The organism is Streptomyces sp. NPDC087901 (assembly GCF_044742205.1).
GTDB lineage: Bacteria > Actinomycetota > Actinomycetes > Streptomycetales > Streptomycetaceae > Streptomyces.
This window is the reverse complement of the sequence record NZ_JBIUUC010000009.1, coordinates 168,138-225,808: the sequence shown is the minus strand read 5'-3', so window position 1 is coordinate 225,808 and position 57,671 is coordinate 168,138. Positions and strand designations below refer to the sequence as shown.

Below are 57,671 nucleotides of genomic sequence, written 5' to 3'. Positions count from 1 at the left end.
ATGTGCGCACGGGTGTGCGCGTGGCGGAGGAGGAGGGGCACCGAACGCGCCGGCCGGGGAGTCAGCCCCGCAGCGCGGCGGAGACGTGGCGGTGGAGGAGGGCGCCGAGCGCGCCGAGGGGGTCAGCCCCGCAGTGCGGCGGCGAAGAGCGCGGGCAGCTTCCCCAGGCTCGGCGCCGCCGTGAAGCGGGTGAGGCGCTCCACCGTGGCTGTCGCCGCGCGATGGGTAACGAAATACGGGGGCCGGGGGGACAGCGACGGGGAGCCCGTCACCAGCCCACGTGGAGCCGGTGCGAACGGGGCGCGCAGTACCGTCTTCTCGATGTCTTCGAGCATGAACGCGTTGTGCACGAAGCCGATTCCGCTGCCGATGTCCTGACGGGTATGGCCGGGGAAGGCGCCCCAGGGGGTGTAACCGAGCAGAAAGCCGACGCCCGACCAGCAGTTGACGCCCAGGGTGCCATAGCGCAGATCTGCGACGGCGGTGCGTACGGCCTCCCGGTCGGCCTTCTCGGTTCTCGGGTGCACGATCAAGGTCGCGCCGAGTGTGCCGGGCAGGGTGTCGTTGGCGAACTCGACGGCGTGGGACAGGAATGCGGCCGGGGTCGCGCCCGGCAGGCGTACGACGCCCAGGGCGCTGCCGAAGACCTCGTCGGTGACGAGGAGATCGTCCAGGTCGGTGATGTCCGGGACCAGCAGCCGGCAGCCGTCGCCGAGGACCTCCGCCGTCGGGTGGGCCGCGAGTACGGCGGCGAGCCGGCCGGCGGCGCCGGGGTAGTAGTCGGCACGGGCGGGCAGCTCGCGCAGCACTCTGCGGATCTCGTCGAGCAGCCGCTCGGTGCCGTCCCAGTCCCGTGGCAGGACCAGGACCTGGCTGGCGATGCAGTTGTGGCCGGAGTTGTTCATCTTGCTGGTGACGATGTGTTCCGCCTGGAAGCGGAAGTCGGCACGGCTCCACGGGCCCGGCGCCACGATGCAGGGACTGACCCCGCCCAGCTCACTGCTGAATGTCGCCGTGATCAGCGGGAGGTCGTCGCGGCGGCGTACCTCGGCATCCTCGCCGGTGCCCCAGACGATGGCGTCGTGCGTGCGGTCGCTGCCGGTGACATGAAGGGAGTCGACGCCTTCGTGGCGGGCGAGATACGCGCCCTCGGCCGCGCCGCCGTCGACGAAGGACAGCCAGCCCCGCTCTATGAACTCGGCGAACACGTAGGCGAAGTGAGGGCGGAGATAGGCGTTGACCGGGTTCATCTTGGCGATGACGACCTGGCCCTCGGCATACAGCTTGTGCAGGATGTCCAGAGCGGTGATGGCGGCGACGTTGCCGGCACCGAGCACCACCGCCAGAGCCGGTGCGCCCTGCCTGCCGCGGTACGCGCCCGCGGCGCAGGCGCGCGTCTGTTCCGGGGTGACGCCGGGGCGCATCCGGACCTGGGCCGTGAACCCGTTGAACAGCAGGGCGTCCCAGCCGGTGGCGGGGAAGACGTCCACGTGCGTGCGGCCGTTCTCCTCGCGCACCGCCCCGTCGGGAAGGGGGTCCCTGCCCGCGGCGATCCGCCGAAGTACGTGGAGGTACGCCGTGGCGTTCTGGGCCAGGGCCCAGGGACCGCCCGTCCAGTCCTCGGCCGCCCACGGGGAGTCCGGCCCGTACCCCTTTGCCCGGGAGCCCGCGCCGGCCATGTCGGCCGCATGCGCGACGATGCGCGGCAGCAGCCGCTCCAGCAGACCGATGCGTTCGCTGAGGGGGGTGGCGGCCCAGGACTCGGCGTTACCGCGTACGTGGGCCACGGCGCGGTCGAGGAAGGGGGCATCGAGGGCAGCGGTGTTCAAAGGTGGTCCTTGCGGAAGGCGGCGGGCGGGAAGGGCGGGGCCGGTCGCGAGCGCCGCGTGAGGGGCGGGCAGGTACGGGCCGGTCATGAGGACAGCCGGCGGGCGTCGCGAGCGGGGTCGATCAGCGTGAGGGCGGCCGCCCCGCTCAGCAGGAGCACGACGCCGGTGATCAGGACCGCGTACCGGTAGCCCTCCGCACCGTGGGTGTCCACGAGATGCCCGGTCAACGTCGGGGCCATCAGGCCGGCGGTGGTCACCACGGCGTTCATGATGCCCAGGGAACCGCCGCGACGATCGGCCGGAACGAGCTCCGTGACGGTGGTGACGGCGACGCTGCTCATCGCTCCGGCGAAGCCGAAACCCGCGACCAGGAGCATTGCGGTCATGGCACCGGCCGGGGCCGCCGGCAGGGCGAGGCAGGCCGCGGCGCCGATGAGCAGCAGAACGCCGCCGACCCCGCCACGGGCCCACCGGCTCGACGCCCCACGCTGCAGCAGCCGGCCCGTCAGCCCGGCCTGACCGAGCACCACGACACCTCCCAGACCCCAGACCAGCATGACCAGCCGGGTGGACCCGGCCGAGGTGTAGCCCAGGGCGTCCTGGAGATAGGAGGGGAGCCAGACCAGGGCCACGGCGATGACCCAGTAGGTTCCGAAATAGCCGGCAGTGGCGCCGATCCAGGTGCGGGTCGCGAGGATCCGCCGGTACGGCACCGTGCCCGCGGACGGCTGTGCTCCCGCCGGCGCACCGCTTCTGCCGTCGGAGCCGGCCGGTGGCGCCGCGTACGGCCCCTCCCCGCCCATGAGGAGCCACAGCAGCGCCCATACGACGCCGGCGAGCGCCACGGCGGCGACGGCGGAGCGCCAGCCGTGATGCCGGATCACCCAGGTCAGCACGGGAGCGGCCACCAGGACCCCCAGGGTGATGCCGAGGGCGATCAGGGCCCCGGGCAGATTGCGCCGGTGGTCGGGGAACCAGGACAGGGTTGCCTGTTGGGCGACGGGGAAGGCAGGTCCCTCCGCGGCGCCGAGGAGTACGCGCGAGGTGATGAGGACCGCCAGCCCTCCGCCCACGACCATCGGCGCCTGGGAGACGGACCAGAGCACGGCCATCGCCAGGATCAGCCACTTGGGCCGAATGCGGTCCGCCAGCAGCCCCACGGCTGCGCCGGACACCGAGAACAGCAGGAAGAACGCGCTGCTGGCGAGCCCGAAGGCCGAAGCGGACAGGCCGAGGTCGTGTCGGATCTCGTCCGCGGCCAGACCGAGCACGGACTTGTCCGCGAAATTGATCATCATGAAGACGACGAGCAGCGCCGTGACGGTCCACGCTCGGGGGCTCGTTCTGCCCGGCGCTTTCGGGAGGCCGGCGGGCACAGCGGGTGCGACATCGGTGTCGGTCACAGGGGCTCCGCGAAATTGGGTGGGGAGGGAGACAGAGAGGGGAAGCGGGGGAGCCCCTTCAGGAGAGCGGGGCGCCGGCGATCGCGATGCGCTCCATGACGCGGCGCTGCGGGAAGTAGTCGCTGATCGCGTAGTGCTGGGTGGCGATGTTGTCCCAGACCGCGACCGAGCCGGGCTGCCAGCGGAAGCGGACCTGGTACTCGGGGATACGCGCCTGGAGGACGAGTTCGTCGAGCAGGTCACGGCTTTCCGGGTCGGGCAGACCGACGATCCGGGTCGTGAAGGGCTCGTTGACGTAGAGGAGCCTGCGGCCGGTGTGCGGGTGGCGGACGACCACGGGGTGCTCCACCGCGGGCAGGTTCTCACGATGGGCGGCGAGCTGACCTGCCGTCATCAGGGAGCCCCAGCTCGGCACCCAGTCGTGCACGGCGGTGAGGCCTTCGACCCGGTCCTTCATGGACGCGGAGAGGTTGTCGTAGGCGGCCGACATGTCGGCCCACATGGTGTCGCCGCCGGAGCCGGGAACCTCGACGGCGCGCAGGACGGAGCCCAGTGCGGGCGCGGCCATGAACGAGTGGTCGCTGTGCCAGATGTTCTCGCTTCCGGTGGTCATGGCGTCCTTGGCCAGGCGGGAGACGCCGACCGAGTCGCCCTTGGGGAAGAACGGGTTGGGCTCCGGTGCGCCCCACAGGGCGGAGAACGTCAGTTGCGCCTGCGGGTCGAAGGCGTGCTGATCACGGAAGAAGAGCACCTTCCACTCCAGCAGAGCCAGCCGGATCTCCTTCGCGAGCTCCTCGCCGATCGCACGGGCAAGGTCGACACCGCCGATCTCGGCGCCGATGTGCGGTGTGAGCGGGCGGACATCCAGAAGCCGGTAGCCGGGCTGCTCCGCGCCCGGTGCCATGCGGTCGAGCGTGCGCTTCCCGTAGTGCATCAGCGGCTTGTCGAGGGCGGGGGCGGGGGTGGTGACGGCGCTGTCCATGAGTCCTCCACAACGAGGGTCCAGAAAATCGTTACTGGAAGTATCGTTATTGGGGCATGGGGAGGCAAGGCGCGTGGGGCATGAATATTCGGAGCCGGAGCCGGAGCCGGAGAAGCCGAGGCCGGACGCCGTCAGGCGCCCGCGCCGACCGCCTGGGAGACGAGGGTGACCAGCGATTCCACGAAGTGCGCGTCGGGCAGTTCCAGCTCGCCGATCAGCCGGAAGACCAGGGGTGCGGCCACCAGGGTGGCGGCGGCCCGGACGTCGGTGTCGGGGGCGACGTCCCCGCGGGCGATCCCCCTTTCGAGGATGCGCCTCGTCTCGCTCGTGATCCGCTCGGTGTACTCCGCGTACTGACTCCGCACCGCTCCCGCATCGGCCGAGGCCCCGATGAGGCCCGCGAGCAGCCGGTCCGAACCAGGTAGCCGGTACGCCTCCAGGCGTGCGGTCAGCACGAAGCGGAGCTCGGCGCGGAAGTCGCCCAGATCGGGCACCGAAAGGACGCCGATGCGTGTTTCCGCCGCGGCGATGATCAGATCCTGCTTAGTGGGCCACCGCCGGTAGATGGCCGGCTTGCTCACCCCGGCGCGGGCCGCGACGACGTCCATCGTGACCGCCCCGATCCCCTGCTCGGTGACCAGTCCGACGACCGCGTCGAGGACGGCCCCGGTGACCCGTTCCTCGCGCGGCCGCCCCGGTCCTCGTACGGCCCCGCCAGCCTGCGTTTCCCTCATGTGCAGAGCCTACGGTCCCGGCGGGCCCGGCCGGTGCGGTGCCCGCAACCCGCCGCCACCTCGCCTCATTGCCTCGGCAGGACGGGGTGTCGTCGTCGGCATACGATGGACAGTCGGCGCCGAAAGGGGTGCAAAATGGACGAATATCCCCTGATCGAGAACCACGGTCTGATCGGTGATCTGCAGACCGCGGCTCTCGTGACCACTGACGCGACGATCGACTGGTTCTGCTGTCCGCGCTTCGATTCCCCCAGTGTCTTCGGTGCTCTGCTCGACCGCGGCAAGGGCGGTCACTTCACTGTCCGGCCGGTCGCCGACGCCTACACGAGCAAGCAGCTCTACCATCCCGACACGGCCGTCCTGGTGACGCGCTTCATGACGGAGGCGGGCACCGGTGAGGTGGTCGACTTCATGCCGGTGACCGGGACGGCGGCGACGGCCAGGCACCGTCTGGTCCGCATGCTGCGCTGCGTCCGGGGCACCGTGACGTTCGAGGGGGAGATCGCTCCGCGCTTCGACTACGGCCGTAAACCGCACGAGCTGCACATCACGGAGCGCGGGGCCCTGTTCACCTCACAGGACATGAACCTCGCGGTCCATGCCGTCCGCGAGCCGCAGGACGAGCGGCTGCTGAACATCCTCTCGGGCGACAACGACCTGCGCTTCACCCTGACCCTGCAAGCGGGCCAGCAGCGCGGCCTGGTCCTGGAGTCGTCCCCCGACGGGCCGCCGCACGAGGTGTCCGTGGCGGAGTTCGAGCAACTCTTCGACGAGACCGTCCAGTTCTGGCGCTCCTGGCTCGGCCAGTCCACCTATGCGGGGCGGTGGCGGGAAGCGGTGGAACGTTCGGCCGTGACACTGAAGCTCATGACGTACGCGCCCACCGGCGCCCTGGTGGCCGCTCCCACGGCGGGACTGCCCGAGCAGCTGGGCGGAGAGCGCAACTGGGACTACCGGTTCACCTGGATCCGTGATGCGTCGTTCTCCGTGTACGCATTGCTGGGCCTGGGTTTCCGGGAGGAGGCAAGGGCGTTCATCAGCTGGCTGCACGACCGCGTGAAGGAAGAGGCCGGCCACGAAGGCGGCACCGGGCCACTGAACATCATGTACCGCGTCGACGGCTCCTCCGACCTCGTCGAGGAGACCTTGGGTCACTGGGAGGGCTATGGGGGCTCCGCCCCGGTCCGTATCGGCAACGGAGCGGCGAGCCAGCTGCAGCTGGACATCTACGGTGAGGCTCTCGACAGCATCTACTTCGCGCACCAGCACGGAATGCACCTGGACACGCGCGGCTGGACCGCACTGCACACCCTTCTCGACTGGCTGGTCGATCACTGGGACCAGCCCGGTGAAGGGCTGTGGGAGACCCGTGGCGGCAGGAAGGACTTCACCTACGGCCGCGTGATGTCCTGGGTCGCTTTCGACCGCGCCGTCCGCATCGCCTACGACGACGGCCGCCCCGCGGCCCGCGGCCGCTGGGTGGACGCGCGTGACACGATCTACCAGCAGGTGCTCAACCGGGGCTGGGACCCGAAGAAGCAGGCCTTCGTCCAGCACTACGGCAACGACGTGCTCGACTCGTCCCTGCTGCGCATGCCGACGGTCGGCTTCATCACTCCGGACGATCCGATGTGGAAGACCACGCTGGACGCGATGGAACACGAGCTGGTGAGCGACAGCCTTGTCTACCGCTACAACCCCGAGGCCTCACCCGACGGCCTGCGCGGCTCGGAGGGAACCTTCTCCCTGTGCACGTTCATGTACGTCGACGCCCTGGCCCGGGCCGGACGCACCGACCAGGCCCGGCTGGTCCTGGAGAAGATGCTCACCTACGCCAACCATCTGGGCCTGTACTCGGAGGAGATCGCCCTCACGGGGCGTCAACTGGGCAACTTCCCGCAGGCGTTCACGCACCTGGCCCTGATCGACGCCGCCATCACCCTGGATGCGAGGCTCAATGCGGCGCGCGGGGACGGAGGAGCGGGGTAGGACTCCCGCGGGGCGGGTGCCGCCTGGCGCGCGGTGCCTGCCGCTCCCGGACGCGGACGTCAGATCCTCGCCTACGGTACGAGCGGCCGGCCGCAGCGCAGGTTCCACCGCCCCGACCTGCCGCTGAGCTCCGTCACCGTCAGGGGGGCCACGTCCAGCCGCCAGAACGCCTGCGGCGGGAGGGCCAGTGCATGGACGACCGCGGCCCGGACCACGCCGGGCTCGGCCACTCCCAGGACCCGGCCGAGGCCGTCCTTGTGCGCGCCGGGCTCGGGCATCTCCCGCACCCGGCCGGCAGTACCTTCGTGCAGGGAGTCGAGCCATGTGCCCACTCGGGCGCAGAGCTCCAGCAGCGACTCGCCCCCGTGCGGAGCAGCCGACGGATCCGCCAGCCAGGCCGCCACCCCATCCGGCTCGCCCGCACTCACCTCCGACAGTCGTGCACCGGCCCAGCGGCCCATCTCCCAGTCCCGCAAGGCGTGTTCGGCGGCCGACCGCAGGCCGAGCGCCTCCGCGGTTCCGGTGCAGCGCCGGGACGGCCCCCGCAGCCACCGGTCCGCGGCCGGCACCGAGGCGGCGGCGGCTCGTGCCTGCGCGAGTCCGGCGTCGTCGAGGGGTGCGTCACCGGCGAACCGGGCCTCGCGCAGTGCGGCGTTCATCCCCGGTGAGATCAACATCACCCGTACCGTCATTCCCGCTCTCAACTCCCTGAACTGGGGCCACGTGGCCAAGCACACCATGGCATCCGGGGACTTCAGGCAGACCCACGGGCACCATGGCGGCGGTCACGCCCAGGCGGTATGGTCGCGACGACACGACGAGGGTGTGACGGAAGTCCGGTGAGAATCCGGCACGGTCGCGCCACTGTGAACCCGTACCTGTACGGGAAGTCAGACCCAGCACCTTCGTCTCAGGTACCACGATCGGGACGCGTGTTCCCTCAGGAGGTTCTGCCATGGCACAGACTGCTGCCCCCGCCACAGTCGCACCCGCCATCACCCCCATCTCGCTCAAGGCCATTGCTCCTTGGGCGGTCTTCCTCGGCATCGTCATGCTGATCCTGCTGTACTTCGTCGGGGCCGAGCAGGGCGCCACCGCGCTCATCTCGGGCGAAGGCGTGCACGAGTGGGTCCACGACGGCCGTCACCTCCTCGGTTTCCCCTGCCACTGATCCATCCGGCTGATCCAGGGGAATCCCTCATGAACTCCATATCTGTCAGAGCTCTGCTGGTCCGCGGCATGCTGGCCGGCCTCGTCGCGGGTGCGTTCGCGCTCGCGGTGGCGTACTTCCTCGGCGAGTCACGCGTTGACGCGGCCATCGCCCTCGAAGAGGCGCACAGCCACAGTCACGACCACGGCGGCGGCGAGGAACTCGTCAGCCGGGGCATGCAGGCCACCGGCGGCCTCGCCACCGGTGTGCTCGTGTTCGGTATCGCCGTCGGCGGCATCGCCGCGCTCGTCTTCTGTTACGCCCTCGGCCGGCTGGGACGGTTCGGCCCCCGGGCGACGGCTGCGCTGATCGCGGGAGCTGCCCTGCTGACCGTGTACATCGTGCCGTTCCTGAAGTACCCGGCGAACCCGCCGGCCGTCGGCAACCCCGACACCATCGGCCGGCGCACCGCGTTGTTCTTCCTGATGGTCGCGCTCAGCATCCTGTTGGCCGTGGCCGCCGTCATCCTCGGCAGGCGGCTCGCTCCGCGTCTGGGCAACTGGAACGCCACCATCGCGGCGGCAGCCGGCTATGTGCTGGTGATCGGGCTCGCCTACGCCTTCCTGCCCTCGTTCAACGAGGTCGGAAAGGACTTCCCGGCCTCCCTCCTCTGGGAGTTCAGGCTGGCCACACTCGCGGTACAGGTCACGCTCTGGACCACCTTCGGGCTGGTCTTCGGCTACCTCACCGAACGGCTGCTGGTGCCGGGGCCTCGCGCGGTCACGGCCGAGGACGGCAAGGCGAACCGCCCGGCCCCCGTCGCAGGCTGAGTCCGGGGGCGGCCACCGGGCCGCACTCCGGGGCCCGAGCGGCGTGACGTGTGCGGCAGGACGTGTACAGCGCGTCGACGGCACGCGCGGAGCCCGCCGGGAGATCCCGGCGGGCTCCGCCGCGTACCGAGGAGTCTCACTCCGGCCCGGCGGGTTCGTCCCAGTCGATGAGGTAGTGCTTCAGCGACGCGTCCTCCTTCACGAGGCGCATGCCCACTGCGGTCATGACGCGCTGGGAGGCGATGTTGTCGAGATCGGTGTCCCCGTGCACGCATGCGACGCCCCGGTCGCGGGTGAACCGCAGCAGTACGCGAAGCGCCTCGGAGGCGTACCCCATGCCGCGCGCCGATTCCACGAGTCCGTACCCGATGGTGACGTGCCTCTTCTCGTCGGGCGCCCCGTGAAAGCCGACTCCGCCGATGACCAGCCCGTCTTCGCGGCGCTGTATCCCGTAATTCGCGAACGGACTGGGGTCGCCGGTGGCCGCGCAGGTCTCGAGGAAGCGTGTGGCCGCCGCCATCTCCCCGGGCCAGGGGTAGCCGGGAGCCCAGCGCGCACCGTCCGCCGGCCGGCCCGCCGCCACCTGCTCGGCATCGGCAACGGTCATCGGGTGGAGGCGCAGGCGTGGGGTGACGAGGTCGGTCATGCCCTGTGGAGTATCACGCGGTGCCGCCGGGCCGCACCCGGATTTCCGGGTGCGGCCCGGTGCGTACGGCGGTCAGGCGCCACCGGCCGGAGTGAAGTCCCCGGACAGCGCGGCCGCCAGCCGCAGCTGCGTGTCCGCCTCGGCCTGTCGGCCCTGACGCTCCAGCGTGCGGCCGAGCATCAGCCGTGCGTACTGCTCGACGGGGTCGCGCTCCAGCACCTCGCGCAGCTCCGTCTCGGCCCGGACGAGCCGCGCAGAGTGGTAGTAGGCCCGGGCCAGCAGCAACCGGGGCGCGACCTGCTCCGGCACCTCCTCGACGAGTCCGCCCAGAATCCGGGCCGCGATCGTGTACTCCTTCGACCCGAAGAAGAACTGCGCACGGTCCCAGCGCTCGGCGGCGGTACCGAACTCGTAGTAGGTGTCGCTCATGTGACCTCCTCGGTCCTGGGTGCCGCCGGGCCGTTCCCGTACGCATCCACACGCCACAACACCCATAGGTGGTTTAACATTCCACTAAATATTCGGCGTGGGCGCTGCCCGCGCGGAGCCGCACGGGAATAGGTTGAGCGCCATGAGCAATCTCGATCGCCAGGCCGCACTCTCCGTCTGTGGAGGGCGGGGCTTCGTCGTCGCCGAACCCGTACGTGAACTCCTCACCCCGCGCCACGTCCAGCTCGGCGAGTCCACCGAGGTCCGCAGACTGCTGCCCAATCTGGGCCGCCGCATGGTGGGGGCCTGGGCCTTCGTCGACCACTACGGCCCCGACGACATCGCCGACGAACCCGGGATGCAGGTGCCGCCGCACCCTCATATGGGACTGCAGACGGTCAGCTGGCTGCACGAGGGTGAGGTCCTGCACCGCGACAGCCTGGGCAGCCTGGAGACGATCCGCCCGCGCGAGCTCGGCCTGATGACCTCCGGCCGCGCAATCAGTCACTCCGAGGAGAGCCCCAGGCCGCACGCCGCAATGCTGCACGGCGCGCAGCTCTGGGTCGCCCTCCCCGATGCCCACCGTCACGTCGAACCCCACTTCCAGCACCACACGGACCTGCCGACCGTCATCGCCCCCGGCCTCACGGCCACGGTCATCCTCGGCACCCTCGACGACACCACCTCGCCCGGTACCGCGTACACCCCGATCGTCGGCGCCGACCTCGCCCTGAGCCGCGGAGCCGAAGCGCGCCTCCCGCTGGATCCCGACTTCGAGTACGCCGTGCTGTCGATGTCCGGCGAGGCAGAGGTCGATGGCGTCCCCGTCCTGCCCGGCTCGATGCTCTACCTCGGCTGCGGCCGCACGGAGCTCCCCCTGCGCGCGGAGTCCGAGGCGGGGCTGATGCTCCTGGGTGGTGAGCCCTTCGAGGAGGAGATCGTCATGTGGTGGAACTTCATCGCCAGATCCCACGACGATATCAGCAGGGCACGCGAGGACTGGGTGAAGGGGGTGAGGTTTGGTGATGTGAACGGGTATGCGGGGGCGCGGCTCTCCGCCCCGGAGCTACCGCCGGGGCCCTTGAAGCCGCGGGGTCGTACTCGCTGAGCAGGGCTTTGTAGTGATCCAGAGGTCTGCGGAAGTGGGGGCGCGGACCGCACCCGACTGTTAAGTGTGACTTGCTGCTGCAAGTTTGCTCTGCGATACGGTCCGGGGCTGGCTGTCAGGCGCAAGTGTCGCCGTGTGTGCGCAGGTCTAGTCGGACCAATGCTGACCCAATGCTGACCCTACTGACGCGTGGTCAGCTGACCACGATTCGTCCAGGCGTGCTCCCGACCCCACACCGACCAGTCCTGGAGCGGCAGACTTGCTGGGGCAATGAGTTGTGGCCGCCCGGCTCCCTGCGCTCTGCCAGGGAGTCAGGCCGGAACCAGGTCTAGAGCGATGTTTCGTTTGAAGGGATCCCACAATTGACGTGGCTGTGGCGGAGGGGACGTCGGCGCGAGAACCGCGCGCTCGTTCGCACCGTCCAACCGCCGTCCTGGGGGCGGTTGCCTCCCTACTTCGTCAGCAACTGCTGTCACATCTGGGGCTCTGGCTCAACTTCTGTGATCTGGGCGGCGCGTCGGCTTCTGGGTGGAGCCGTTTGCGGCGTTTCGTAGGTCAGGCCGGTGGATCAGACTCCCGAAGCAGGCACTCGCTCTTCGAACCGCGCGAGTTGAGCCAGAATCCACACTCATGAACAAAGCCCGACCCCGTCTGTCGAATACACGGCCTGAAGCTGGCGGAGGAGGCGTCTACCGTTTGTCCCGCCGGCGTGGAGACCGAGGGGTGCCGCTGGTTCGAATCGAGCTGACCAGGCGGTCGCACCTCCGCCGGTTTGGCCCGGGGGCAAGGTGGGATGGTGGCCCAGGGGACCTTACCGCGTATGGCCGTCGCCGTGTCCGTAGGGGCGCAGGACTACCTGGTCCAGCCCTCATCGCGGGCGTCGAAGTGCTCGTAGGCGGTGAGGGCTTCGTCCAGGCCGAGTTCCTGGGAGACGGTGAAGCTTGAGTTCGCAGGGGCGGATGAGGGAGGGCCTCAGGCGGGAATGAGGCCGTGGGGGTCGATGACGAACTTTTCGGACACTCCCGTGTCGAAGGTCGCGTAGGCGTCGGGGGCGTCGTCGAGGCTGATCACCTTCGTGTTGAGCATGGCGCTCAAGTAGGGCATGCGGTCCCACAGGATCGCCATCATCAGCTCGCGGTTGTAGTGCATGATCGGTGCCTGCCCGGCGGCTATCCGCGGCGATTTGATCCAAGCCTTGCCGAAGTCGATCGGATACGTTCCCTCTTGCTCGGCCTTCGACTTCGCGAGCGGGTCGGGGCCGTAGACGCCGATGACTCCGGTGGCTCCGCCCGCGCGGGTGGCGTCGATTACCTGGTTGAGGGCGTGGGCCGGGTCCATGTCCTCGGCCTCGCGGCCAATGCCGTGTGCCTCGGTGCCGACGTAGTCGACTGCGCAGTCGACCATGGGTTCGCCCAGGATGGCCTCGATCTGGTCGGTGAGCGCTGCGTCCTGGCTCAGATCGATCGTCTCGCAGCCGTTCTTCTTCATCAGCTCCAGGCGGTCCTGGTGGTAGTCGCCGACGATGATGCAGGACGCCCCGAGGAGGCGCGCCGCTGCTGCGCCGCAGCGGCCGACCGGGCCGGCACCGGCGAGGTACACGGTCGAGCCCGGCTTGGCACCGGCCTCCATGAGACCGTGGAAGGCGGTGGGCAGGATGTCCGAGAGCAGCGCCAGGTCACGGATCTTCGCCATGGCCTGGTCCCTGTCCGGGAAACGCAGGAGTTGGAAGTCGGCGTACGGGACGAACAGGTACTCGGCCTGGCCGCCGGTCCAGTCGCCCAGGTTGAAGCCGTACGCCGCGCAGGCCACCTTGGGGTTTGTGGTCTCGCAGACGTCGGTCCGGCGTGCCCTGCAGTTGCGGCATCGGCCGCAGGCGACGTTGAACGGGACGGAGACGAGGTCGCCCTCACTGAGGAACTCGACGTCGGGGCCGACCTCGATGACCTCCCCGGTCATCTCGTGCCCCATTGCCATGCCCTGGGGCACCGGGAAGGACCCGCGGTAGATGTGCAGGTCGCTCCCGCAGATGTTGGTGGCGACGATCCTGAGGATGACTCCGTGCGGGGCCTTCTTCCCGTTCGGCATCTGAAGCTTCGGGAAGTCCAGGGACTCGACGCGCATGTCCTTCGGGTTCTGGAAGGTGACGGCGCGGTTGCTGCTCGCCATGACGATCTCCTCTGCTGATCCACGGGGGACTCGGCCGTGGGAGTGCCGGATGTCATTTCGGTGGCTTGTGACTCCTCCCGATCAGGCGGGTTGAAGTGCGGCGGCGAAGCGTTCGATGATCGCCTTGCAGAAGGCAGGGAGGTCCTGCGGGCTCCGGCTGGAAATCAGCTGGCGGTCGATCACGACCTCCTCGTCGACGACCTCGGCGCCGGCATTGCGCAGGTCAGTACGGATGCTGGGCCAAGAAGTGAGGCGGCGACCGCGCAGCACGCCAGCCTCCGCCAGAATCCAAGGTCCGTGGCAGATGGTGGCAACGGGCTTCCCCGTCTCCACGAACTCCCTCACGAAGGCGACGGCGTCGGGGTCGGTGCGCAGCTGGTCGGGGTTCATGGTGCCGCCGGGCAGCAAGAGTGCCTCGTAGTCGCCCACGCGGGCATCAGCGACCTTCTTGTCCACGGTAAAGGTTCCGGCCGGGTCGATGTCCATCTGGCGCGCGTTGATCTCGCCGGTGTGGAGGGAGAGGAGTTCGGCTTGCGCTCCAGCGCCCAGCAGTGCGCCGAGAGGCTCTTCGAGTTCGACGCGCTCAACGCCGTCCGTGGCCAGGATTGCGACCTTCCTGCCGTGCAGTTCGTTGGTCATGGTGCGTGGTTCCTTCCGGTGGTCGGCGGGGGATCGGTTCGGGTCCGTGCTGCCGCCGCTCAGCTGTCGTCGAGGTGGAGGAGGGCCTTGGTCCATCCGTCCTCGCGCTGGCCGAAGTGCTGGTAGGCCGCCTGGTCCAGCGACAGCTCCTAGGAGACGATCCAGGACGGCTTGACCTCGTCCTGCTCGATCAACCCGCACAGCTGCCGACGTTGGCCTGGTCCGTCCCATGGTCGGGTGGGCGCATCACCGTGGACGGGGTGCCGCACATAACGACATCACCACTCACACTGTCCCACTCCCGCAAGACATGTCAAAAGGGTCAAATTTCTAGGCGTGGCCGGTGACGCGCCGGAAACTTGGCAGGCGCTGAGGTATGCCCGGCCCACGCCAAACCACAACCGGTCACTTGGCCGTCGGACCGTCGTCGCGCATCGGAAGGCGATGCCCACGGGCGCGTGCTTCGAAGTCGTCCTACCGGGGCGTGCCCGACGGGTACACAGCCGCCGGACGTGCCTCCCAGCTGGGCCTGCGCACCGCCGCTGTCGAGGTCAGGTATCGGGGCAGCGTCTGCCTCAACGTCGCCTGCATCCCGTTCAGAGCTTTGTGCGCAACGCCGACGGCCGGCGGGACCCGCACGGAGCGAGAGGGCCGGTGGGGTCACTCCCAGACGACGACGTTGCGCTTGCGCCTGACCGGCGCCGTGCCCGCAGTGGAGGCGAACAGCTCCGGTGGATGGGCTCGGATGATGCGCTCGACGTCCTTGAAGACCGCACGCAGGCGAGTGCGCACGGTGCTCCGGGCGAGGTCGAGGCGGCCCCTTGGCGGACACCAAGGGACCACGCCCGGTCGTGGCCGCTGGGCCGCAGCAGCCCACGGTGGAACACATGACGCTGTCGTGCACCCAGCGCCCCTTTGCCACCAGCCAGGATCTGCGGGCCTTCTTCTACTGTCGCCGCCGGGCGTCTGCTCACTTCGGCGGAGTACCGATGACGATCGTCTGCGGTCTGGCTTATGGCCACTGGGCTGCTCTACGCCGCCCCGCGGCTAGCACGTGCTCTACGCGGGCCGCTTCTCCACGACGACATCGAGCTGCTCGATCGTGGGCTCCTCGAAGAGCTCACCCGTGTTCTCACCGAGTGCTTTCGCGACCTCACCCGCCAGATGCGCTTGGCGCCCGTCGTCGTCGGGAAAGGCATCGAAGATCCCGAACGATGAGGGCCCGAACTGGATTCCGAACCACCTGACGGTCTTGGGTTCCCCCTCGACGATCGACAGCCCCTGGTTCAAGAAGTCGCGGACGTCGTCCTCCCTGCCGGGCAGTGCTTCGAGGCGTACCAGAAGCGCTTTCTTGACCTGCGTTGCCATCTTGGGTCCCCTCTTCCTTTGCTCGGTTCGCGCTGTCGATGATCAGAACGCCGCTACGGTCGCCTCGGCGAACGTCTGACACTGCTCGCCGCTCCCCGCATCACTCCTAGCGCTTGAGGCTTTGGCCGACGGGGCCGATAGGGATGCCGCTAACCAAGATCATCATCAAGCCCTGGTTTGAGACCTGGACGCCGTAGAAGCTCCTCACCGGACTTCGAAGACACGCGCTGTGAAGGCCTTGATAGCCGCCGTGGAACCGTTTGATCTGTCTACCGTCACCTGGAGTCGCCTCACGCGCAAACGCAGTCTGCGGGCGACCGGCTTCCGATTCGTGGACCAGGCGGCGACTTTCTTGGATAGGCCGCTCAAGGCCGCGCCGAATCCGAACCGGGCTTGACCAAATTCGGATTCGGCGCGGCCTGGCCGAAGCCGGCCGCCGTCGGGTCCTGCTCTCGCATCGGGGTGAAGTCCACGTCGGGCTTCGGGTCGGACGCCTCGGGCTGGATACCCAGCTCATGTGTGGAGTGCTCGCCGAACCGTTTGATGAGCCCGGTCAGTTACGGCGAGATGCGCGCCAGGTCCTCCGGCTCGATCGTCCAGCCTTTCCAGCAGCTGGCGGACGATCTCGACGATGCCCGGGGCGTTGTGGAAAATAACCGCGCTTTGCGGGAACAGTACGACGCCCTCTGCCGCCACCGGTGAGGTCGGGCCACCCCAGGCTTCGGGCGGTGCCCGGTCGGGCGCGCTGAAGGGGTGTCACAGCATCTCCAGCGGCCGTTTACTCTCCGGCGGTGGGAACGCCCGGTCCAGCATCGCGAGGTCCTCGGCGGTCAGGTGCACGTCCAGAGCTGTTCTGTTCTCCTCGACGTGCGCGCGGGAGGACGCCTTCGGGATCGCGATGACGTCCTCGTGCCGCAGGACCCAGGCCAGGGCGATCTGCGCGGGCGTCGCCCCGTGGGCGGCTGCCACGTCCCGCAGTGCCCAGTGGTCTAGCAGTCGGCCCTGCTCGACCGGCGAGTACGCCATGACGGGGATCGACAGTTCACGACACCTGGGCAGCAGACTGTACTCAGGCCCTCGACGGCTGAGGTTGTACAGCACCTGGTCGGTCTGCGGCCTGGGTCCGGGCGGCAGGTCCGCGAGATCATCCACGTCCAGGTTGCTCACACCCCAGGAGCGGATGGCACCTTCCCGCACCAGGGACTCGAACGCCTCGACCGTCTCCTCCAGCGGCACGGCTCCACGCCAGTGCAGCAGGTACAGGTCGATCCGGTCCGTGCGCAGCCGGCGCAGGCTCCCCCGGCATGCCTCGGCCACTCCACGGGCGTCCGCGTGGGAGGGGAGCACCTTGCTGACCAAGAAGACCTCGTCCCGTCGTCCGGCCACCGCCTCGGCCACCACTTCCTCCGCCGCGCCATCCCCGTACATCTCCGCGGTGTCGACGAGTGTCATTCCCAGGTCCAGCCCGGCGCGCAGGGCCGACACCTCGGCCGCGCGGCGCCGGGGATCCTCCCCGATCCCCCAGGTGCCCTGACCGAGCGCATGGACCGCAACCCCGCAAGGAAGGATGACCGTCCGCGGATCCGTCATGGCTTCCTCCTGGATGTAACGGTGGCCAAGACTGCCAACCACCAACTGCACCACGATCTCAGATCGGAATGGAATCCTTTCAGACCGGAATGGGATTCTTGTGTGGCACGCGCCAAGATTCCCCGCCGGGGCCCATGGCTCGTCCTGCGAAAGTCGTCTGCATCGTGTCGCCGCCGCTGCCGCACTGATGTGATCGGGATCTGTCCGAATGGCGCCGCGATCACCGCGCCCCTCGGCTCGGCCTGACGGCCAGCGTAGGAAAGAGTTTTCGCGATTTCCCGGCTGCGGGGCACATTGTGCTGCAGATCGCCATGCTCACCCACCACACGGTGACGCCACGGCCGGACCGTTAGAAGAGACCCAGGCGAGGGACAAAATACCCATACCCATACCCATACCCACACCCGTAACCCCGCCAGACGACTGTGCGCAGGCCGAGCAGTGCAGTGGAATCCGGCACCGGCTCAGGTCACCGGCTAGGCATCGTGGTCGTCCTTCAGCATACTGCGGCGTTCCTGCTCGCGCTTTGAGTAGGCGGCTGCCCGGATCGCCTCATCGCTCTCCAACCCTGATCCCAGCGCACCGGCCACGGTGGCGACCGACGCGACGAACCAGGACAACGTCCAGTACTCCGTGGCATGCAGCGGAGTTCGTGTCAGGGAGGAGAACACTTGGCCGTTGAGGATGAACAGCGCCCACACCAAGTTGATGACCAGCAAACCCACGTAGCAGACGAGCACCCCGATACCCAAGGTCACGACGGTTGAGGCGTTGTAGAGCGCCGTCCTCTTTCTCTCCTCCGGTGAGGCGTCTGCTGGCCGATGCCACAGGTTCGCGTCCACGATCAGCCAGCCGATCATGAGGGCGACGGACCCGATCATGGCGATCACGAGGCGCGGCGTGCTCAGGGACGCGGCCAGGCTCCAAACGGTGGAGTTCACGGTGGCGATGGCTCCGGTGGCGAGTGCTGCCGCCAGTGCCTTCGACAGGCCCGGTACCAGTCGCCACGGCCGGTTGGCGCGAACCATACCGACCAGTAGGCGCAGGTAACCGCGTGGTCCGCTGACGACGTACCGACGATCAGCGGTCTCCTGCTCACCGACCTGGCCCGGGTGAATGGAGGTGAGACGGCTGGCAAAGGGCCCTTGCAGGGGCTTACTTCGCGGACGCCCCTCAGCCTCCTCGCCGCCCGTAGCTTGTGGATCCGCCAGCAAACTGAGCACGGCTTCTTCCACGGCTCGCCGGGCCCTCCTCTGCAGCCGCAAGCCGCCCAGGGAAGGGAGTGACAACAACGCTGACCCGTCTTCGTGACTCAGATTCGCCGCGAGCTTGCGCCCTTGCGCATGCAGCGGAAGGTCGGTGAGGGCCACGACGATGTCCCAACTCTCGGAACTTCTGCGGTCGGCGATCCGCCGCATCAAAGTGGGCAGGTCCTCGGTCTCCGCGGTGAAAGGCTCGCTGACCACCTGCACATCGAACCGTCGCCCCTGAGCCGCCTTCTCGGCGAGTCGATCAGGGAGGGCCCGGGCCACGCGGTGGGCGATCTCCGTCGGAGCGTCCGGATCCGCCAAGAGAGCCACGACCGTAACGCCCTGGGGCGGCACTCTCACGACTGGGCCTCTCCTGTTGATTGCCCGGCGATGAGCCGGTGAGCCCAGGATGCCCCCGAGTCAACGTCGGCGCTCCTTGACGGGCTGGCCACACCGGCAGGCAGACAGGCACGGAATTCCTCCTCATCACAGAACCTGCATTCACCACCCAGTCGCGATCGGGCCTACCTGTGGTGGTGTGTGGTGCGGGCTCGAGCCCTGCTGGAGTGCATGTCCCGCCCGAAAGGACGTGACCGAACGCAGCTGCGGACGTCAAGCAACGACACCCAGTCGATCAGTCCCACGTGTGTGACCTGGCGGAGCGCGAAGCGTCAAGCGGGAGCCGGTCCGGTGATCCCATTCTGCTGGCGCCGGATTGCTCCATCGAAGCCCCTGTCCTGACGGAGTTGGCCTCGCAGTCGTGACAGCGGTGCACGTGTGACTGGCTCGCGGCTCAAAGACTGTCGTCTCTCCAGGAGGGCGCGACGCTTGCCGTCGTCGGAACGTCACCCACCCCGGTGCGCGGGTCCTGAGCCACCGCCTTCAGCTTCCACGGCCTCCCGCACCCGCTGCTCCTCGCGCACGGAGCCGACGTCGCGCTCCAGGGGGGTGCGGCTAACGGCTGTCGCAAGGTCCTCCAGGGCGCGCTTCTGCAGGTCCGCCTCGCGGCGTAGCCCGGGGCTCCGGGCATCGGCGCCCTTCCACGCCTGGAGAGCGTTCTCCACGCGTCCCCAGTCCGGATCCCTGTGCTCGAGCATGTCGGCTGCCGCCTGTGCCGTGTCCGTTTCCAGGGCCTTGGCGAGCCCCTTTGCCTGGAGAGCGAAAGGGTTGTCGTCCTGCGGGACGCGGTTCTCCATGAGCGTTGCTGCCCTGTCGAATCCTTCGAGTGCCTCCTGTGCCTCCTCCGCCTCACGCGAAGTCAGGCCCCTGGGGCGGACCGGTTCCTGCTTTGCCCGGTCGTATGCCTCCTGCCAGGCGGCGCGCGCTTTTCTGCTCGCCAGTTGGGCACTGCGCATGTCGGCACGGCGCTCCCTGGTCGGTTCGGCGTAGTTGCGGAGCACTGCGGCCGCGTAGCGGCCGTTGGCGGCGAGCCAGTCCGCAAGCCGTTCCGGCAGCCGGGGCGTCTCCCACGCAGGGAACACCGCGTAGGCCAGTATTGCCAGGGCTCCGCCCAGCAGTGTGAGTACCATCCGCTCCGGGACTGTCTGTTCCCATGCCTGGCCGCCCATGCCGAGCAGGAATACGACGTACGCGGCAGTGAAGCACTGGGAGTAGGCGTAGCCGGTACGGACCAGGGTGTACGACAGGCCCGCCGAGACTACCGCCAGCGCACCGAACACATGGGCGTCCGGCCCCAGGCCCCGCACCACCCCGGTGGCGAGCACGACCCCCACCAGAGTCCCGGCGAGACGGGCGACGGCACGCGCGTACGTCCGGTGGAAGTCCGGACGCATCACCATCACTGAGGCGATGGGCGCCCAGTAGCCGTGGCCCAGGGGTAGCCGGGCGGCGATGAGATAGCCGAGCGTCGCTACCGCCGCCAGCCGAACGGCATGCCGGAAGACGGGCGAGTCGTGGCGGAGCTCACGACGGACCGCCCGCACGGTGACCGGGATCAGCCGGAATAGGGTCGGTCGCACCAGGAACTGAGTACCCGCGGGGCCATGTTGCGCGGGCATCCTTCTGTGCGCGTTGCCGCACTCAGCGAGCTCCAGCGCCTCACCGAGCAGTCCCGCGAGCCTCTCGGCGGCCTGCCGGGCGGGACCCTCGAGCACCTCGTTTCCACGCAGGAGATCCACAGTCTTATGCGGTACCTCGACGGGGGTGCCGCGCCGGATCGATCGGGCGGCTGCATCCAACACGTCGGCGGCCCCGTCGAGCAGCTCCCGCGCGCGGTCCCTCCCAGGACCCTCCGCCGGGGCGCCGACGTCCGGGTCGGCGAGCGCGGCGATGGCCGGCAAAATGCGCTCGGCAAGTCCTCGCGGGCCGTGGAGGGCGGCGGGGCGGGTGCGAGCCTGTGATGGCGTGACGGCGGCCGCGTCCCGGGCTGTCATCAAGGGCTCCGGGTCGAACCGGGCGGTTGGGTCGTGCCGGAGCTGGCGGGCGTAGTCCGCCACGGCGGCCAGGGCGTCGGCGAGCGCGTCACGATGTGCCCCCCATCGACGGATCGGAAACAGCAAGATCAGCACGGCCTGCACCACTCCGCCCAGCGCGATGATCCCGGCGTGCTCCAAGGCTCGTCCGACGCTCGTGGGCAGGGTGATGGTCACCAGCATGCTGCCGACCGTCGTTGCTGCGACGATCCCAGCTGTCGATCCGACGGCCCACGCCAGCCCCGCGACAAAGGTCCACAGGGCGAGCAGCGGAAGGAACGTCGCGAGTTGTCCCGCCGCCAGGTAGCCCACCAGGGTACTGAGCGCCAGCCCCACGCCGGCGCCGAGCGCGATTACCTTGCGTGGGCGCCAGGTGCGCTGGAAGGTGGCCCCACCCGCGGAGAAAGCGCCGAGGGCGGCGGATGCGGCGTACGCAGGGGAGCCGAGCCATAGCGCCGCCGCGATGACGAGTGCCACACCGACGGCCGTGCGCAGTGCGAGCAGGGGCTCCAGCCGCGTCTCCTCGATTTTGAGCCCGGACCAAAGGACTTCTCTGAAGGCCCGCGGCCACGTCACGGGCGTGAGCCCGGCCGGGAGGCCATGCCGGCTCGCGTCGGCCTGGTTCTGGTTCGACCGTCGTGCGGGAGGGCCTCCCACACGCTCCAGAAGCAGGGTGACGGCCGCGGTTCCTGGGACCGGGGGTTGTCGCTGCGGACGCCCCTGGCCGAAGGCCCGGCAAGTGCCGAGGAGCCGATGGGCTGCCGAACAGTTGATCTGCGCTGCGTCGGCCCGGTCACCGACCGCACCATCACGTCATCGTCACCGCCGCCAAGGAGACGGGCGTGATGCACCGTCCGCCATCGACTCCTGTGCATCTTCATGCAACTAGCCATCGTGCTCCTCCTGGAGCATGTGGCGACGTTCTTGTTCGCGCTTGGAGTAGGCGGCTGCTCGGATCGCCTCGTCGCTCTCCAGGCCTGACCCCAGCGCGCCGCCCACTGTGGCAGTCGAAGCCACGAACCACGACAACGTCCAGTAGTCCGTCGCGTTCAACGGGTCTCGTGTCATGGAAGCGAACACTTGGTCGTTGAGGATGAAGAGCGCCCACACAAAGTTGATGGCCACCAGGCTCACATAGCAGACGAGCACCCCGATACCCACGGTCAGGACTGTCGAGACGTTGTAGAGTCGCGCCCTTTGCCTCGCCTCCAGCGAGCCCTGTGCCGAGTGATGCCACAGGTTCGCGTCTACGATCAGCCAGCCGATCATGAGCGCCACGGACCCGACCGTGGCGATGACGAGGCGCGGCGCGCTCAGAGAGTCGGCCAGGGTCCAGATGGTGGAGTTCACGGTGGCGACGGCTCCCGTAGCGAGTGCGGCCGCCAGGGCTTTCGAAAGGCCCGGCACCAACCGCCACGGTCGGTTGGCGCGGACCATACCGAAGAGAACCCGTAGATAGCCGCGCGGCCCGCTGACGGCGTAGCGGAGATCAGCGCTCTCCTCCTCATCGACCGGGCCCAGATGAACGGGTGTGAGACGGCCGTCGACGGACTCCGGAAGCATCTGCCTTCGTGGAGGCGACTCAGGGGCGGTGGGCTGAGGGCCCGCCAAGCCAAGCACGGCTTCTTCCACGGCAAGGCGGGCCCTTGTCTGCAGCCGGAAGCCCCCCAACGAAGGTAGCGACAACAAAGCCAAACCGTGCTCGTGGTTCATATTCGCGACGAGCCTGCGGCCATGCGAATGCAGCGGGAGGTCGGTGAGGGCAACGACAATGTCCCAATTCTCCTCACTGCCACGGTCTATGATCCGGCGCATCAAGGTGGGTGGGTCCTCGGTCCCTGAAGTGAAGGGCTCACTGATCACTTCGATGTCGAACCGTCGCCCATGGCCGGCCTTGTCGGCGAGCCGAGCAGGAAGAGTCCGGCTCATGCGCTTCGCAATCTCGGTCGGTGCGTCCGGGTCCGCCAGGAGAGCCACGACCGTAACGCCCTGCCACGACGCTTGCATGACTGGATCCCTCTCATTCCGCCCCCGCGACCGCAAGTGCCCACAGAATGCCCCCCGGGGTGGCGTCGGCGCTGCGATGACACGCTGGCTCCCGTCTGCCGGTGCAGGTGGCGCAGCCAGATTTCCTCGTTCTCCCAGTGCGGGGCCCTGCTCCCTGTGACTGGTGCTCAGCCCTTCGCGCTGTCGTCAGGGGCCCGCGAGCCGGGCCGTGAGATAGGGCGCGGTGGCGCTGCGGCGGGCCCGCGCCACCTTGGCCGGCGGGCCGGCCGCGACGACTCGCCCGCCGGCATCGCCGCCGCCCGGTCCGAGGTCGATGACCCAGTCGGCGGTGACGACCGTGTCCAGGTCGTGTTCGACGAGGACGACCGTGTTGCCGGCGTCGACGAGCCGGTGCAGCTGTCGCAGCAGCAGTGCGATGTCCGAGGGGTGCAGCCCCGCCGTCGGCTCGTCGAGCAGGTAGAGCGCGTGGCCGCGGCGGGCTCGCTGCAGTTCGGTGGCCAGTTTGATGCGTTGCGCCTCACCACCGCTGAGCTCCGTCGCGGGCTGCCCCAGCCGCAGGTACCCCAGTCCCACCTCGCGCAACGTCTCCAGACTGCGGGAGGCGGCCGGGACGGCGGACAGAAACGTGGCGGCGGCGTCGACGGTCAGCCCCAGCACTTCCGCGATGTTCTTGCCACGGTAGGTGACTTCCAGCGTTTCGGCGTTGTACCGGGCTCCCTGGCAGGTCGGGCACGGCGCGTAGGTACCAGGCAGGAAGAGCAGTTCCACCGCCACGAATCCTTCGCCTTGGCAGGTCTCGCACCGCCCTTCGGGCACGTTGAAGGAGAACCGCCCGGCCGAGTAGCCGCGCGCCCTGGCCTCGTCCGTCGCCGCGTACAGCTTGCGCACCGCGTCGAACATCCCCGTGTACGTGGCCAGGTTGGACCGGGGAGTTCGGCCGATGGGCCGCTGGTCGACCCGGACCAGCCGGTCGAACGACTCGACACCGGACGCGTCCTGGACATCGACCTCCAGCTGCGCCTCCTCGGGCTCCTCGGGTACGAGTCCGAGATGGGCGCGGACGACCTCGGCGAGCACCTGCGTCACCAGCGTGGACTTTCCGGAACCGGACACGCCCGTCACCGCCGTCAGCACACAGAGCGGTACGTCGACGGACACGTCGTGCAGATTGTGGCGGGAGACGCCGCTCAGGTGCAGCCAGCCGTGCGGCGTGCGCGGCCGGTGTTCGAGCGGCTTGGCCCGCCCGAAAAGGTACTGGCTCGTTGCCGACTTCCCCACCCGCTCAAGACCGGCGACCGGGCCGCTGTACAGCACGCGCCCGCCGCCCTCACCCGCGCCGGGGCCGATGTCGACCACCCAGTCCGCCCGCCGTACGACGTCCATGTCGTGCTCCACGACGAACAGCGAGTTGCCCGCCGCCTTGAGGCGGTCCAGCACGTCCAGCAGCGGTTCCGCGTCAGCCGGGTGCAGGCCCGCGGAGGGTTCGTCGAGGACGTAGACGACGCCGAACAGCCCCGAGCGCAGCTGGGTGGCGATCCGCAGGCGCTGCGCCTCGCCCGGCGACAGGGTCGTCGAACGGCGCCCGAGGCTGAGATATCCGAGGCCCAGGTCGAGCAGTACGTCGACCCGCGCGACCACATCGCCGCAGATCCGGACCGCGACCTCGGTCGTCTCCCCGGACCGGGCCGTCGACGTGGTGGCGTCTGCCCCGGACCGCCCCGCGACGGGCCGCAGCAGCGCCACGACCTCGGTGAGCGGCATAGCGTTGATCTCGGCGATGGAACATCCGGCGAAGGTCACGGCGAGCGCCTCGGGCCGCAGCCCGCTGCCGTGACAAACCGGGCAAGGCACACTCCTGACGAACCGGAGCGCCCGTTCGCGCATCCTCTCGCTCTTGGAGTCGGCAAGGACGTGCATGACGTGCTTGCGGGCGCTCCAGAACTTGCCCTGGTAGCCGTAGTCGACGCGGTCCTCCTCCGGCTCGACGTACACGGAGGGCTGCTCGTCCGTGTACAGCAGCCAGTCCCGGTCCTTCTTCCTGAGCCTGCGCCACGGTCGGTCGATGTCGATCCCCAGGCCGCTCACGACGCTGCGCAGGTTGGCGCCCTGCCAGGCGCCCGGCCAGGCGGCGATCGCTCCCTCGCGGATGCTCAGCGAGGGGTCCGGGACGAGGAGGTCCTCGGCGACGTCGTGGACGACGCCCAGTCCGTGGCACTCCGGGCAGGCGCCGGCCGCGGTGTTGGGTGAGAACGACTCGGCTTCCAGTCGTGCGGCCCGGGGCGGATAGGTTCCGGCGCGGGAGTACAGAATGCGCAGCAGATTGGACAGCGTGGTGATGGTGCCGACCGTCGAGCGCGAACTGGGCGCCCCGCGTCGCTGCTGCAGGGCCACGGCCGGTGGAAGTCCGGTGATTTCTTCCACGTGCGGCGCACCGACCTGTTGCAACAGCCTCCGGGCGTACGGTGCTACGGACTCGAAGTAGCGCCGCTGCGCCTCGGCGTAGAGCGTGCCGAACGCGAGCGAGGACTTGCCGGAACCGGAGACACCGGTGAAGGCGACCATCGCGTCCCGCGGAACGTCGACGTTGATGTTCCGGAGGTTGTTCTCGCTGGCGCCCCGGACGTGCACAAACGGGTCGGTCGCGTCCTTGTTCACCATTCCTGAATACCTGATCGCGCCGGAAACCGCGCGACAGGCGCCGTCACCGAGCCTCGCACACGAGCGTCCGGAGTGTCCCGGATCCATTTTCGATAAGGTGTTCGTGCAGTGACGGTAGGCAACATGAGTCCTGCCCGGGTGACGAATACGGAGGGGACGCGAGCGTCCAGGGGGTACGGGTGGCGCGGGGCAGAGGTCCGGGCCACTGTCACTGGCACTGGGTCGCGCGACGGCAGACGGGCGGCCCGGGATTCACTATGACTCCGTACAGCACGCTGTCTGGTGGTTCGTCGCGCGTTCGCCACACCGTCCGGCCGGTGCCACAAAGCCTGGATGAGCCTCGCGCGGTCCGGCGCCGACGAGTGGCCGCGACGGGTGAGCTGGGGAAGTGACCGCATCGTCGCGTCCTGCCGCCAGGGACGTTGATGGGGCCGAGATGTGGCCCCACGCCGGGGTCCAAGCGGCGTACCTGCGGGTTCATTCAGCGACTTCAACCCGCGGTGTGAAATCAGTGCTAGGCCACGGACTGGCCCGTCCCCGGTCGAGGCTCCTCCGGGCCTGCGGTGCGGACCAGGTTGCCGACATTGTCCCGGTGCTCGTGCACGAGGCGGATCGCCATGGCACCTTCACCGGTGGCCGAGGCAACTCGTTTGACCGAGCCGCTCCTGACGTCGCCGGATGCGAAGACCCCGGGAAGGCTGGTCTCCAGCAGCAATGGACCACGGCCGAGCGAGTCCCACTGGGTGGCGTCGGCAACAGCCTGGGCGTCAGCCCCCGTCAAGACGAATCCCTTCTCGTCCAGGGCGAGCAAGCCCCTCAGCCACTCCGTGCGCGGGCGAGCCCCGATGAACACGAACAGCGCTGCGGCCCGCAGCAAACGGCGCTCACCATTCGCGTTGTCCTCGACGCTCAGCGACTCCAGTTTGTCCTTCCCGGAGGCGCCCCGCACTTCCGTATGGAGCAGTACCTCGATCTTCGGGTGACGTTCCACCTGGTCCACCAGGTAACGCGACATGTCCGCGTTGAGGTCGCTGCCCCGGACGAGGAGGTGGACTCTGGACGCGTGGTGGGCCAGGAACAGCGCCGCCTGTCCGGCGGAATTGCCCCCGCCGACAACCGCGACGGGGTCCGCCTCGCAGAGACTGGCCTCGTGTACGGTCGCCGCGTAGTAGACGCTGATGCCCTCCAGGCCGTCGATGCCGGGTACCTCAAGCCTGCGGTACCGGACACCTGAGGCGAGCACCACGGCGCCCGCCCGGACCTGGGATCCGTCTGTGAAGGTGACTACGTAGTCGTCGTCCTGCGGGACGAGTCCGTTGACCTGGGCCGGCACCATGAGACGGGCACCGAATTTGTGGGCCTGGAGCACCGCGCGTTCGATGAGCTCTCCTCCGGAGATGCCCGACGGGAAGCCGAGATAGTTCTCGATGCGGGACGAGGTGCCTGCCTGGCCTCCGGTGGCCACGGCGTCGACGGAGATCGTGGTGAGCCCGTCGGAGGCGCCGTACACAGCTGCGGCGAGTCCCGCCGGGCCCGCGCCGACCACTAGTACGTCGCACTGGGCGGACTGCGCCGTGGGCGCGGGCAGACCGATGAGCCTGGCGAGTTCGACGTTGCTCGGATTACGCAGCACCCGCTCGCCCTTCCAGAGGACGACCGGAGTTTCCTCGGGGCGGATGGAGAACCGACGCAGTAGCGCCTCAGCCTCCTTGTCCCTCTCCAGATCCAGCCAGCGGTGGGGCAGCCGGTTGCGGGCAGCGAACTCACGTAGGCGCAGCGTGTCCCGCGAGTAGCACGATCCCAGGATGCGGAAGCCTGCGCCGAGGCCGATGAGCAGATATCGTCGGCCCAGATAAGCGCGGAGGATCAGGTCGCCCAGTACGGGGTCACGGCTGATCAAGGTGCGTTGGCGTTCCACCGGTATGGCCAGAATTTCGCCTGCCTGACGCACTACGGCGGTGTCGAACGCTGCCTGCCCCTCCAGCATCCCCAGTTCACCCAGGAACCTGCCGGGTCCGTGTGCCGCCACGGTGCGCTCTTGCGGCCCGCCGTGATCCTGAAGGATCTCGACGGTCCCGCTGAGAATGGCGAGGAACTCCCGGAACGGCTCACCCTCCCGGTACAGCACCTCGCCTTCCGTGGTCCTGCGGCGCTCGCCGTGCGCGGTCAGGTCCTGAAGCTGTTCTGATGTAAGGCGCGGAAATGCCCCGTATCGGTCCGGCGTCTCGCGGACCGCAACATTCTTGTGCTGGGCAGTATTCATCAGACCAGAGCCTCGTGGACGTAGCACCAGCGCCAGTCCTCTCCCGGTTGGAAGGACTGCACGATGGGGTGCTCGGCGCTGCCCGCGTGTCGTCGGGCGTGTTTGAGGGGTGAGGAGTCGCAGCACCCGACGTGCCCGCAGGTGAGGCAGAGCCGCAGGTGGACCCATGGGGAATGTTCCCTGAGGCACTCCTCGCAGCCCTGCGGGGTACGCGGTGTGACTGGCCGCACCATGGCCAGGTGCGGATCCGGAATCGTGGCCATGACGTTCTCCTCTCACGGATGGTTGCTCGCAGTAACCTCGCGATGCTCTCCAGTCCGGTCGCAGTCACTCACGCAGAAGGCCCAGACCATGACGGTCAGCGCAGGGGTTACGGCAGAACGGCGGCCAGCGAGTTAGGCAGGCCGGACCTGAGGTGATCCCACTCTCCTTCGCTGACGTAGCGCTTCAGAGCCTCCAGCACGGTGCGCACGACCGTTTCGATGCCGCCGTCGACCGAGTAGGGAAAGTCGTCCCTTACGCGCTGGAAGAATTGCTCGCCACTGAGTTTCACTGGTGTCTCTGACGGCTTCCATCCGTCGTAGTAGACGCCGCGGATCAAAGTCGGAAGCTGCGCCCCCAGGTGCGCCGCCCCGTCGACGGAGAGACGGTCCCGTAGCCGGTGCAGGACGGCGCGCAAAGCGGCGTACGACTGTTTCCGGCGTTCCTTGGGCCAGCCGTTGGCTTCCTCGATGTCCCTGAGGAGCCGATTGGCTTTGTCCACCATGGTATCGAAGGAGGAAAATGTCGTTTCACTCATGTCATGGCTCCTTTCGTTACCAGAGGCTGGACGGTGACGGGCCGGGATTCGGCGCACCCCATGAGGCCCGCGTAGGGGTCGGACGTGCAACTCGGCACCGTGCGGTTTCCTGGAGCCCCTGTGGTGGCCGGGCCAGGTGACTCACCGCCCCGCAGTGGTCTGCCGGCCTTCCAGGGCCTGTTCGACCCACTGACGCAGGACGTGCGCCGGTGCCGCACCTGCCTGTCGGGCGACCGTCTCACCCTGGTCCTGGACGAGTAGCGTTGGCACTGCCTGGACCTCGAAGCGCCGACTGAGTCCCGGGTTCTTGTCGATGTCGACCTTGACGAGCTTGATCCGTCCGGCGAGGTCGCGGGCTACCTGTTCGAGGGCGGGGCTGACCATGCGGCAGGGACCGCACCACGTGGCCCAGAGGTCGACGACGACAGGTTGGACGGCGCTGTCGGCGACTTCGGCGTAGTCGTCGTCACCCGCGTCGACGACCCAGGGCAGCGGCTGCTTGCAGTTTCCGCATTTTGGGCGCCCCTCGGCGGCAACAGGAATACGGTTGTCGCGTCCGCAGTGCGGGCAGGTCACCGTCGTTGTCCGTGTGGTGTTCACGCTGCCCTCGCTTCCCGGGCCTCTTCCAACTGGTCGTAGGTGACCACCAGCTCACCGTGTTCGGCGTCGACGCGGACCGTCGCGCCGTCTTGGACGTCGCCGCGCAGAAGGGCACGCCCGACCAGCGTCTCGACCTCGTGGGAGATATATCGCCGCAGAGGCCGGGCCCCGTACACCGGGTCGTAGCCCTGGTGTGAAATCACCTCTCGGGCCGCATCGGTGAGTTCTACGTTAATTCGGCGCTCCGCCAGCCGCTGCCGCAGTTCGTCGAACTGCAGCTCCACGATTCGTTCAATCTGCCGCTCACCCAGCGGCTTGAACAGCACGATGTCATCGACGCGGTTGAGGAACTCCGGCCGGAAGTGCCCGCGTAGCTCGCCCATCACCAGGGCGCGGGCGTCAGGCTTGATCTCACCCTCGGCGGTGGCGCCGTCGAGGAGGTGCTCGGAGCCGATGTTGGACGTCATGATGATCACGGTGTTGCGGAAGTTGACTGTGCGGCCCTGAGCATCGGTGATGCGGCCGTCATCGAGGATTTGCAGCAGAGTGTTGAAGACGTCACTGTGCGCCTTCTCGATCTCGTCGAACAGCACAACCGAGTACGGCTTGCGGCGCACGGCCTCAGTGAGTTGGCCGCCTTCTTCGTAGCCGACGTATCCGGGTGGTGCGCCCATGAGCCTGCTGACGGTGTGCCGCTCCTGGTACTCACTCATGTCGAGGCGCACCATGTTGTCCTCGGAGTCGAACAGCGCCCGGGCGAGGGTCTTCGTCAGCTCGGTCTTTCCGACGCCGGTGGGGCCGAGGAAGATGAAGGAACCGATGGGGCGGCGAGGGTCGCGGATGCCGGAGCGGGCTCGGATGATTGCGTCGGCGACGAGCTGGACGGCCTCGTCCTGGCCGACGACGCGCTCGCGAAGAATCTCGTCGAGGCGCAGCAGCTTGTCGCGTTCACCTTCCTGCAGGCGGGCGACCGGGATGCCGGTCCAGGCAGCGACGATGTCTGCGATCTCCTCCTCTGTGACCACCTCGCGCAGCAACCGGTTCTGCCCCTGCCTGGTGGCCAGCTGCTCCTCCTCCGCTGCGAGTCGGCGCTCCAAATCCCTGAGGCGGCCGTATCGGAGTTCGGCGGCGCGGTTGAGGTCGTAGGCGCGTTCGGCTTCCTCCGCCTCCTGGCGGACCTGCTCCTGTTCCTGGCGCAGTTCCTGCACACGCCGGATCGCCTGCCGTTCGGCCTCCCACTGAGCGTGTTTGGCGTCGGCCTCACCGCGCAGGTCGGCCAGTTCCTTGCGCAGCTCCTCCAGGCGGGTTCTGCTGGCGGGGTCGGTCTCCTTGGAGAGGGCTGCTTCCTCGATCTCCAGACGGGTGACGCGGCGGGTGATCTCGTCGAGTTCGGCAGGCATGGAGTCGATCTCGGTACGCAGCCGGGCGCATGCCTCGTCGACGAGGTCGATGGCCTTGTCGGGCAGGAATCGATCGGTGATGTAGCGGTGGCTGAGGGTGGCGGCGGAGACCAGCGCGGTGTCCTGGATCTTGACGCCGTGGAAGACTTCCAAGCGCTCACGCAGTCCACGCAGGATGGAGATGGCGTCCTCAAGGCTGGGCTCGTCGACCAGGACCTGCTGGAATCGTCGTTCGAGCGCTGCGTCCTTTTCGATGTGTTTGCGGTACTCGTCGAGGGTGGTGGCGCCGATCATGTGGAGTTCGCCGCGGGCAAGCATCGGCTTGAGCATGTTCCCCGCGTCCATGGCCCCTTCGGCGGCGCCCGCACCGACAACGGTGTGCAGTTCGTCGACGAAGAGCAAGATGCCGCCTTGCGCAGCCTTGACCTCGCTGAGCACGGCCTTGAGGCGTTCCTCGAACTCGCCTCGGTATTTGGCACCGGCGACCAGAGAACCCATGTCGAGGGCGAACACGATCTTGTCGCGAAGGCCCTCAGGCACGTCGCCGCGGACGATGCGCTGGGCGAGGCCCTCGATGATGGCGGTCTTGCCGACGCCGGGGTCTCCGATGAGGACCGGGTTGTTCTTGGACTTGCGGCTCAGGATCTGGGTGACGCGGCGAATCTCGGCGTCCCGGCCGATGACCGGGTCGAGCCTGCCTTCCTTGGCCTCGGCGACGAGATCGCGGCCGTACTTCTCCAGAGCTTCGTAGGCCACCTCGGGATTGGCGGACGTGACACGCTGATTGCCGCGGACCTGGGTGAGTGCGCCCAGGAACGTGTCTCTCGTGATCCCTGCCTGGTTGAGCAGGCGTCCGGCGGCTGTTGATGTCCCCTCTTCAGCCAGGGCGAGCAGGAGGTGCTCCACGGACACGTACTCGTCCTTGAGGCGTTTGGCCTCGCGTTCCGCGGCGTCGAGCAGGCCGGCGAGGCGCTGAGTGACGAAGACCTGGCCGGGTGCCGCACCGGGGCCGGTGACCTTCGGGCGGCGGGAGAGTTCCCCGCGCACGGCCGCGCGCAGTGCCTCCGGATCGGTTCCGGTCTGCGGTAGCAGCCGTGGGATCAGACCGTTCTCCTGATCGAGGAGTGCGAGCAGCAGGTGTTCGCCGTCCACTTCGGTCTGCCCCATCCGGCCGGCCGCTGACTGGGCCTCTTGGAGGGCTTCCTGGGATTTCTGTGTGAGACGGTTCATGTCCATGGGGGTGTATCACTCCTCGTTCCGCGGCCACGCAGGGCGGTTTCGAGCAGGCTGATGCGGTCGAGCAGGTCGAGCACCAGGCCGATGGATGCGTAATTGAGGCAGAGCCCGGATCGCAGCCGCTGGATGCGGGCGAGTACCGCTGGGGCGTCGCGGTCGAAGACCAGGTGGCCGACGGCATCGCGTTCGGCGTCGACCAGCCCGAGGGCGACGAACCTGCGGACCAGATCAGGATGGAGACCCGATCGACGGGCCACGGCCTCCAACGAAAGTCTTGGGGCGGGAACGAGCGCATAACGGGCAGCCGGCGAAGCGGTGGCGACATAGGTGACCGGCTGAACCGGGCGGGCGCCTGCACCGGACCGGCCGATGCCTGCCGCTCCCGTGGGTCGGTCGTTCATCGCGTCCTCCTTGGGTCGAACGAGGAGGTCGCGGCGAGCTCCTCGAACAGTTCACGCTCCCGGTCGCCAAGTGTGGGTGGCACCATGACGCGGAGTTCGGCGTACAGGTCGCCGCTGGCACCGCGCGGGTTCGGCATGCCCTCTCCGCGCAGCCGCAGCCGACGGCCGCTGGACGAGCCGGCAGGCACGGTGACCTTGGCTGTGCCACCGCCCGGGGTGGGTACCGGCACGGTCGCACCCAGGGCCGCCTCCCACGGGGTGACCGGGACCTGCACGTGGACATCGCGGCCGTCCAGCCGGAACTGAGGATGGGACTGGATCCGCACCCGCAGGTGCAAGTCGCCCGCGGGTGCGGCACCACTGCCCCGCCCGCCCTCTCCCGCCAGCCGGATGCGCTGCCCGTCTGTGACGCCCGGCGGGACGTCGACCTCGTAGCGCCGCGGCTGCCCGGTGGGCCCGGCCAGTGTGACGGTACGGCGGCCGCCCTTGTACGCCTCCTCGACGGTGAGCGGCAGTTCGGCCTCCTGGTCGGCTCCCGGTACGCCGGCGGAGCCGGCGCCTGCACCGAAGAGCGACCCGAGCAGGTCCTCGATGTTCACATCCTCGGCCGAGAAGTCATCCCCGAAGCCGGTGGTGTACCGGACTCGGGGGCCGCCGGCGCCTGCGGTCCGCTGGGTACGGAATCCGCTGCCCGCTCCGGCCGCGACCCGGTCGTCGAAGTCTTCGGGGATCTTGCGGAAGTCCTCGCCGAAGCGGTCGTAGCGTGCCCGGGTCTTCGGGTCGGACAGGACGCTGTATGCCTCGTTGAGGTCCTTGAAGCGTTCCTCCGCCGCCGGGTCCTTGTTGACGTCGGGATGGTGTTTGCGGGCGAGCTTGCGATATGCCTGCTGGATCTCGTCCTGGCTCGCGGTCCGCGACACTCCCAGCGCTTCGTAGAAGTCCCGTGCCATGACAGGTCACTCCCGCTTCGCGACAGTCACGGCGGCTGGTCTGAGCTGCCGATCGCCGTCGCCGTAGCCTGGGCGCAGCACCTGCACGACGGTGCCTGGCTCGATGTCGGGGTCATCGACCACGCTCACCACCTCGTGGTGGGCCGGGTCGAAGGCCACTCCGGTCTCCGCATGCCGCGGGTAGCCGAGCTGTTCGAGGACGCCCACCGCTTGGTCGCGGACCGCCCGGACGCCTTCCACGACCGCACCTGAGTCGGCGTCGGCGTGGGACAGGGCGAGTTCGAGGTTGTCCAGGACGGGCAGGAAGGCGGCGGCCGTACGCGAACGCTCGATCGTCCGCTCCCGCTCCAGTTCCCTCGCGTGGCGCTTGCGCAGGTTGTCGAGGTCGGCGAGCGCGCGCCGCCAGCGGTCCTCCAGTTCTTGCATCGCGGCTGTGTGCTGGTCCACCGCGGACGCAGCACCGGTGTCGTCGGTTCGCGGGCCGTCGTTCGTCGCTTGCGGCCGGGGTGGCGGGCCGGGTTGCTGCGAGTCTTCGCTCTGACGGCGTGCGGCACCTTCCGGGGGCGGTTCGGCCGGCGAGGCCCGGTCCGGTTCTTGGGGGTGGCGGGGCATGGCGGCCTCAACCCTTGTCGAATTCTGCGTCGATGACGTCGTCGTCGCCGTTGCCATCACTCGGGGGAGCGCCGGTGGAGGAGTCCTGACCCGGGTCTCCCGTGGCGGTGGGCCCCTGCTGGGCAGCCAGTCCGGCGAGGACCTGTTGGAGTTCGGAGGCCAGTGGCCGCACGCGCTCCACGCCCGCCTCTTCCTTGACCGCCGCCCGGGCATCGGAGACGAGCATCTCGGCGCGTGCCTTTTCGTGCGCGGGGGCTCCGTCGCCCAGTTCGGCGAGGCGCTTCTCGACCTGGTACGCGACGGCGTCGAGCTCGTTGCGGGCGTCGACGGCCTCGCGGAGCTCTCGGTCCTGGCCCTGGTTGCGCTCGGCCTCCTGGACCATTCGCTCGACCTCACCGCGGTCCAGGTTGGAGCTTTCGCTGATGGTGATGCCCTGTTCCTTGCCGGTGTCGCCGTCGCGCGCCTTGACGTTGAGGATGCCGTTGGCGTCGATGTCGAAGGTGACCTCGATCTGCGGTTCGCCTCGCGGCGCCGGCCGGATGTCGGTGAGCTGGAATCGGCCGAGCACCCGGTTGTCGGCAGCACGCTCCCGCTCACCCTGGAGGACGACCACGTCGACGGCCGGCTGGTTGTCCTCGGCGGTGGAGAACGTCTCGGTTCGCCGCACCGGGATGGTGGTGTTCCGCTCGATGATCTTCGTCATGACTCCGCCGCGCGTCTCGAGGCCAAGCGACAGGGGCGTGACATCGAGCAGCAGGACGTCCTTGACCTCACCCTTGAGCACCCCGGCCTGGATCGCGGCGCCCAGGGCCACGACCTCGTCGGGGTTGACGCTCATATTGGGGTCCTTGCCGCCGGTCAGCCGGCGCACCAGTGCCTGGACTGCGGGTATGCGTGTGGAGCCGCCCACGAGGATGACCTCGTCGATGTCGCTCTCACCGACCTTGGCGTCGGCCATAGCCTGCTGGACCGGCTCCAGGCACCGCTCCACGAGGTCGCCGGTGATCTGCTCGAATGTGGACCGCATGACGGAGTCGGTGAGGTGTTTGGGGCCCGAGGCGTCGGCGGTGATGAACGGCAGGCTGACCTGCGTCTGCGTCACAGAGCTGAGCTCGGTCTTGGCCTTCTCCGCCGCCTCGAACAGTCGTTGCAGCGCCTGCGGGTCATTCCGCAGGTCGATGCCGTTCTCCTTCTGGAAGTCGTCTGCGAGATGGTCCACCAGGCGCCGGTCGAAGTCGTCGCCGCCCAGGTGGCTGTCCCCCGCGGTGGAGCGCACCTCTACCACGCCGTCGCCGACATCGAGAATGCTCACGTCGAAGGTGCCGCCGCCCAGGTCGAAGACGAGGACGGTCTCGTGCTGCTTCTTGTCCATGCCGTATGCGAGGGCGGCCGCAGTCGGCTCGTTGATGATCCGCAGCACCTCCAGACCCGCGATCCGACCGGCATCCTTGGTGGCGGTGCGCTGGGCGTCGTTGAAGTAGGCGGGCACCGTGATGACCGCCTCCGTCACGCGCTCACCCATCTGCTTGGAGGCGTCGTCGGCGAGTTTGCGCAGCACCTGTGCGCTGATTTCCTCAGGCGCGTACAGCTTGTCGCGCACCTTGAAGCGGGCCGCCCCGCCGTCGCCCTCGACGACGTCGTACGCCACCGCTTTCGCCTCGTCGGAGATCTCGTCGAAGTGCCGGCCTATGAATCGCTTGGCCGAGTAGATGGTGCCCTTGGGGTTGAGGATCGCCTGGCGCCGGGCCATCTGGCCCACCAGTCGCTCCCCGGTGTCGGTGAAGCCCACCACGGACGGCGTCGTCCGGTTGCCCTCGGTGTTGGGCACAACGGACGGCTCGCCGCCCTCCCACACGGCGATCACCGAGTTGGTGGTACCCAGGTCTATACCCACTGCCCTGGCCATGAGGAACTCCTCCCGGTGCTGCGGCCTGCGCCGATTCCCGGTTCACTTTCGTTCAGTTACGGATAGGACCTCCGCGAATGGCCCGCATCGTGCCATGTGCACGTCACTGCATGTCGTACTGGGTCGGCTGCGTCAGGCAGGGCCATGAACAGCCCTGGCAGCCGCACCTGCACAGCGCACAACGACAGGTGCATGCAGAACAGCTATGTGACCAACACCCTCACGATCAGCTCGCAAGCGCGAGAGGCAAGACCGAGGGGGCCGAGCCTGGGCGGTTCACAATCACAAGCCCGGACAGTGCGCCTCGTACAAGGCAACCGACCTGCATTGCTGCTCAGTCATAGCTCCCGCTTCTCCTGCCCGTCCACTCGCGGAGGCCTTCGAACGCAACCCAGCATGTCGAGCCGAGTGGCTCTTCGCCTGCGCCTGGCCGGACAGAAATGCACGAGCCCGATCACCCTACGAGTACTAGAGTGAAATACGGACATAATGCGTGGGGTGGCTTGCGGGCAGTAGCCGCAACAGTGCTCGCCTGGCCCCCCGACAGCCCGGAAGTGGTGCCATGGGCAAGAGTCGGCCGGACAATCTGAACCGCCACTCCGACAGGGAGGGCAGCTTGTCGGGGGACGGCATCCGGCGGCCTCCCGCAGCCGCTCTCAGAGAACCCCATCCACCAGCCTCCGCCGACCGTGCCCTCCAGGAAATGACGGTGCTGTCCCGCACCCTGTTCGACACCCCGGACGAAAGCGAGATCCTGCGCCTGGCCATGGACCACATAGCCGCCGCCGGGCCTTACAGCGCCGAGGCCGGTTACCTCATCCAAGCGGACGGTGACATGGTCCCCAGTCCGGGGAACCGCAAGGATCACTCCCTGACCGTGGCCCGGAGAGTGCGAAACCTCGCTGGGCAGGACGGTCCCGTGGCCGTCCCCGGCAGTCCTTGGGGCCAAGCCCTTGGTCTGCGCGGATTTGAGGGACTGCACGGTTACCTCGTAGTGACGTCCCGCACCCGGCCCACCGAAGCCGAGCGGTCCCTGCTCGCCACACTCATCCGGCACACGGCTGCTGCGCTGTCGGTCGCCTTCGCATACCGCCGCCGCCGCGAGGAGGCGCTGGAGCTGCACCGGCTCAGGGAGGAACGCGCAGCCCTCCAGCGGCAGCTGATCGCCGTCGCGGCTGAGCTGGCGTACCGGCGTGCTGTACACGCACTCATGGCCGAGGTCGCCGCCTTGGGCGGTGACGAGGAGGCCGTCACTCGCGCACTGCACGACCTGACCGGACTCCCCGCCCTGGTCGAGGACCGCTTCGGCCGGCTGAGGTCCTGGGCAGGACCCAGCCGGCCCGACCCCTATCCGGAACCGGACCCCGCGCGCCAGAACGCACTGCTGAACGCCGCCGCCCGGGAGGCCGGGCCGGCGCGGATCAAGGGCCGACTGATCGCTCTGGTCCGCCCGCATGGCGAGGTTCTGGGCATGTTGGCCTTGGTCGATCCCCAGGGCCAGGCAGACGAGCACACCGTGCTCGCGTTGGAACAGGCCGCCACGTCGCTCGCCCCGGAGCTGGCGCACCTGCGCAACCTGGCCGAAGTGGAACTGAGGCTGCACCGCGAGCTGGCCGACGACCTACTGGCAGGAACGGACGAGACCAGCGCCTACGCCAGGTCCGAGGCCGTCGGACACGACCTGCATCGCAGCCACTACATCGTGGTGGTGCGGTGGTCGGACCGGACTGCGGACGATTCCTTCGCCCAAACCGTGGGCCGAGCGGCCTCTGCCGTGGGCATGCGCTCGCTGCTGACCCGGCGTGCCGATCACGTGATCCTGCTCGCTGATGACAGGCCGCACGCTCGAGCGCTGTACGAGGCGCTCATCCTGGAAACGGGGGCGCCGTCCGGGAGCATCGGCGTGAGCGCCCGGTGTGATTCCCCCGACGACATCCCCCAGCACTATCAGGAGGCGCAGCGCGCCCTGGAAGTGCGCCGCCACTCCCGCAAGCGATACGGCACGACGTTCTTCGACCAACTCGGCCTCTATCGCATCCTGGGGCCTGGCAACGACTTCCGGGAACTGGAGGCGTTCGTCCACGAGTGGCTCGGGCAACTCCTCGACTACGACGCCCGAAACAACTCGACCATGGCGGAGACCTTGGCACGGTACTTCGACTGTGGGGGCAACTACGACGAGACGGCCGCATCCCTCGCCATCCACCGCAGCACGCTGCGCTACAGACTTCAGCGCATCCGCGAGATCAGCGGCAACGACCTCGCGAACGTCGAGGACCGGCTCAACCTCCAGGTGGCGACCCGAGTGTGGAAGATCGTGCTGGGCGGATCCGGCTGAGGGCTTGTGTAAGAGCTGGGCAAGCGCAGCACCCGCCCTGGAGACCGGAGGTCCGCTCCCTCGACCCCGATGCGTGCGACCGGGCGTCGGATGCAGGCGGGCCGCCCGCTTCCGCCCCCGCCGGTCTCGTGACTGCGCAGCAGCGTGTTCGCCCGCTGCCCACGACGCCTGCGCTGTCTGCTGGTTGCGAGAGCGGCAGCAGCGCACGACCCCAGGCTGAGCAAAGTTCATAGAACACGTCCAAAAGAGCTGGCACATCGTGGCCGCCGTTTGACCGGCACTCTCGTCATGCCTGATCCCTCGGCTTCTTCGAAGCATCGGATATCCCCGCAAGCGTCCGGCCCTGTGTGAACTCCGGACGCCGACGTGGCGGTGGCGTCGGCCCGCCTCAGCGGTGAGCCAAGAGAGCCCGGGTCTCAATGTTGATCTGCTGAGCCTCTCCGGTGGGGACGACCACGACGGGAACTCGCGCGCCGGGCTCGCTGATGATTTCGGGACGTTCGGCGACGAGTGGTCGCAGGCCGCCCGTGAGGCCGAACACAGACAGTCCGGCGCACACCTCTTCACGCACCTCAGGCTGGTCCTCGCCGATCTCGCCGGTGAAAACGAGAGCGTCCAGGCGGCTCAAGGATGCGGCCATGCCGGCGATGCCGCGGCGGCACTGGTGGGTGAAGACGTCAAGGGCGAGTGCGGCGCGCTCGTCGCCGGCCGCCCGGCTGCGGACCAGGTCGCGCGTATCGTCCGAAGTGCCGGAGAGGGCGAGCAGACCGGACCTGTGGTTCAGAGCGTCCTCGATCTCGTTCGCAGACACATTCTTCCGTGTGATCAGCCAGGTCAGGGCGCCAGGGTCGACGCTGCCGCTGCGGCGACTCATCACCAGACCCTCCAAGGGCGTAAAGCCCATAGTCGTGTCGACGCTACGCCCATCACGCACCGCGCAGGCGGAGCAGCCACCGCCAAGGTGCACGATCACCAGGTGCAGCTGCTCGGGACGGCGGCCGAGGAGTTCAGCGGTGCGGGCCAGCGCCCAGGCGTAGGACAGGCCGTGGAAGCCGTAGCGGCGCAGTCCGTACTTATCGCGCCAGCTGGAAGGTACCGCGTACTCACGTGCCGCAACGGGTAAGCCGGCGTGGAAGACGGTGTCGAAGCACGCGACGTGCGGAACTCCCGGCAGTAGATCCCGAGCCGCGTCCAGAACGGTCAGTGCTTGGGGGACGTGAAATGGCGCGAGGTCTGCCACCCGGTTCAACCGGACACGCACAGCGTCGTCCAGCAGAGTGTGGCTGCGCAGCTCCGATCCGCCGTGGACGATGCGGTGGCCCACAGCTGTAGGAGCCGGTCCTTCCTTCAGCAATTGCCGCAGCGATTTGGTTACCCCCTCGCCAGGCGGAGAGTCACTGTGGTGTTCGTTAAGGACTTGACCACCGTCCCCGAAGACCGTCAGACGCAAGCTCGATGACCCCGCGTCAGCCACCAGTACCGGGCCGGTTCGTGTGCGCACACACTGATCCTCTCCCTTGTGCCGTGAACATCCCTCAAAAGAGGATTCATGACTTCGTAACGGGGCTCCACGCCCCGGCATTGAGTACCCGATCCGACCGCAGTGAAAACAGAATGGTCCGCTGAGCGGGTCCTGCAGAGACCAGCATTATCGGCCTGGCAATCAGACCTGGGCATATGCGTACCTCTCGGGCCTAAGTCGTCAGGGACTATTCATGCCTTCTCAGCTCTGCCGGAGGGAAATCTGAGCGAGTTCGCAGTGCAAACAGGGACGGCTGCGACGGCACTGAAAGGCCCAGGGCTTCGGGCGGGCCCATCCGCGCAGTCGCTCGACAGCGCTCCGGCAGGTGTCGGACTGGCAGTAGCAGACGAGCATTTGCGTGAGCGCCGGGCCCGCGGACGGGTGTTCAGTCGTACAGGTAGAACCCCAAGCCGGTCTTGCGGCCGAGCCGGCCCGCGTCCACCATCCGGGGGAGCAGCGGGGGAGCGGCGTACAGTGCGCGTACAACTGGTCGGCGCTGCGTGTAGCCCTGTGAGCTGCGCTTTCGTTGGCTGTGCGGCGGCTTTGCCAGCGCCAGGGACTTCTCGGGGACTTTCGATCCTGCATCACACGAGCCACGTATCCATCGCGGCCAGCCCGCGCTTGCCTGCGCCAGGCATGAAGTGTGCGTAGTAGTCGAGGGTGACCTTCGGGGAGGAGCACCCCAGCCAGGTCGCCACGCTCCCGATGGACTCGCCTGCCTCCAACTGCACGCTTGCGAAGGTATGGCGCAGGATGGTTTGAAGATTGTGCGGTGGGCCCAGGATCCCTGCGGGATACGTGTCCTGTAGAGGTTGCCGATCTGGCCAAACGGACGACGGGCAACCACGGCCGCGATGAACTGTTTTCTTGATGACCTGAACGGGCTATGCGGTGGAGGTGAAGCCCTTGCATCTCTCTACCGTGCGTAACGGATAGTGAGGGAAGGCGACACGGCCAGACTTTTCTTCGAACATAGAGGTTCCCGCCGGAATGCTGCTCGAGCCCGTCGCTTGCACCATTAGTTCCCTACGGCGGGCCTTCCCGCCCCGGGTTGTCAGAGTAGGTGCAGGTTGGGTGCCTGCGCGGCGTTCGAGTATTCGGGCAGTGCGACGACAGCCACCCCGGCGTCCTCGAGGGTCTCGGTGCCTTCGGCGTCGGCGACGAAGGTGTCGGGCTCGTTCCAAGCGGTGACGACGCGGCGAAGGCCCACGTCGCGGATGAGCTGGGCGCAGGGACGAGGTCGGGACGCGCGCCTGGCGCAGGGCTCCAGGGAGCTGTAGATCGTGGCGGTGGCGAGCCGGGCGTCCTCGGCGGGGAGCTTGGCGAGGGCGCCTTCCTCGGCGTGGTCGTGGGGGCCGTTCTCGCGGGAGTAGCCGCGGGCGAGTTCGGTCCCGTCGGCCGCGACGATGACCGCCCCCACGCTGAAGGCGGTCTCCGAAGGTGGGCAGAGGGCGGCCAGCTTACAGGCGAGGGCGAGCCAGTTCCGGTCTGCGCTGTTGGGCTCGCGGCCGGTGCCGGGGGCGCCGGCTGAAGGGGTGGTGCTCATCGGGGCTCCGTCGAAGTGTCCTTGGGGGCGTACCTCAGGAGTACCACGTCACCGATCTGGCGGGCCTCCAGGAGCCGGAGGCGGGCGGCGGGGCCGCCAGGGTAGCTCGCGGGGCCGAGCATCCTTACCGCATCGAACTGGCCGACCAAGAGCGGGGCGATGACGAGTTGGAGTTCGTCGGCAAGAGCTGCTTCGAGGAGCTGTGTGTGAACGGTGCCACCGCCTTCGACCATGAGCCGCTTTACGGCGTATTCGTCGCCGAGGATGTCGAGCGCGGCCGACCATACGGCCTCGGCGGGCACGCTCTGAACGGTAGCCAGGTCACCGAGGTTGGCGCGAGCTTTCGCGGTGGCCTCGTGGCCCACGGCCAGGACGAGCTTGTCTCCGCCGTGGTGCCAGAACTTCCAGCCGGGATCAAGGTTGCCCGTTCCTGTGATGGTGACCTTCAGCGGGTACTCCGGCTCACCGGCGGCGACCCGGGACGCCCTGCGTTCCGCCGAGTTGACGAGGAGGCGGGGGTTGTCGGCGCGGAGTGTGCCGGCGCCGACAAGGATCGCGTCGACACTGGCTCGTACGGAGTCGACGCGTTCGAAGTCCTCCTTGTTGGAGAGCAGGAGCCGGTCCTCGCCCGGGCGGGTGTCGAGGTGACCGTCGATCGATACAGCTGCGGACAACAGGACGTACGGGCGGGGCACGGTATCTCCAGGCGGTGTACGCGGGTGAGTCAGGCGGGATGCAGAACGATACGGTCGAGTGAGGCGCGGAACTCGGCGACGCCGTCCTCGCCGGTTGCGGGGGCCAGTGCCTGGTCGAGCCGGTCGAGCTGTCCGAAGATGCGGGCAGATCCGGTCTCGGCGGCGATCCCGACGGCCTGCCCACCGATTCGGGCAGCGAGGGTCACGTTGCCTGTGCCCGCATGGGCACGTGCAGCGCGAGCCAGGTAGACACCGCGGTCCCGGCGATATGCAGACGGGAGCATTGCGAGGGCGCTGTCGAAGCCTGCCGCGGCCTGCTCATACTCGCCGAGCACGGCGAGGGAGCGAGCTCGGGCGGTGCTGATGTACGCCGCATCGAGCCAGGAACCCCAGACACCGTCGGAGCCCGCGCGCCCGAGGAGAGCAAGCGCGGTGTCGTAAGCCCTGTGGGCTTCGCTGCCTTCACCGAGTACGGCACGCGCGTGGGCCTCGTGCAGAACGGCGATGACTTCGAGGCGGCTCCCGGGTCGGGCGGTGCGTCGGGCGGCTGCGGCGAGGCCGAGAGCGTCGGCAGGATGACCGGTGTCGACCGCGAGCTGTGCCTTACGGCCGAGGATGTACGCGGTGAGATCGGTGTCGCCGGTGATGTGGGAAGCGTCCAGTGCTTTCGCGGTGTGGCCGTGGGCGGTGCGCTCGTCGCCGATGTCCTGGGCGAACCAGCCTGCCAGCTCTTCGTATCGCGTCTCCAAGGCGAGAAGCTCGATGGCGTCGGTGCCACGAGCGGATCGACGTCTTGTGGCAAGGGAGACGAGGTGTTGTTGCAGGGCGGGCAACACGTGCCGGGGGCCGATGAGGTTGTCGGTCTGGATCATGACCCGGCGGAGTTGCGCGAAGTGCTCGAAGGGAGACCCCATGTCGGCGAGTTCGGTGGCAGCCGCCGGCGTCGCGGCCGGCATGGCTGTCGCAGCCAGGCTGGCGATCCCTGATGCGAGAACAACGCGGCGGGGCACGGGCACGAAGAGGATCCTTCCGTGGATGCGGGCGGGGACGACGACCGTGTCCGTGTCGTCTCCAGGCGAGCCTGCCCGCACGACCGCGTTCATGGCCAGGGTCTCCGGGGCGCTGGCCCCATGACCCCGTGTCCTGGCCCCATGAGTCGCTGTCCCGGCTCTGGACACCGGGACAGAGCAGTCCTGGGGGGCCTCGCGCTCCGCGCTGTCCCAGCCACGAACCAATGCACCGGCGGCATCGAGGACGTCGTCGAGAGCGATGGCCGCATGTTTCGGGACGGGACGTTCAGCGCGCTCGAAGCGCCCGAGATGTGAACGGTCGATCAACGCCCGGCGAGCCAGAGCCTGCTGCGACAGCAGACGGGCCTCGCGGAACTGGCGTAGCTCGTAACCCCAGCGGTGCCATGGGCCGGCGTCCGGAGTCAGCTCGTTCGGCTGCTGTCCCACGCTTCCTCCTCCACCGTGGACTTCCGTTCACCCGCGGTCGATGTCAGCGACAGGGGCGGCTCTCCATGGGGCCTGCGGAGCCAGCGTGTGAGGCTCCATCTAGGGCCTGCCCACCGAGGTTCCGTACCGCTTTCATCGTCGGTACGAGCTGATCACACGGTATCCGAACGGCGCCTGGCACGGACCTGATTCACGTCAGTAGCGAACGTAGTGGTCGGTCGGACCGAACGCATTGCGCAACCGTCGGATGAGCCCTGCGCGGGCTGAGCTCGATCTAGGGGAAGGCAACCATGAAGACACGTAGAAGCCTGGGCGACATGATCGCCGTCTCCAGCCCACGGATCAGCCTGATGGGATCCCGGGACCGAACGGACACCGACACTGCTCGAACCCAGGAGTGGCACCGCAAACCCGCCCCGCTGGAGCGTCCGGCGCGCAGCGGCGAGCTCGTCCGGCTCCGTCAGCAGTTCCGTCGTGAGGCGACCGAAAGGTGCGACCGCCGCTCCGGTGATCGCCGTCTCCGGGTGTTGGCGTACAGCTTGGTGCTTAGCAGGAGTGCCAGGCCGGATGAGGACTGGAACACCCTCCAGACCGAGGCTGAGCAGCGTGGCTACGCAATGGGAGCGAGGTTTCACGACGTAGCCGTTCCCGTGACCACGACGTGCCTCCCCGGCTCGGGTGCCGGCTGTGGCGTCTACACGCCGCCCTGGAAGCGCCCTGGCTGGGGGGAGGTCGAGCGACTGATCCGAGGCGGCTTCGCGGACGGCGTGATCGTCCTCGACCGGCACAACATCAGCTCCGATGACGACGAGTATCGCGCTGTGATCAAGGAGCTGGGTGAGCGGTACCAGGCATTCATTCACCTCGTGATCCCCGAGGAGCTGTCCGGTCCGACTTGAAGGCGCCCGTTGCGGTGGATGGATGCGAAGGGCTGGGGCTGGAGACAGGCCGGCGCTCAGGTTCTCCTCGTCGTCACCGTGTTCGCAGTGCTCGTCGCCGTCTACCAATCCGCCTGATCGGAGGGCCGTTTTGACGTTCGAGGGATACACCAACCAGGCAACACATTTCTTGCCGCTCCGTGAGGTGGGACTCGACCTTTGCATCGTGCCTGCAGGTGACCCGCAGGACGCGGCATGACCGCGATCAAAGAGACCCGCGCGTGCAGTGGTCATCTCACCCGGATCCCTGCTTCGTTGTCGAGTGAGGGGAGAGAGACCACTCACGCTCGAGGGCGACCGCACTGCCACCACCCTGGGGCGCTTCTACGGCTACAGCGCAGCAGCCATAGCGGCCTTCATGGGGCGGTGCCACAAGTCCCCCTCTTCGGCTGTGCCCGAACTGTGTTCCCACACGGCACCGTAGCTGGCCGAACGGGGCCCAACTTCCCACCCGAGAGGACGAGCGCCATGTGTGCGCACAACCCGCAGTGCCCCACTGCCATGGCTCCCGACAGGGAGGCCGCGAGACCCGTCGCGCACCGCCCTGAGCAGGGCTGGAGCCTGCTGTGCAACGGAGTGCTTGTCTTCGAGGACACCGGAGAACTCCTCCCCGACGGCCGTATCGTCGCCCCCCACCGGCCGCTCGCGCTCACGGTCGGAAGCGCGGCATGACGATCACCGCAGCCGACCTGGTCGTTCCGTACATCACCGCCCGTGAAGGCGAAGAGGCGGACTCCCTCCTCAACCTGAACGTGCGCATCGGTCCTGACCGGCGCCCGCGGCTCGGGTACAAGGACGAGGCAGGGCCCGACCGAGATCTCCGCGGCGTGCTGTGGGCCCGGTACTCCATGTCGCTCGGCTTCGCGGGACAGCCCACCGGGAACCCGAGGTGGCGGCTGGTGCACCCGCTCCGCCAGCGCATCACGATGGCGCTCCTGCGCTGCCAGGTGTGCACGGTCCCGCTGAAGCGTAGCGACGGCATCCTCTTCGTAGAGACGGCCGACGACGGCGACGACTACACCGGGCCGGTGAAGACCGCGCAGCCGCCGGTGTGTCTCGAGCACGCCCGGATGGCGGCCCGGCGGTGCCCCCGGCTCAGGAGCAAGGGACACGTCGCCCTGCTGGCCACGCGGTTTCCGCTCTACGGCGTCATCGGCACCCCGTACCAGTACACGGCCGACGGCATCCAGCCCCTCGCCGCCTCGGACGCTCCCCTGCCCTACAACCACCCGCAGATCGGCTGGTTCCTCGCCTCTCAGCTCGTACGCGAACTGCGGGAATACGAGGTCGTCAGCCTGGACGATCTTGTGCCCGCCGCATAGACGGCTGCTCGACGGTCCTGGGCAAAGGACCGGACCGTCGAGCGGCACCCCAGAGCTTCCCGGCCCGACCATCGGACCGGGATGGCCAGAACCTGAACCCATGGCGTACCCCGTCGCTACGCCACGGTCCTCAGTGCGCTGGCAAGCACCACCTGTCCTACACACCAACGAATCACCTGGAGTTGTCATGACGCGAATCGTCACCAAGAGCACCACCCAGGTCCAGGAGCCGGCGGCCGGCGGCCAGTCGGACGGGTTCGACCTGAACGTCTCCCTCCTGGAGGTGTCCGACGCGGCCGGGTTGACCGTTCTGACCGACGACGGGTGCGGCAGCTCCTGCGGTGCCTGCGTCACCTTCACTGACTGACCCTGACCGTCTGAATCCGGCCATCAGGTCATGAACCGCGGTCGGTGCTGTCGCGCTACTCGCGTCGGCTCCGACCGCCCCTCCAGACGCACGAAGGGACATGTCACGTGGCTATACCCCCAGCGTTCAAGGCGGGCACGACCGCCCTGGTGCGCGCAGCCGCTCGACCGTCGGTGACCCAGCTTCCCCTACCGGACTTCGACGACCGGTCCTTCAGAGCCGAGGAGTTGGAGGAGGTCACCACTGGACGCTTCGCCTGGATTCGCAGCATCTGGCACGACCCGGGCATCGCACAGGCCCTCCGCCATGCCAGCCCGGTTCTCGCCGCCGAAGTCGAGGTCCTGGACAGTGCTAACTCCCCTTCTACCCGCGAAGTCCGCCGCGTTGGAGTGTCGGTGGCGCGCTACCTCCTGCGCGCGCTGCACCGGCCCACACCGTTTGGACTGTTCGCCGGAGTCACCACGGCCACCTTCGACGCCGAGCCCCACTCCCGCTGGGGCCAGAACCACGTGGTCGTGGCCCGCGCCGGTGCGGAGTGGGTGGGGAGGCTGATCGAGCAGTTAGAAAGGAGCGGAGAGCTGCTGCCGCTCCTTTCGGTCGTCGTCAATAACACCACCTTCGAGCGCGACGGCAGTCTCGTCGTCCCCTACCAGGACGACGGGCCGACTGGTCAGCGGCGAGCGGTCGAGGCGTCCGTCGAGCTGTCGGCGCCGGTCCGGCTTATCCTCCGCGCGGCTGACGCGCCGATCCGGATCGGGGAACTCGCCGAGAAGCTGATGGCCGAGTTCCCGGCCGTGGCCCCGGAGCGCGTCAAGCGGCTTCTCGCCGGCCTGGTGCGGCGGCGCGTGCTGATCACCAACCTCCACGCGCCGGCGACCGAGACCGACGCGCTCGGACACCTCGTCACCCAGCTCGACGCGGTCCGTGCCGAGGACATTCGTCTCCTGGCACCCGTCGTCCAAGAGCTGCGCGCCGTCCACGCCGGGCTGGAGCAGTGCGGCACCACAGAGGGCCGGGACGCCGTAGCGACCCGGATGCGCGATCTGGTGCCGGGCCTCCGCCGTCACCCGCTCGCCCTGGACCTGTGCCTGGACGCCACCGTGGTGCTCCCCGACCTGGTCGCCCGCGAGGTCGAGCGCGCCGCCACGATCCTCACCCGTCTCTGCGCCCGCCCGTACGGTACCGAGCCGTGGAACGAGTACCACCAGCGGTTTTACGAGCGGTTCGGCGTCGGCACCATGGTGCCGCTTATGGAAGTTGTCGCAGACAGCGGCGTCGGCTACCCGGACGGGTACCCGGGCAGGCCGACCGGCGAAGGCCGCCGGCGCCTGTCGCCGCGGGACGACGTGCTGCTCCGCCTCGCCCAGTCCGCGGCGCTCGACGGCCGCGACGAGGTCGTGCTGACCGACGAGATCGTGGCCGCCCTGGACCGAGGCCCGCAGGAGCTGCGGATACCGTGCCACCTGGAGGTGGGCGTGCGGCTGCACGCGGCCACCCTCGCCGAAGTCCGCCGCGGGCGGTTCACCGTGGAGTTGACCAGCGTGTCACGCGGAGCCGGGGTTACCGCCGGACGCTTCCTCAGCGTCCTCCCGGCCACACAACGCGAGTGCCTGCGCGCGGAGTTGGCTGGCCTACCCACGGCTGACGAGGGCACGGTGGCGGCGCAGCTTTCCTTCCCCGCGCTGCTGCCCGACACCGCCCACGTCACCCGAACCCCGCGCGTGCTCCCCCTGGTGATCAGCCTGCAAGAGCACCGAGCCCCCGACGCCGCGGTGCTCACGCCGGCGGATCTGGCGGTGGCGTGCGACGGGCGCCGGATGTACCTGGCGGCTCCGAACCGCGGGCTGCGCGTCGAGGCCGTCGGCATGCATGCGCTGAACCTTGCCGAGCACACCCCGCCCCTGGCGCGGTTGATCACCGAGGTGTCCCGGGCGCAGAACGCCCAGGTCACCCGGTTCGACTGGGGCGCCGCCGCAGCAATGCCGTTCCTCCCCCGCCTGCGGTACGGCCGCATCGTGCTGGTCGCGGCCCGCTGGAGGCTGGAGGCCGGCGACCTCCCCGACCGCCACCGCCCCGGCGCGGACTGGGACACGGCGCTGTCCGGCTGGCGGGAGCGCCGACGCCTGCCGCAACACGTGCACCTCGTCCAGGACGACCGGCGCCTGCCGCTCGACCTCGATGAGCCCGGCCACCGGAGCCTGCTGCGCCAACACCTCGACCGCACCGGTACGGCACTGCTGACGGAAGCCGCTCCGCCCGGGGCGGACGGCTGGAGCGGGGGCCGGGCCCACGAGATCGCGGTACCCCTCAAAGCGGTCCGTCCTCCGGCCTGGCCTGCGCTGCCCACGCCGACCGCCGCCCGCACGCTCTCCCCAGCCCAGATCCAGACCCCGGCCACCTCCCCGGTGCTCCTCGTAGCCCTGTACGGCGACCCGCGGCGTCAAGACGCCCTGCTGACTCGGCACGTGCCCGACCTGATGCGGCGCCTCGGCTCTCCTCGCTGGTGGTACGTCCGATTCCGCGATCCCCAGCAGCACCTTCGCCTGCGGATCGCACTGCCGGACCCGGAGGACTTCGCCGACACCACCCCCACGGTCAGCGCCTGGGCCGACGAGCTGCGGACCGCTGGGTTGCTGGCGGACCTGCGCTACCCCACCTCCTACCGCGAGACGGGCCGGTGGGGCTCCGGACCGGCGTGGGACGCGGCCGAGGCCGTTTTCCGCGCGGACTCACTGGCCACGCTGGTGCAGCTCGCCCAGCCTGTCCGGCCGGCGCAGCGCACGCTCGTGGCCGCGCACTTCTTCGCCATCGCCTCCGCCCTTCTCGGCGGCCCGGACGCCGGCGCGCGCTGGCTGATCGACCACATCGAGCCGACCGCGCCGAACCCGGTACCCCGCTCGCAGTTCACCGACGCCGTGCGGCTGGCAGACCCGCGCGGTGACTGGGCGGCCCTTCGGTCAGCGCCCGGCGGCGCCGCGATCGTGGACGCCTGGGCCGAGCGCACCGCTGCGCTCGCCGCGTACGGGCCGCACCTGTCCGGCCCGCACGCCGACGGCATCGCCGTGGACGGCGTGCTGACCTCCCTGCTGCACGTCCACTTCGTGCGGCATGTCGCGGTGGACTTCCCTGAGGAAGAGGTCTGCCTGTACCTGGCCCGCGCCGCCGCCCTGGCCTTCACCGCCCGCGCCGGGAGGCGACCGTGACCCACACAGCAGCCGCGGTGGCCGCCGCCATCGCCGACCGGCTCGCCCACCCCGACCAGGCGCCGACGACGGCCACTGACGACGCCAACCGGCAGCACCTCGCCTACGGCCCGACAGGCATCGCCCTGTTGCACATCGAACGCGCCGCGGCCGGGCTTGCCCCCTGGCAGCGCGCCCACGACTGGCTGGCCGCCTCGACCCGCGAGCCCTTCACCAGCGGCCCGGACAGCCACCCCTTCTACGGCGCCCCGGCGCTCGCCCATGCCGTGGCGTGCGCCGCCGACCAGCTTCCGGACTCCTACCGGCGCGGCCTCGATGTGCTGGACCGGCAGGTGACGGCAGACGCCCGGCGGCGCCTTGACGCCGCGCACCGCCGGATCGAAGCCGGGCAGCTTCCGGCACTCGCCGAGTTCGACGCCATCCGGGGCCTGACCGGGTACGGCGCCCACCTGCTGCGCCGCGACCCTGCGGGCCCGGTGACCCGGGCCGTTCTCGACTACTGCGTGCGTCTGACCGACCCGGTCACCGACAGCGGCGAAAGCCTGCCGGGCTGGTGGGTACCGACCGGGCCGTCCGGCAGGCCGGACGACCGCTTCCCCGGTGGGCACGCCAACCACGGCATGGCGCACGGCGTCGGCGCGGTCCTCGCGCTGCTGGCGCTTGCCGCCCGCCGCGGCACCACCGTCACCGGCCACCATCAGGCGATGCGCACCATCCTGGCCTGGCTGGAGCGGTGGAAGGTGCCCACCGGGCGCGGCACGGCCTGGCCGTACTGGATCACCCGCGAGGAACTGCGCAGCGGGCGGCCCGCGGCCTCGGCACCGCGGCGGCCGAGCTGGTGCTATGGCACCGCGGGCTTGGCCCGTGCCCAGCAGCTCGCCGCGCTCGCACTCGGCGACAGCGACCTCCAGGTCGAGGTCGAGGCCGCCCTGCTGGACGCGCTGAGCGACCGCGTGCAGCTTCGCGTCACCACGGACAGCGGCCTGTGCCACGGCTTCGCCGGTCTGATCCACATCGCGGCGCGTGCCGCCGCCGACGCCGACCGGGCCACCGTCGGCCAGCTCCGCGCCATCATCCCCGCCCTTCTCACCATGCTGGTCCCGCCCGGCACCGCCCCGGACGACGCCGCTGCCCTGTTGCTGAAGGACGCGGCGGGCGCCGGGCTCCTCGACGGTGCCGCCGGAATCGCGCTGGGACTGACCACCGCAGACAGCGCGGAGCCGCCCCGCACCGCCTGGGACGCCTGCCTGCTCACCGCCTGAACCCGACCGAAGGACTTCTCGATGTGTCCCGATCGCTGGCAGCAGCACAACATCACCTTCCCCGACCGGGACACCGGGCGACGGGCTGTCACGGAACGCCTCGCCCCCGTTCTGCTCGCCGCCGAGGCCGACGGGCAGCTCAGCGGCTGGTGGTTCATGAACAAGCAGCCCTGGCGCCTTCGGTACGTTGCCGACCAGCCGTCACCGACCGTGCTGACTCTGCTGGACGAGTGGGGGGCCGACGGCACCGCGCAGTCCTGCACGGCCGGGAACTACGAGCCGGAGACCGAGGCGTTCGGCGGTGCGGACGCCATGGCAGCCGCGCACGCCCTCTTCCACGAGGACAGCCGCCACCTGCTCACCTATCCCGTCAAGGACGGGCACCTGGGGCGGCGCGAGACCGCCATCCTGCTGATGAGCAGCCTGATGCGTGCCTCGGGTCTCGACTGGTTCGAGCAGGGCGACGTGTGGGCGAAGGTCTCCGCACTGCGCCCCGGTACCGGCACGCCCGGGTCCCCGCGCCTTACCTCGGCAATGCGGACCCTGATGACCACCGAAGCCCGCAGCCTGTGCCGCGAGCGCGGGCCGCTGGACGGCCACGGCGACTGGGTCGCCGCCTTCGAGCGTGTCGGCACCACGCTCGCCTACCTTGCCGCCCAGGGCGACCTGACCCGCGGACTGCGCGCCGTCATCGCGCACCACGCCATCTTCCACGCCAACCGTGCCGGTCTGCCGTCCGCCGACCAGGACACCCTGTTCAACATCGCACGAGAGGCAATCATGGGTTCGAGTGAAAACACCGCGTCAGCAACAGAATCAGGCTTTGCGGCCCATAGCGTCAGCACGGTGAACACCGACACACTCACCGCCCCCGGGGCCAACGCCGAACAGCTCCGCAACGCCCTGGTCGACCAGATCAAGGCCGACGGCCACGCCCGCACCCCCGCGGTCGAAGCCGCCCTGCGCACCGTGCCCCGGCACCTGTTCGTCCCTGACACCTCGCTGGCCGACGCCTACGACAACAGCCCGGTCAACGTGAAGTACGACCCCGAGGGCACCTCGATCTCCTGCGCCTCCCAGCCAGCCGTCGTCGCCCTCATGCTGGACCAGCTCGAAGCCCAGCCGGGCGAGCACATCCTCGAACTCGGCGCCGGCACCGGCTACAACGCCGCCCTGATCGGCCACCTCGTCGGCCCGAGCGGACACGTCACCACCATCGACGTCGATGACGACCTGGTCGAAGGCGCCCGAGCCCACCTCGCCGCCGCTGGAGCCACCAACGTCGAGGCCCTGACGCGCGACGGCGCCCTCGGCCACGCCGAAGGTGCCCCGTACGACCGGATCATCGCCACCGTCGGCGCGCACGGCATCCCCCACGCCTGGCTCGACCAGCTCGCCGAGGGCGGCCGACTCGTCACCCCGCAGCGACTCACGGGCAGCGTCTCGCGCTCCATCATCTACGTGGCGCGCGAAGGCCGGTGGCATTCGGTCGGCTCGGAGATGAACACCTTCATGCCGCTGCGCCGGGGCATCGCCGACGACGACCGCCGCGCCGTGCCGCTCAGCACGGACGGCGCCGTGCGCCTCCAGGCCCCGGCCGGACTGGCGCTCGACGCCGATGCCCTCGCCGGTGTTCTTGACCAGCCGCGCGTCGAGGTGTGGACGGGGATGACGGTCCGCGCCGGGGAGTCCCCGGAGTGGATGGAGCTGTTCGTCTCCTGCGTCATGCCGTCCGGGCTGATCCGGATGCTCTTCCCCCAGACCGCCAAGGGCACGGTGCTCACCGAGGACCCCTACCCCTCGGCCACGGCCGCTGTCGAGAAGGGCGCAGTCACCTACCTCGCCCGTCGGCCCTCCACGGAGAAGACCCCCGAGGGCGGCAAGCTCTGGGAGTTCGGTGTCATCGGCCACGGCCCCGGGGGCGACGAGCTGGCCGCCCGGGTCGCCGATGCCGTCCGCGCCTGGGATCGCGAGTACCGCGGCCGGGACGCCACGTTCGAGATCCTGCCGCTCGACGCGCCCGCCGTCGGGCAGCCCGGTGTCTTCGTTCTCGACACCCCGCTGAACCGCGTCCGCGTCACCTGGCAGTAGCTGATCCGCCTGCGTGGTGCCCGCCGACCGGCCGGCGGGCACCACGCGGCCCTTCCCCGCTCCTCGTCGTCTTCATCCCCGGGGGACCTCATGGACCTGAACGGACCCATAGCCCAGCGCTTTCCGCTCATCTACCGATTTCGACCCGCGTGCCTGCCCTTGCCCCGGCGCGTGCACGGCTTGGCCGAACTCGCCGACGCCGCAGCCGCAAAGGCTGACCAGGGCCTCGCCTCGGCCGTCTACAACCAGGCCGCCCTCATCGCCTCCGACCTAGGGCTGCCCGACCTCGCGCGGAAGATGTGCCACCAGCACGCCGCCGCCTACCTCCACGCCACCCCCCTGCCCGGCATGACCGCGATCCGCGCCCTCGAACCCGTGGTGAACCTCGCCCGCCTCCAGATCCGCGCGGGCGCCGCCGACGACGGGCGCCACCGTCTGCTGCACCTCTTCGACGCCGTCACCAAAGGCACCAGCGCTCAGTTCGAGGGGGTCCACGTCCCGGCCGACCTCACCCTCACCGACAGCGACCGCCACGAGGTGCGCACCTGGCTGTGGAAGGTAGTCCTGGCCGACGGCACCCGCACCCTGACCACGGCCAGCCGCTGGGCGGAGGCGCTGGCCCACATCGAGGAACACCGGGGCATCGGGCAGCGCATGCTGGACGGCCGCCAGGTCGCCGTCCTGGCCGCACTCAGCCACACCCCCACCGACGCCGCAGCGCTCATCACCATGACCACACCCGGAGAACGCTGGGAGAACGCCGTCACCGGCTGCCTCGACGTGATGTGCAGAAAGGCCCTTCGCGGCCCGGCCGTACCCCTCCTCGACACGCTGGTCGAGGACTACGTCGAGCACCAACCCGACCAGGGCATGACCGTCTTCGATACGCGCCTCGGCCTGACGATCCTGGGCCTGCTGGAGCCGCACCAGGAAGACGCAGCGCACCGGATGGTTGCAGAGCTCCACCGCCGGGCCGCCGCGGCGACCGACGGCTACGCCGCCCGTGAGTGTTTGGCTGACCACCGGTTCACCAGCCTCGCCGAGCCGCGCCAGCTCGAGGCGGCCCAACGGCTCGTCCGTGCATGCGCGCTGGGCAGCGGCAGCCTCCCCGAGCCCTGGCTCGCAAGGATGACAGAGGCATTGCGGGGCAGCGACGAGGTGATCCGCGCCAACGTCGAACACTCCCACCCTCAGCAGGAAGGGACTGGCGCACAGGGTTGAGGTGTAACGCTTGGGCAACCAGGGCAGCCCACCCTGCACCGCGCGTCGAGCACCAGGGGAGCCAGGGCGCGTGGCGACACTCATCGTCGGTAGGGGCTCTCTGAGCGACGAACTGAACAGGCAGGAGAGAGGCCAGACACAGCACGGCCCGCGAGTTGGCTCTCCGATCACCTCAACCTCTCTACCCTGGAGCACCATGAGGAAGGTCGCCATCGTCGGCTGCGGAGGCAGTGGCAAGTCCCACGTGGCCCGCGAGCTGGGCAGGATCCTCGACGCCCCGGTGACGCACCTGGACGCCGCGTTCTACGACGATGAGTGGAACGCGTTGCCCACGGACACGTTCACCGACGTGCAGCGCGAGCTGGTCTCGCAGCCGCGGTGGGTGATCGACGGCAACTACAACTCGACGCTGCAGGTACGGCTCGAAGCCTGCGACACGGTGGTCCTGATGGACGTGTCGACCGTGGCGGCCCTGTACGGGATCTTCTCCCGGCAGCTCCGGCACGGGGCCGGGCACAAGGGCAACGGAGTGCACAACCGCATCCACTGGGGCGTGATCAAGTACGTCGCCACGTATCGGCGCAAGATGCGACCCCGCGTGATGGCGAAGATCGAGGAGTTCGGCGCCGGCGCCGACGTGGTGCTGCTGGCCAACCGGCGCCAGACGCTCCGCTGGCTGCGGAAGGTGGCCGCCGAGCAGTCCTGACCGGCTCGCGCCCCGGTCAGGGGGTGCGGGATGAACGAGCCCAACCCGTCCTCTGCCGAGGAAACGGCCACCGCTGTTGCCGTCAGATGGGCCGCAGTACCTGATCAGGCTCTGCGGAAGCAGCCGCAGCGTACTCTGCGAAGTCCACGTTGCCGAGCGCCAGGTCAACCTGGACGCCGTGTACCGCGGCGGGCACGGCTCGAAACTCACGGGGCTCCGGCGACTCGATGAGTTCCTGGTAATAGACGGGGTCGAGGCCACTCACGTCCTCCCAGAGTGTCGACAGAGCCAGCAACGCCTGCTCCGGCGACTTCATCGTGTCGCGGTCAGCGAGGAAGACGACAATCAGGCCCCCATCCACCACGGCGGCAAGAACCTCGTCGGGCGTTGCTCCTGACCAAGCGGGCGCTTCGACCAACTGCACTGTTGCGGCAGTCTCACCGCCTGGCCCCCACGGGCGGCGCAACTCCCCAACCACCGCATTCCACGCCTCGTCGTCGCTGAAGTCGGTCCTGATGACGAGAACGTCGAACAAGTCGCGTCCAATCTCAGGCAGCACTCGCGCAGGGCCCTCCGGCATCGTCATGCCCAGCACTCTCACATGCCGCACTGACACCCAGCCCCTGCGGGAGTGATCCAGAAGAAACGTCCTAACTAGCTCAGGACGGGAAGCGAGGCCAGACCGCGTACAAGACGGGCGTGCCGCCACTGAAGCTGGTCGGGCGGTACGGCGAGCCGGAGGCCCGGGAACCGTGTCAGTACCGCGCGCAGCGCGATTTCGGCCTCGGCCTTGGCCAGGGGAGCGCCGACGCAGCGGTGGATGCCGTGCCCGAAGGCAAGGTGGCCGGCAGCGTCCCGGTTCGCATCGAGTTGGTCCGGTGAGGGGAACCGTTCTGGGTCGCGGTTGGCGGCTCCGAGGGCGACCAGGACCGGTGCGCCTGTCGGGATGTCGGTGCCGCCGAGCGTGATGGCCTCCGTGGTGTACCGGAAGGTGGCCGTGCTGACGGGGGAGTCGAATCGAAGCAACTCGTCCAGCACCGTAGGGATGTCGTTCGGGTTTTGGCGGAGGCGGTCGAGTTCGGCCGGGTGCTGGAGCAGGGAGAGGGTCGCGTTGCCGAGGAAGTTGGTGGTGGTCTCGTGGCCGGCCACGAGTAGGAGCACCGCGAGGGAGACCAGTTCCTCCTCACTGAGCCGGTCGTGGCCGTCGCGGGCCGAGATCAGGCGGTCGAGGAGCGATTTGCCGGGGCGTCGGCGCTTGGCGGCGATGAGGTCTGTCATGTAGTCGGCCAGGGAGTGCGATGCCGCGTCGATGACCTCTGGCTGTCCGGCCGCGAACAGTTCGCCGGACCAGCGCTGGATGTCGGGCCGGTCTTCGTCCGGTACTCCGAGCAGTTCGCAGATCACGATGACGGGTAGCGGGACGGCCAAGCCTGTCACGAAGTCGAAGGGCTCACCGACAGGCCACTGGTCCAGCAGGTCGTCGGTGACCCTGGCGATGAACGGGCGCAGTTCCGCGACCGCCCCGGTCGTGAACGCCTTGGTGACCAGCTTGCGCAGCCGGGTGTGCTCGGGCGGGTCGCTCGACAGCATGTTGTGCGCCACTGCGGGGTGGAGGCGCCGCTTTGATTCCTTGCCCGCGAAGAACGCGGAGGTGTCCTTCGAGAGCCGGGCGTCGGCGAGCGCTTCCCTGGCTTCGGCGTATCCGGTGACCAGGTAGCTGAGGCGCCCGCCGGACCCGCTGGGGACGGCCTGTACGGGGCATGCCGAGCGCATGGCCGCGTAAGTGGGGTAGGGGTCTTGGAGAAAGCGGGGGTCCTGAGTCGGGTCGGTCATGTCTTCAGGTTCCAATCGTTCGTGGCCGGCCGTCGACGCCGACACGCCCGACGTGGGCGTAGGCGTCGGCCACCAGGAGAAGCCACTGTGTGTCGGCCCGAAGATCCTCGCGGGCGGCGTCTACCGACGGAGGTGCGACTTCGTCCGCGTACCGGCCAGCCTTTGAGTCTGCCAGTGCAGCTCGAACCACAGCCGCCTCCACAGCGGCGGCGCCCTGCTCGGTAGCGGTGTGGAAGTTCGACGCCGCGCTCTCCTGCACCCTGCGCGACCGGTACGGCCGGAGGGCGAGGATGCCGTCGCTGATCTCGATGACGCGCCGCTGCAGACGGAAGTCGGAGTCGTCGGAAATGCCTTCGACGTCCTCGGCCGACGATAGGACGATCTGCGGCATCGCGGCTGACAGGTCTTGCCAGAGGGGGCGGAGCGACTCGAAGGACCGGGTTTCCCAGCGGCGACGGCGGGCTTGGTTGATCGGGTAGAGGACAGCGGGCCACGTGAGGCCGAGGCAGATCAGCAGGACGGCGAGTGCTGGGGAGGTGACGCTGAAGGCGCACGTCGAGGTCACGAGCGATGAGCACTGCGCGTGCGTTTCGTCGCCCAGTCCCAGACCGAGGCCGACGATGCGTGTCAGCTTGTAGACGACGTAGACGAGAGCGAACACGCAGCCTGCTGCGGCTACCCGCAACCCGCCCCGGATGCTGTCGCGCCGAGTCGCCTTCGACTGGCGTACGGCCTGCATCAGGAAGTCGACCACGGAGAACCCGAGGAACGAAATGTAGGGGAGTAGATAGAGCGCGTAGACCTGCGGAGAACGAGCTGTCAGCTGCTCGTAGGCGAACAGCCCGGTCATGGTGACGACCGACGCGGTGAGCAGGGCGAGACGGACCTTGATGCGCCGCCGCGCCTCGGAGGGTTCGAGGTTGAGCTGGAAGGAAACGGCCAGAACCGCTGTGGCGGCACCCAGAGAAGCGCAGTTACTCAGCAGCCGGCCGACGTGCGGCACGATCGACTCCGCGACGTTTCTGAACAGCGGCGCATAGGAGGCGAAGGCCATGGCGAAGGAGCCGAGAAGCGCGCCCATGGCCCAGGTACCGGTCGGACGGGGCGTTCCGCGTCCGAGCACCCAGTAGCCAGCTATCGACGCGAGCAACAACGCCATCCCGAGGAAGACAGCATTCGTCATGCGCGGAAGCGGCCTCTCCTGATGGGTTGGGCGAAGAGAGCTTCCCAGCTGTCCGGGCCCAGCTCGGGGCGGTGCGAAGGGGCCTCGCGTTCGCGGTAGATGCGTTGGCGGATGACCGTCGCCATCATCTCCGCCTCGCGTTCGTCAGCAGTCGAGTAACTCGTCCGCCCGGACATACGCATCACCAGCGTCGGGTTGACCCCCAGGGAGCGGGCCGTGTCCGCGTTGACCTCCACGCTTCCCGGATGGTCGCAGTACACATGGCACAGCTCGTGCGTGAGGATGTGCCGCTGGTGGTGGGCGGACGTGCCCTCCTCGTAGAAGAGGAGATCGGCGTCCGGGGTCTCGATTCTCATTCCGCACGGCGCATCGACCGCGCCGAGCGTGCTCAGCGGCTGCAGGACGATGGGCTTCCCGCGAAGCTCGGCTATGGCCTCGCTCAATTGGCGGGTGGTGAATCGGTGCGGCAGACGTAGGAGGTTGATCTGCTCTTCGCACGATGCGCGCAGTCGACGCGTGTCGACTTCTGGCAAGGACACGGTGCTCCCCTTCGGCCTCGGCGGTGCGTCAACTTGTGGGTCAACGGAAGCCCCGAGGATGCCAAGAGAAG

47 protein-coding genes, 2 pseudogenes and 1 riboswitch are annotated in these 57,671 nt (G+C 68.9%); of the genes and pseudogenes, 15 read left to right on the top strand and 34 right to left on the bottom strand.

Features of this window, described 5'->3' with window-relative positions; translation table 11 throughout:
• Positions 1-122 precede the first annotated feature (122 nt).
• The 4 genes from ACIOEW_RS26620 to ACIOEW_RS26605 form a co-directional block, all read right to left on the bottom strand.
• The gene (locus tag ACIOEW_RS26620; protein ID WP_401966463.1) at positions 123-1,829 is read right to left on the bottom strand and encodes an aldehyde dehydrogenase family protein; all 1,707 of its coding nucleotides are present in this window, start codon (positions 1,827-1,829) and stop codon (positions 123-125) included.
• 83 nt (positions 1,830-1,912) lie between these two features.
• Positions 1,913-3,232, bottom strand: coding sequence for an MFS transporter (locus ACIOEW_RS26615; RefSeq protein WP_401966461.1), 1,320 nt, complete (start codon positions 3,230-3,232; stop codon positions 1,913-1,915).
• Positions 3,233-3,290: 58 nt separating this feature from the next.
• Positions 3,291-4,214: a TauD/TfdA dioxygenase family protein gene (locus ACIOEW_RS26610; RefSeq protein ID WP_401966459.1), complete on the bottom strand. Its 924-nt coding sequence runs from the start codon at positions 4,212-4,214 to the stop codon at positions 3,291-3,293.
• A 131-nt stretch (positions 4,215-4,345) separates the two neighbouring features.
• On the bottom strand, positions 4,346-4,948 hold the full coding sequence (locus ACIOEW_RS26605; RefSeq protein WP_401966457.1) for a TetR/AcrR family transcriptional regulator: 603 nt from the start codon (positions 4,946-4,948) through the stop codon (positions 4,346-4,348).
• Positions 4,949-5,053: 105 nt separating this feature from the next.
• Here ACIOEW_RS26605 and ACIOEW_RS26600 point away from each other — a divergent pair, with 105 nt between their 5' ends.
• Entirely contained in the window at positions 5,054-6,937 is a 1,884-nt protein-coding gene (locus ACIOEW_RS26600; RefSeq protein WP_401966454.1) for a glycoside hydrolase family 15 protein, read from the top strand.
• 71 nt (positions 6,938-7,008) lie between these two features.
• Here ACIOEW_RS26600 and ACIOEW_RS26595 read toward each other — a convergent pair whose 3' ends face one another.
• Positions 7,009-7,629, bottom strand: coding sequence for a histidine phosphatase family protein (locus ACIOEW_RS26595; RefSeq protein ID WP_401966451.1), 621 nt, complete (start codon positions 7,627-7,629; stop codon positions 7,009-7,011).
• Between the two features lie 124 nt (positions 7,630-7,753).
• Positions 7,754-7,847, top strand: a riboswitch (adenosylcobalamin (AdoCbl) riboswitch).
• A 45-nt stretch (positions 7,848-7,892) separates the two neighbouring features.
• On the opposite strand from ACIOEW_RS26595, the gene ACIOEW_RS26590 reads away from it, so the two are divergent.
• Both ACIOEW_RS26590 and ACIOEW_RS26585 read left to right on the top strand, forming a co-directional pair.
• Positions 7,893-8,108 carry a CbtB-domain containing protein gene (locus tag ACIOEW_RS26590; protein WP_362552234.1) on the top strand — a complete coding sequence of 72 codons (216 nt, stop codon included), beginning with the start codon at positions 7,893-7,895 and terminating at the stop codon, positions 8,106-8,108.
• A 29-nt stretch (positions 8,109-8,137) separates the two neighbouring features.
• Positions 8,138-8,917 carry a CbtA family protein gene (locus ACIOEW_RS26585; RefSeq protein WP_401966448.1) on the top strand — a complete coding sequence of 260 codons (780 nt, stop codon included), beginning with the start codon at positions 8,138-8,140 and terminating at the stop codon, positions 8,915-8,917.
• A 136-nt stretch (positions 8,918-9,053) separates the two neighbouring features.
• Here the strand turns inward: ACIOEW_RS26585 and ACIOEW_RS26580 are convergent, their stop codons facing one another.
• A complete protein-coding gene (locus tag ACIOEW_RS26580; protein ID WP_401966447.1) occupies positions 9,054-9,563 on the bottom strand; it encodes a GNAT family N-acetyltransferase in 510 nt (169 codons plus the stop codon).
• Between the two features lie 72 nt (positions 9,564-9,635).
• Positions 9,636-9,992, bottom strand: a complete 357-nt coding sequence (locus ACIOEW_RS26575; RefSeq protein ID WP_362552226.1) for a tetratricopeptide repeat protein — start codon at positions 9,990-9,992, stop codon at positions 9,636-9,638.
• Positions 9,993-10,134: 142 nt separating this feature from the next.
• Between ACIOEW_RS26575 and ACIOEW_RS26570 the strand changes: the two genes are divergently transcribed.
• Entirely contained in the window at positions 10,135-11,100 is a 966-nt protein-coding gene (locus tag ACIOEW_RS26570; protein ID WP_401966445.1) for a pirin family protein, read from the top strand.
• A gap of 972 nt (positions 11,101-12,072) precedes the next feature.
• On the opposite strand, the gene ACIOEW_RS26565 is transcribed toward ACIOEW_RS26570, so the two are convergent.
• The 4 genes from ACIOEW_RS26565 to ACIOEW_RS26550 all read right to left on the bottom strand — a co-directional run bounded on the left by ACIOEW_RS26565 (position 12,073) and on the right by ACIOEW_RS26550 (position 15,273).
• Complete coding sequence (locus ACIOEW_RS26565) at positions 12,073-13,266, bottom strand: alcohol dehydrogenase catalytic domain-containing protein (protein WP_037829193.1); 1,194 nt, start codon at positions 13,264-13,266, stop codon at positions 12,073-12,075.
• An 81-nt stretch (positions 13,267-13,347) separates the two neighbouring features.
• Positions 13,348-13,905 carry a type 1 glutamine amidotransferase domain-containing protein gene (locus ACIOEW_RS26560; RefSeq protein ID WP_037829196.1) on the bottom strand — a complete coding sequence of 186 codons (558 nt, stop codon included), beginning with the start codon at positions 13,903-13,905 and terminating at the stop codon, positions 13,348-13,350.
• Positions 13,906-14,565: 660 nt separating this feature from the next.
• Positions 14,566-14,697, bottom strand: a complete 132-nt coding sequence (locus tag ACIOEW_RS26555; protein ID WP_267882646.1) for a hypothetical protein — start codon at positions 14,695-14,697, stop codon at positions 14,566-14,568.
• Positions 14,698-14,964: 267 nt separating this feature from the next.
• On the bottom strand, positions 14,965-15,273 hold the full coding sequence (locus ACIOEW_RS26550) for a putative quinol monooxygenase (RefSeq protein ID WP_037829197.1): 309 nt from the start codon (positions 15,271-15,273) through the stop codon (positions 14,965-14,967).
• 393 nt (positions 15,274-15,666) lie between these two features.
• Between ACIOEW_RS26550 and ACIOEW_RS26545 the strand changes: the two genes are divergently transcribed.
• A complete protein-coding gene (locus ACIOEW_RS26545; protein ID WP_158713564.1) occupies positions 15,667-15,975 on the top strand; it encodes a hypothetical protein in 309 nt (102 codons plus the stop codon).
• Between the two features lie 54 nt (positions 15,976-16,029).
• Here ACIOEW_RS26545 and ACIOEW_RS26540 read toward each other — a convergent pair whose 3' ends face one another.
• From ACIOEW_RS26540 to dnaK, 14 genes are all read right to left on the bottom strand, one after another.
• A complete protein-coding gene (locus tag ACIOEW_RS26540) occupies positions 16,030-16,863 on the bottom strand; it encodes an aldo/keto reductase (protein WP_352261370.1) in 834 nt (277 codons plus the stop codon).
• A 476-nt stretch (positions 16,864-17,339) separates the two neighbouring features.
• Positions 17,340-18,443, bottom strand: a complete 1,104-nt coding sequence (locus ACIOEW_RS26535; RefSeq protein WP_352261369.1) for a hypothetical protein — start codon at positions 18,441-18,443, stop codon at positions 17,340-17,342.
• Between the two features lie 515 nt (positions 18,444-18,958).
• Positions 18,959-21,121: an FUSC family protein gene (locus ACIOEW_RS26530; RefSeq protein ID WP_401966441.1), complete on the bottom strand. Its 2,163-nt coding sequence runs from the start codon at positions 21,119-21,121 to the stop codon at positions 18,959-18,961.
• 309 nt (positions 21,122-21,430) lie between these two features.
• A complete protein-coding gene (locus tag ACIOEW_RS26525) occupies positions 21,431-22,552 on the bottom strand; it encodes a hypothetical protein (protein WP_358979619.1) in 1,122 nt (373 codons plus the stop codon).
• Between the two features lie 186 nt (positions 22,553-22,738).
• Positions 22,739-25,210 carry an excinuclease ABC subunit UvrA gene (gene uvrA, locus ACIOEW_RS26520; RefSeq protein WP_401966437.1) on the bottom strand — a complete coding sequence of 824 codons (2,472 nt, stop codon included), beginning with the start codon at positions 25,208-25,210 and terminating at the stop codon, positions 22,739-22,741.
• Positions 25,211-25,724: 514 nt separating this feature from the next.
• Positions 25,725-27,473: an FAD-dependent oxidoreductase gene (locus ACIOEW_RS26515; protein WP_355771375.1), complete on the bottom strand. Its 1,749-nt coding sequence runs from the start codon at positions 27,471-27,473 to the stop codon at positions 25,725-25,727.
• Positions 27,473-27,736 carry a UBP-type zinc finger domain-containing protein gene (locus ACIOEW_RS26510; RefSeq protein ID WP_104783392.1) on the bottom strand — a complete coding sequence of 88 codons (264 nt, stop codon included), beginning with the start codon at positions 27,734-27,736 and terminating at the stop codon, positions 27,473-27,475. The genes ACIOEW_RS26515 and ACIOEW_RS26510 overlap by 1 nt, the downstream gene beginning before the upstream one ends.
• Positions 27,737-27,843: 107 nt before the next feature.
• The gene (locus ACIOEW_RS26505; protein WP_401966435.1) at positions 27,844-28,272 is read right to left on the bottom strand and encodes a DUF2267 domain-containing protein; all 429 of its coding nucleotides are present in this window, start codon (positions 28,270-28,272) and stop codon (positions 27,844-27,846) included.
• A 141-nt stretch (positions 28,273-28,413) separates the two neighbouring features.
• A complete protein-coding gene (gene trxA / locus ACIOEW_RS26500; protein WP_352261364.1) occupies positions 28,414-28,872 on the bottom strand; it encodes a thioredoxin in 459 nt (152 codons plus the stop codon).
• Positions 28,869-31,508, bottom strand: a complete 2,640-nt coding sequence (clpB, locus tag ACIOEW_RS26495) for an ATP-dependent chaperone ClpB (RefSeq protein WP_401966433.1) — start codon at positions 31,506-31,508, stop codon at positions 28,869-28,871. Before clpB ends, trxA begins: the two co-directional genes overlap by 4 nt.
• Positions 31,499-31,909, bottom strand: a complete 411-nt coding sequence (locus ACIOEW_RS26490; protein ID WP_329022970.1) for a chaperone modulator CbpM — start codon at positions 31,907-31,909, stop codon at positions 31,499-31,501. The genes clpB and ACIOEW_RS26490 overlap by 10 nt, the downstream gene beginning before the upstream one ends.
• On the bottom strand, positions 31,906-32,859 hold the full coding sequence (locus tag ACIOEW_RS26485) for a J domain-containing protein (protein ID WP_329022968.1): 954 nt from the start codon (positions 32,857-32,859) through the stop codon (positions 31,906-31,908). The genes ACIOEW_RS26490 and ACIOEW_RS26485 overlap by 4 nt, the downstream gene beginning before the upstream one ends.
• 6 nt (positions 32,860-32,865) lie before the next feature.
• Positions 32,866-33,471 (bottom strand): nucleotide exchange factor GrpE, encoded by a 606-nt coding sequence (locus ACIOEW_RS26480; protein WP_355771386.1) that lies wholly within the window; start codon positions 33,469-33,471, stop codon positions 32,866-32,868.
• Between the two features lie 7 nt (positions 33,472-33,478).
• On the bottom strand, positions 33,479-35,377 hold the full coding sequence (gene dnaK / locus ACIOEW_RS26475; RefSeq protein WP_352261360.1) for a molecular chaperone DnaK: 1,899 nt from the start codon (positions 35,375-35,377) through the stop codon (positions 33,479-33,481).
• Between the two features lie 703 nt (positions 35,378-36,080).
• Here dnaK and ACIOEW_RS26470 point away from each other — a divergent pair.
• Positions 36,081-37,715: a PucR family transcriptional regulator gene (locus ACIOEW_RS26470; RefSeq protein WP_401966430.1), complete on the top strand. Its 1,635-nt coding sequence runs from the start codon at positions 36,081-36,083 to the stop codon at positions 37,713-37,715.
• 388 nt (positions 37,716-38,103) lie between these two features.
• Here the strand turns inward: ACIOEW_RS26470 and ACIOEW_RS26465 are convergent, their stop codons facing one another.
• The 5 genes and pseudogenes from ACIOEW_RS26465 to ACIOEW_RS26445 form a co-directional block, all read right to left on the bottom strand.
• A complete protein-coding gene (locus ACIOEW_RS26465; RefSeq protein ID WP_401966428.1) occupies positions 38,104-39,039 on the bottom strand; it encodes an acetate/propionate family kinase in 936 nt (311 codons plus the stop codon).
• A gap of 583 nt (positions 39,040-39,622) precedes the next feature.
• Positions 39,623-39,712 (bottom strand): annotated as a pseudogene (locus ACIOEW_RS26460) (3-hydroxyacyl-CoA dehydrogenase family protein); the annotation flags it as partial.
• Between the two features lie 109 nt (positions 39,713-39,821).
• Positions 39,822-39,968, bottom strand: coding sequence for a hypothetical protein (locus tag ACIOEW_RS26455; RefSeq protein ID WP_401966637.1), 147 nt, complete (start codon positions 39,966-39,968; stop codon positions 39,822-39,824).
• Between the two features lie 323 nt (positions 39,969-40,291).
• Positions 40,292-41,478 (bottom strand): annotated as a pseudogene (locus ACIOEW_RS26450) (dihydrofolate reductase family protein).
• Between the two features lie 29 nt (positions 41,479-41,507).
• A complete protein-coding gene (locus tag ACIOEW_RS26445; RefSeq protein WP_401966425.1) occupies positions 41,508-42,935 on the bottom strand; it encodes a helix-turn-helix domain-containing protein in 1,428 nt (475 codons plus the stop codon).
• A 317-nt stretch (positions 42,936-43,252) separates the two neighbouring features.
• Here ACIOEW_RS26445 and ACIOEW_RS26440 point away from each other — a divergent pair, with 317 nt between their 5' ends.
• The 9 genes from ACIOEW_RS26440 to ACIOEW_RS26400 all read left to right on the top strand — a co-directional run bounded on the left by ACIOEW_RS26440 (position 43,253) and on the right by ACIOEW_RS26400 (position 54,045).
• Complete coding sequence (locus tag ACIOEW_RS26440) at positions 43,253-43,834, top strand: hypothetical protein (RefSeq protein WP_358979604.1); 582 nt, start codon at positions 43,253-43,255, stop codon at positions 43,832-43,834.
• A 507-nt stretch (positions 43,835-44,341) separates the two neighbouring features.
• Positions 44,342-44,545: a DUF5999 family protein gene (locus ACIOEW_RS26435; RefSeq protein WP_352261356.1), complete on the top strand. Its 204-nt coding sequence runs from the start codon at positions 44,342-44,344 to the stop codon at positions 44,543-44,545.
• Positions 44,542-45,195, top strand: a complete 654-nt coding sequence (locus tag ACIOEW_RS26430) for a hypothetical protein (protein WP_401966422.1) — start codon at positions 44,542-44,544, stop codon at positions 45,193-45,195. The genes ACIOEW_RS26435 and ACIOEW_RS26430 overlap by 4 nt, the downstream gene beginning before the upstream one ends.
• A gap of 187 nt (positions 45,196-45,382) precedes the next feature.
• Positions 45,383-45,562 carry an FxLD family lanthipeptide gene (locus ACIOEW_RS26425; protein ID WP_093798518.1) on the top strand — a complete coding sequence of 60 codons (180 nt, stop codon included), beginning with the start codon at positions 45,383-45,385 and terminating at the stop codon, positions 45,560-45,562.
• A gap of 107 nt (positions 45,563-45,669) precedes the next feature.
• A complete protein-coding gene (locus tag ACIOEW_RS26420) occupies positions 45,670-48,765 on the top strand; it encodes a lantibiotic dehydratase (RefSeq protein WP_401966420.1) in 3,096 nt (1,031 codons plus the stop codon).
• Positions 48,762-50,027, top strand: a complete 1,266-nt coding sequence (locus ACIOEW_RS26415; protein ID WP_401966418.1) for a lanthionine synthetase C family protein — start codon at positions 48,762-48,764, stop codon at positions 50,025-50,027. Before ACIOEW_RS26420 ends, ACIOEW_RS26415 begins: the two co-directional genes overlap by 4 nt.
• 21 nt (positions 50,028-50,048) lie before the next feature.
• Positions 50,049-52,118 carry a methyltransferase, FxLD system gene (fxlM, locus tag ACIOEW_RS26410; protein WP_358979593.1) on the top strand — a complete coding sequence of 690 codons (2,070 nt, stop codon included), beginning with the start codon at positions 50,049-50,051 and terminating at the stop codon, positions 52,116-52,118.
• A 90-nt stretch (positions 52,119-52,208) separates the two neighbouring features.
• Positions 52,209-53,339, top strand: a complete 1,131-nt coding sequence (locus ACIOEW_RS26405; RefSeq protein ID WP_352261351.1) for a hypothetical protein — start codon at positions 52,209-52,211, stop codon at positions 53,337-53,339.
• A gap of 196 nt (positions 53,340-53,535) precedes the next feature.
• Complete coding sequence (locus tag ACIOEW_RS26400) at positions 53,536-54,045, top strand: topology modulation protein (RefSeq protein ID WP_352261350.1); 510 nt, start codon at positions 53,536-53,538, stop codon at positions 54,043-54,045.
• 82 nt (positions 54,046-54,127) lie between these two features.
• Here the strand turns inward: ACIOEW_RS26400 and ACIOEW_RS26395 are convergent, their stop codons facing one another.
• From ACIOEW_RS26395 to ACIOEW_RS26380, 4 genes are all read right to left on the bottom strand, one after another.
• Positions 54,128-54,631, bottom strand: a complete 504-nt coding sequence (locus ACIOEW_RS26395) for a DUF6924 domain-containing protein (protein ID WP_327207797.1) — start codon at positions 54,629-54,631, stop codon at positions 54,128-54,130.
• Positions 54,632-54,699: 68 nt separating this feature from the next.
• Positions 54,700-55,878 carry a cytochrome P450 gene (locus ACIOEW_RS26390; protein ID WP_401966415.1) on the bottom strand — a complete coding sequence of 393 codons (1,179 nt, stop codon included), beginning with the start codon at positions 55,876-55,878 and terminating at the stop codon, positions 54,700-54,702.
• 4 nt (positions 55,879-55,882) lie between these two features.
• Entirely contained in the window at positions 55,883-57,061 is a 1,179-nt protein-coding gene (locus tag ACIOEW_RS26385) for an MAB_1171c family putative transporter (protein ID WP_401966413.1), read from the bottom strand.
• Complete coding sequence (locus ACIOEW_RS26380) at positions 57,058-57,600, bottom strand: regulator component (protein ID WP_401966411.1); 543 nt, start codon at positions 57,598-57,600, stop codon at positions 57,058-57,060. Before ACIOEW_RS26380 ends, ACIOEW_RS26385 begins: the two co-directional genes overlap by 4 nt.
• Positions 57,601-57,671: the final 71 nt, after the last annotated feature.

Bases quoted from the DNA above. Each gene is read 5' to 3' on its own strand.
- ACIOEW_RS26610 (WP_401966459.1), bottom strand. From the start codon at position 4,214: ATGGACAGCGCCGTCACCACCCCCGCCCCCGCCCTCGACAAGCCGCTG.
- ACIOEW_RS26605 (WP_401966457.1), bottom strand. From the start codon at position 4,948: ATGAGGGAAACGCAGGCTGGCGGGGCCGTACGAGGACCGGGGCGGCCG.
- ACIOEW_RS26600 (WP_401966454.1), top strand. From the start codon at position 5,054: ATGGACAGTCGGCGCCGAAAGGGGTGCAAAATGGACGAATATCCCCTG.
- ACIOEW_RS26595 (WP_401966451.1), bottom strand. From the start codon at position 7,629: ATGACGGTACGGGTGATGTTGATCTCACCGGGGATGAACGCCGCACTG.
- ACIOEW_RS26590 (WP_362552234.1), top strand. From the start codon at position 7,893: ATGGCACAGACTGCTGCCCCCGCCACAGTCGCACCCGCCATCACCCCC.
- ACIOEW_RS26585 (WP_401966448.1), top strand. From the start codon at position 8,138: ATGAACTCCATATCTGTCAGAGCTCTGCTGGTCCGCGGCATGCTGGCC.
- ACIOEW_RS26580 (WP_401966447.1), bottom strand. From the start codon at position 9,563: ATGACCGACCTCGTCACCCCACGCCTGCGCCTCCACCCGATGACCGTT.
- ACIOEW_RS26575 (WP_362552226.1), bottom strand. From the start codon at position 9,992: ATGAGCGACACCTACTACGAGTTCGGTACCGCCGCCGAGCGCTGGGAC.
- ACIOEW_RS26570 (WP_401966445.1), top strand. From the start codon at position 10,135: ATGAGCAATCTCGATCGCCAGGCCGCACTCTCCGTCTGTGGAGGGCGG.
- ACIOEW_RS26565 (WP_037829193.1), bottom strand. From the start codon at position 13,266: ATGGCGAGCAGCAACCGCGCCGTCACCTTCCAGAACCCGAAGGACATG.
- ACIOEW_RS26560 (WP_037829196.1), bottom strand. From the start codon at position 13,905: ATGACCAACGAACTGCACGGCAGGAAGGTCGCAATCCTGGCCACGGAC.
- ACIOEW_RS26550 (WP_037829197.1), bottom strand. From the start codon at position 15,273: ATGGCAACGCAGGTCAAGAAAGCGCTTCTGGTACGCCTCGAAGCACTG.
- ACIOEW_RS26540 (WP_352261370.1), bottom strand. From the start codon at position 16,863: ATGACGGATCCGCGGACGGTCATCCTTCCTTGCGGGGTTGCGGTCCAT.
- ACIOEW_RS26525 (WP_358979619.1), bottom strand. From the start codon at position 22,552: ATGCAAGCGTCGTGGCAGGGCGTTACGGTCGTGGCTCTCCTGGCGGAC.
- uvrA (WP_401966437.1), bottom strand. From the start codon at position 25,210: ATGGTGAACAAGGACGCGACCGACCCGTTTGTGCACGTCCGGGGCGCC.
- ACIOEW_RS26515 (WP_355771375.1), bottom strand. From the start codon at position 27,473: ATGAATACTGCCCAGCACAAGAATGTTGCGGTCCGCGAGACGCCGGAC.
- ACIOEW_RS26510 (WP_104783392.1), bottom strand. From the start codon at position 27,736: ATGGCCACGATTCCGGATCCGCACCTGGCCATGGTGCGGCCAGTCACA.
- ACIOEW_RS26505 (WP_401966435.1), bottom strand. From the start codon at position 28,272: ATGAGTGAAACGACATTTTCCTCCTTCGATACCATGGTGGACAAAGCC.
- clpB (WP_401966433.1), bottom strand. From the start codon at position 31,508: ATGGACATGAACCGTCTCACACAGAAATCCCAGGAAGCCCTCCAAGAG.
- ACIOEW_RS26490 (WP_329022970.1), bottom strand. From the start codon at position 31,909: ATGAACGACCGACCCACGGGAGCGGCAGGCATCGGCCGGTCCGGTGCA.
- ACIOEW_RS26485 (WP_329022968.1), bottom strand. From the start codon at position 32,859: ATGGCACGGGACTTCTACGAAGCGCTGGGAGTGTCGCGGACCGCGAGC.
- ACIOEW_RS26480 (WP_355771386.1), bottom strand. From the start codon at position 33,471: ATGCCCCGCCACCCCCAAGAACCGGACCGGGCCTCGCCGGCCGAACCG.
- dnaK (WP_352261360.1), bottom strand. From the start codon at position 35,377: ATGGCCAGGGCAGTGGGTATAGACCTGGGTACCACCAACTCGGTGATC.
- ACIOEW_RS26470 (WP_401966430.1), top strand. From the start codon at position 36,081: ATGACGGTGCTGTCCCGCACCCTGTTCGACACCCCGGACGAAAGCGAG.
- ACIOEW_RS26440 (WP_358979604.1), top strand. From the start codon at position 43,253: ATGATCGCCGTCTCCAGCCCACGGATCAGCCTGATGGGATCCCGGGAC.
- ACIOEW_RS26435 (WP_352261356.1), top strand. From the start codon at position 44,342: ATGTGTGCGCACAACCCGCAGTGCCCCACTGCCATGGCTCCCGACAGG.
- ACIOEW_RS26430 (WP_401966422.1), top strand. From the start codon at position 44,542: ATGACGATCACCGCAGCCGACCTGGTCGTTCCGTACATCACCGCCCGT.
- ACIOEW_RS26425 (WP_093798518.1), top strand. From the start codon at position 45,383: ATGACGCGAATCGTCACCAAGAGCACCACCCAGGTCCAGGAGCCGGCG.
- fxlM (WP_358979593.1), top strand. From the start codon at position 50,049: ATGTGTCCCGATCGCTGGCAGCAGCACAACATCACCTTCCCCGACCGG.
- ACIOEW_RS26405 (WP_352261351.1), top strand. From the start codon at position 52,209: ATGGACCTGAACGGACCCATAGCCCAGCGCTTTCCGCTCATCTACCGA.
- ACIOEW_RS26400 (WP_352261350.1), top strand. From the start codon at position 53,536: ATGAGGAAGGTCGCCATCGTCGGCTGCGGAGGCAGTGGCAAGTCCCAC.
- ACIOEW_RS26395 (WP_327207797.1), bottom strand. From the start codon at position 54,631: ATGACGATGCCGGAGGGCCCTGCGCGAGTGCTGCCTGAGATTGGACGC.
- ACIOEW_RS26390 (WP_401966415.1), bottom strand. From the start codon at position 55,878: ATGACCGACCCGACTCAGGACCCCCGCTTTCTCCAAGACCCCTACCCC.
- ACIOEW_RS26385 (WP_401966413.1), bottom strand. From the start codon at position 57,061: ATGACGAATGCTGTCTTCCTCGGGATGGCGTTGTTGCTCGCGTCGATA.